We start from the raw sequence: 56,355 nt of genomic DNA, 5'->3' as shown, positions 1-56,355 counted from the left end.
TCCGATGACGGCCTGGCCGGCCAGCCAATGGGGAATCGTGGGCACAGCGCTGTTCGAGGAAGCGGACATGACAAGCCTTCGGTGAGATCGGGTTAAGGGCAATGTGGTCTACAGGCGTGACAAACGAGCGGCCCTGCCGGAACCGGCGACGCGCTTCGTCTGGCATCGAAGCGGATCCGGAAACGGATCATTGCCACAGCTCCTCCGGACCCGGCCGCCTTGTCCGTCGCGCCGCGCAGGACCGGGATTTTGCTTTCCCGCCTGACGATCGCAACGCCTTATCAACAACATTGTTGATTTATGATACGCAGGTTGCGCAGGCCTCGGCAATGTCGCCGGCCGCAGGCCGATTGCGCCAGAGCCGCAGGCCGCCGCGCGCCAGCACGACCCTTCAATCCGGAGAAAACCGCACCATGTCCGCCGTCGAACGCCTGGTCCTGCCGCTGTCCGACATCGAACTGGTCGCCGATGCGCAAGGTCCGGAAAACGCCGCGCCGGTGCTGTTCCTGCACGGCAGCGGGCAGACCCGGCAGAGCTGGCAGAAGGCGCGGCAGCAGACGGCGGCGCGCGGCTATCGCGCCATCGCCCCGGATCTGCGTGGACACGGCGACAGCGGCTGGTCGCCCGGTGGCCACTACAGCCTGGACCTCTTCGCCAACGATCTGCTGCAGCTCGCCGCGCAGCTGTCGCAGCCGCCGGTGGTGGTCGGCGCCTCGCTGGGTGGCCTGGCCGGCATTCTTGCCGCCGCGCGCGCACCGCAGGCGCTGCGCGCGCTGGTGCTGGTGGACATCACCTCGCGGCCGGAGGCCAAGGGCACGCAGGAAGTGGTGGCCTTCATGGACAGCGCGCCCGAGGGCTTTGCCAGCCTGGAAGAAGCCGCCGATGCGGTGGCGGCCTATCTGCCGCATCGTCCGCGCCCGCGCGACACCAGCGGCCTGCAGCGCAATCTGCGCCTGCGCAATGGCCGCTACGTCTGGCACTGGGACCCGGCCTTCATGCGCATGGGCCGCGATGCCGACGGCCATTACCGGCAGACCGGACCCAGCCCGCTGGAAGCCGCGGCGCGGCAGCTGCGCCTGCCCACCCTGCTGCTGCGCGGCCGGCGCAGCAACATCGTCAGCGACGAGAGCGTGCGCGAGTTCCTGGAGCAGGTGCCGCATGCGCAGTACGTGGACATCGCCGATGCCCACCACATGGTGGCCGGCGACGCCAACGACGCCTTCAACGCCGCAGTGCTGCGCTTCGTGGACGAGCAGCTGGCGCCCCTCAAGGTCAAATAGACAGCGTTGTTGATCAGCGCCAGTGCGGCGCTATACTGCCGAATCGGCTCCGGGCAGCGCCCCGGCCCGCCGCCATTCATAAGCCGCTCGAATCATTCGGGAACGCAGGAGATCACATGTCAGAAGCCTTCATCATCGATGCGGTGCGCACGCCGCGCGGCATCGGCAAGCCCGGCAAGGGCGCGCTGGTCACCGCGCACCCGCAGCATCTGGCCGCCACCGTGCTCAAGGCCATCGCCGAGCGCAATCAGCTGAACACCGCCGACATCGACGATGTGATCTGGGGCACCAGCGCGCAGAAAGGCATGCAGGGCGGCGACATGGGCCGCATGGCCGCGCTCGACGCCGGCTTCGATGTGCGCGTCAGCGGCGTGACCCTGGACCGCTTCTGCGGCAGCGGCATCACGGCGACCAGCATGGCCGCCGCACAGCTGCGCGCCGGCATGGAAGACCTGATCATCGCCGGCGGCACCGAGATGATGTCGCTGATCACCGCCCTCTCGCAGCAGGAAGCGGCCGCCGGCCTGCGCCCGCTGAGCATGGGTTCGGGCAATGCCCGTCTGCAGAAGAAGCATCCGCAGTCGCACCAGGGCGTCTGCGCCGACGCCATCGCCTCCATGGAAGGCATCAGCCGCCAGGCGCTGGACGATCTCGCCCTGCTCAGCCAGCAGCGCGCCGCGCAGGCCATCGCCAAGGGTTATTTCGCGCGCGCCACCGTGCCGGTGATCAATGACGAAGGCATGGTGCTGCTCGACAAGGAAGAGTATCCGCGGCCGCAGACCACCGCCGCCGATCTGGCCGCGCTCAAGCCCAGCTTCGTGCAGGTGGCCGACCTGCCGCTGGATCGCGAAGGCACGACCTTCCGCAAGCTGATCAACCAGCGTTATCCCGATCTCAAGATCGAACACCTGCATCACGCCGGCAATTCCTCCGGCGTGGTCGACGGCGCCGCCGCGCTGCTGCTGGCCTCGGAAAACTATGTGCGCAAGAGCGGCCTGAAGCCGCGCGCGCGCGTGGTGGCCACCGCCAACATGGGCGACGACCCGACGCTGATGCTCAACGCCCCGGTGCCGGCCGCGCGCAAGGTGCTGGCCAAGGCCGGACTCACACTCGCCGACATCGATCTGTTCGAGGTCAACGAGGCCTTCGCCGTGGTGGTGGAAAAATTCATCCGCGATCTGGGCATCAACCGCGACAAGATCAACGTCAACGGCGGCGCCATGGCCCTGGGCCATCCGATCGGCGCCACCGGCGCGATTCTGATCGGCACCGTGCTCGATGAACTGGAACGTCGCGATCTCAAGCGCGGCCTGATCACCATGTGCGCGGCCGGCGGCATGGCCCCGGCGATCATCATCGAGCGCGTGTAAGGCAGGCGCCGCAAGACAGAACGCCGCGACCGGCTGCCGGTCGCGGCGTTTTTCATGCCCTGCGCCTGCTCAGCGCGGCTGCATGCGGATGGCACCGTCCAGACGGATGGTCTCGCCGTTGAGGTAGGTGTTGCGGATGATCTCCAGGGCCATGCTGGCGTATTCCTCGCCGCGACCCAGGCGCGGCGGGAACGGCACCATGGCGCCGAGCGCTTCCAGCATCTGCGCCGGCGCGCGCGCCATGGCCGGGGTGTTGAAGATGCCGGGCTGGATGGTGTTGCAACGGATGCCCTCGCGCGACAGGTCGCGGGCGATGGTCAGGGTCATGCCGACGATGCCGGCCTTGGCCGCCGAGTACGCCGCCTGGCCCATCTGACCTTCGCTGGCCGCCGCCGAGGCGGTGTTGATCAGCACGCCGCGCTCACCGTCCACCGGCGCCAGCGTCATCATGCCGGCTGCCGCACGGGTGATGCAGCGGAAGGTGCCCACGGTGTTGAGGCGCAGCACCGATTCGAACTGGTCGGAGGGGAAAATCTTGATCTCGCCCGTGTTCTTGTCGCGACGCGCGGTGGCCACGGCATTGCCGCCGCCGGCACAGCTGACCAGCACGCGCTCCTGACCGTTGGCGGCACGCGCGGCGGCAAAGGCCGCATCGACGCTGGCGTCGCTGGTGACGTCGCACTGACAGAAGACAGCGCCGGTCTCCTCTGCCGCCTTGCGGCCGGTGTCTTCGTTGAAATCGAAAATCGCGACCTTCACGCCGGCGGCGCGCAAGGCCTTGACCGTGGCCAGACCCAGGCCGGAAGCACCACCGGTGACCACCGCCGACAGCGTGGCATCAAGCTTCATGAACTGCTCTCCTCATCAAGCGTCGCGCTGTTCTTGCGAGACTGCGTCCGCGACTGCCCTGGTGGATAGAAATGTGCGCCGAATGCCAATGTTTTTGCGCAATCGGCAGGGCATGAGTTGGTTATAATCACCAGCGTTGATTACTTCGTCAAGGGATGCGGGCGCCCATGACGGTTCACGATGGAGGAGCGACTATGACGCAGGTAATGAAGGGCGTGCGGGTCCTGGAAGTGGCGCAGTTCACCTTTGTTCCCGCCGCCGGCGCGATCCTCGCCGACTGGGGCGCGGACGTGATCAAGGTGGAGCATCCGGTACGCGGCGATACGCAGCGCGGCTTCATCAATCTGGGCGGCATCAAGGTGGACCCGAACCGCAGCCCGTTCATGGAGCATCCCAATCGCGGCAAGCGCAGTGTCGGCATCGACATCACCACCGCCGAAGGCGCCGAGCTGCTCTATGAAATCGCCAAGACCGCCGATGTGTTCCTGACCAATTACCTGCCCTCGCAGCGGCAGAAGTTCAAGTTCGACGTCGAGCACATCCGCAAGGCCAATCCCAGGATCATTTACGCGCGCGGCAGCGCCTACGGCGACAAGGGGCCGGAGCGTGATGTGGGCGGCTTCGACGGCACCGCGTTCTGGTCGCGCAGCGGCATCGGCTACACCATGTCGCCGCCGGAACTGGGCGGTCCGCTGCCGCAGGGCATTCCGGCCTTCGGCGATTCCATCGGCGGCATGAACATCGCCGGCGGCATTTCCGCCGCGCTGTTCCATCGCGAACGCACCGGCGAGGCCGTGGAGCTGGACGTGTCCCTGCTCAGCACCGCCTGGTGGGCGGCCGGCACCTCGGTGGACATGGGCATCGACTACGGCCAGGTGATGCGCAACCGCATGCCCTCCGTGGGCGGCAATCCCGGCAACCCCTTCAACGGCAACTACCAGACCGCCGATGGCGGCACCATCAATCTGTGCATCCTCACGCCGGGCCCGGTGATCCGCGACACCTTCACCCACCTGGGCATTCCGGAGCTGGCCGACGACCCGCGCTTTGCCGACACCAAATCACTGATGCAGAACTGGAAGGAAGTGGGCGAGCGGGTGGCGGCGGCGTTCGCGGCCAAGCCCTTCGAATACTGGCGCCAGCACCTGAAGACCATGAAGGGCCAGTGGGCGCCGGTGCAGAGCCTGCTGGACCTGGCCAGCGACGAGCAGGCCCTGGCCAACGACATGCTGTTCGAGGTGGAATCCGCCGACGGCGGCAAGCCGATCAAGCTGGTGCGCGGACCGGTGCAGTTCAACCACCAACCCGTTCAGACGACGCGCGCGCCGCAGGCCTCGGAACATACTGAAACCTTTCTGATGGAACTGGGCCTGGAGTGGGAGCGCATCGAGAAGCTCAAGGCCATGGGCGCCATCGCCTGAGGCATGGATGAGAGCAATATGAAACCGGGAATCAAGCTCAAGAGTACGGTCTGCGACACCGAGGTGATGGTGATTCGCGGCAGCAATGTGGTGGTGGAATGCGGCGGCGCGCCGATGTCGGAGAAGCCCGGCGAGCGTGGCACGCTCAATCCCGGCTTTGCCGAAGGCAGCAAGATCGGCAAGCGCTATGTGGACAGCGCCGGCAACATCGAACTGCTGTGCGTGAAGGCGGGCCAGGGTTCGCTGTCGATTGCCGGCGCGCCCCTGCAGCTCAAGGAAGCCAAGCCCCTGCCCTCCTCCGACTAAAAGTCCCGCCGATGAATATCTCGCTACTGCTGCAAATGGCGGCCGATGCCGAGCCGGATCGCATCGGTCTGGTCTGCGACGGCCGTCGCTGGTCCTACTCCGCGCTGTGGCGCGCCGCGCACGGCGCCGCCGCCGCCATCAAGACGGCAGGCTGCAGCCATGTCGGGCTGCTCGACGAGAGCAGCGAGGCCGCCGCCATCGCGCTGTTCGGCGCGGCCCTGGCCGGCGTGCCCTACGTGCCGCTCAACTACCGTCTGGCCGATGCCGATCTCGCCGCGCTGCTGCAGCGCATCGCCCCGGCCTACCTGATCGGCGACGTGGCGCGCGTGCAGCGCCTGAACCCCGATCAAGGCCACAAGACCGTGAGCCGCTCCGAGTTCGTGGCCGAGGCCGAGCGCCTGGGCGCCGAAGCCGGCGAGGCCGAGGAGCACGGCGAGAGCATCGCCGTGCAGATCTTCACCAGCGGTACCACCGCCGCGCCGAAGGCCGCGCTGCTGCGTCACGGCAATCTGCTCTCCTACATTCTCGGCACCGTGGAGTTCGCCTCCGCCGATGCCGCCGAAGGCGCGCTGGTCTGCGTGCCGCCGTACCACATCGCCGGCATCGCCGCGCTGATGAGCTCGATCTACGCGATGCGCAAGATCGTGCTGCTGCCGGCCTTCGATCCGGATGCCTGGCTGAACCTCGCGTCCGGCGAGCGGGTGAGCAATGCCTTCGTGGTGCCGACCATGCTGGCGCGCATCATCGCGCGCATGGACGCCGGCCTGCGCCCGGACCTCTCCGGCCTGCAGGCGCTGGCCTATGGCGGCGGCCGCATGCCGCTGGAACTGATCGAGCGCGCGCTGGAACTGTTCCCCGCCACCGGCTTCACCAATGCTTACGGCCTGACCGAAACCAGCTCCACCATCGCCCTGCTCGGCCCCGAAGACCATCGCAATGCGCAGCGCTCGCAGGACCCGGCGGTGCGTGCGCGCCTGGCCTCGGTGGGCAAGCCGCTGCCGACCATCGAGCTGCAGATCCGCGACGAGGAAGGCCGCGTGCTGCCGGCCGGCGAGCGCGGCGAAATCTATGTGCGTGGCGAGCAGGTCTCCGGCGAGTACAAGGAACGCAAGGCCCTGGATGCCGAGGGCTGGTTCCCGACCCGTGACGCCGGCTATCTCGACGCCGAGGGCTATCTGTTCCTGGCCGGCCGTGCCGACGACGTGATCGTGCGCGGCGGCGAGAACATCTCGCCCGGCGAGATCGAGGACGTGCTGATGACGCATCCGGCGATCGCCGATGCCGCCGCCGTGGCCGTGCCCTCCGTGGAATGGGGCGAGGCCGTGGGCATCGCCATCGCGCTCAAGCCGGAACAGCCGCGGCCCAGCGACGAGGAACTGCGCAACCTGATCAAGAACCGCCTGCGCTCCTCGCGCGTGCCGGAGAAGATCGCCGTGCTGCCGGCGCTGCCCTACAACGAGATGGGCAAGCTGCTGCGGCGCGAGGTGAAGAAGGTGTTCGCGAGCTAGAGCGCCGCCACCCAGCCTGCCGGCGCATAGCGTTCGAAGTCCTCGCCCTCGAAACGCCAGAGGTGCAGCCAGCCGTTGTCGAGCAACTGCTGCAGCAGCTCGTGGCGCGCGATCACGGCGCCGATGGCGGCGCGCGGCGCATCGATGAGCACGGTCAGGCGCAGCGGCTCGTGCACGAGCCGCTCGCCATCGTGCACGGACTGCCACGACAGGCCGATGCGCAGATCACCGCCATTGCCCTCGAACACGCCCAGCGCGCCGCCCACCACGTTGTGCAGCAGCTTGTTGCCGCTGCCCAGGCGCCGGGGATCGCAGCTGGAAGCGTGGTACTGCCAGTTGATCCAGTGCGTGACCAGCATCGGTGCGGTCATCAGCAGTTCCAGCACGCCGCCGTCGGCGTCCCGCGCGCTGTCGTAGTCATGCAGGAAGCAGCGGCCGTCCAGTCGCGCGCCCAGGCTGCGCTGGCGCGGCGCGATGATGAAGGCTGCGTTGCCGGCCAGCCCCCATTCCGGACGCGTCTGCGCACCGTCGTTGGCGCGCCGGCGCAGTTGCAGCAACAGCTTGTCGGCCGCCTGCGCCGGGTCCAGCCCCAGGCGCGGCGCGCGCTCCCGGCGCAGCTGGTCGCAGGCCTGCGCCAACACCGGCTGCAGTCGCTGCCAGCGCGCCAGCGCGGCCGGCGGCAACAGGTCCAGGTCGAAGCCTTCGATCTCATCCGTGGTGGTGTTGTGCAGGCAGGCCACGAAGGCGGTGTCATCGGGAATGTGCAGGCCCTGCGCGCGCAGGCCTTCGCGCAGCGCCGGCTCGTTGAGCAGACGCGCCAGCGCACGCGCGTTGACTTCACCGCTCTGGCCGCAGCAGGCACCGCAGTCCAGCGCAGCCGCCTGGGCATTGTTGGCACTCTGGCTGCCGTGCCCCACCAGCAACACCAGCGGCGCGAGATTCTGCTCCAGGCCCATGGCATGCAGCACGCGGCGCGCCAGTTGCAGCCGCGCGTCGGCATCCAGGCCCAGCAGCGTCGGCCGGCAGAGACCCTGATACGCCGACGGCAGCCCGGCGAGGTCATCGCTGTGGCGAGCCTTGGCGCCCGGCCACAGCCAGTGCCGCAGCTTGCCCAGATAGCCGACGCCGGCGGCCTCTACATAAGAGAAGGCCGCGCTGGGCCAGCGATTGCCGGCACGCCACTGCTCCGAGCGCGCGAAATGCCGCGCCCGCGCCACCTGTGCCTGCTCGTGCAGCTGTGCATCGGACTTGGCGTCGGTGGATTCGATCTGGTCGCCCACTTCCATGGCCGGCGCAAAAAAGCCCGGCAGCTGCGGGCGCCGTGCCGCCGTGCCCAGCGGCGTGTACGCAATGGGCAGGCCGAAGAAGCCGGCGAAGCCGATGGTCTGGATCGCGGGCCATACCGCTTCCAGCGCGCGGCGCAGCGGCTCGCTGCGCACATCGATGCAGAACGCGGCCTGCACTTCGATCATCGGCGCGGCCACCGTTGCCGGCGCCTGTGCCAAGGCAGCGGCCTGCAGGCGCTGGCGCAGCTGGCGCTGATAGCCAAGCTCCAGCGCCAGCTGCCAGACCTCATCCACTTGCAACAGCGATTCGGCCTGCTGCAGCAGGGCCGGCGCCTGTCGCCACTGTGCCTGCAGGGCGCCGAAGGCACGCTGCGCCGCAGCGGCGTCCTTGCATTCCAGCAGAATCGCGCCCCAGGCCAGACGGATTGCGAGCAGATCGCGCAGATGCCCATCGCTGCCACCCGCCAGCCGCGCCTGCCAGGCGCGATAGGCACACCAGGAAGCCCAGCCGTTGACGGTGAGCAGCACTGCTTCCAGATAATCCGCCCAGACCTCGGGCCGCAGCCCCAGACGCCGCAGCACCCAGCGCTCGGCCTGCTCACGGCTGGCCGGCAGGGCGCGGATGTGGCGACCCAGTTCGGGCAGACCCATCAGCACGCCGATGCCATGATCCAGACCCAGCGTCTGGCGCCAGAAGGCATACAGACCCTGGCCACGCGCCGGCCGCCAATCGGCCTGCACCTCATCGAAGTAGGCCGCGCAGGTCTGGCTCACCTGATGCGTGATCGCCTGTCGCCAGGACAGCCGCGTGTGGCGCTGCGCATCATCGTCCAGCACGTCGATCAGCAGTGGCAGGCGCGGCAGGCTGCGCGGCCGCGACAATGCCGCGATGCAGTCCGGCACGCTCAGGCCGGCCTGCTGCGCCGCCGGCAGCTGCGCCAGCGCCTGCTGCAGGTCCTCGGCGCAAACCCGGCCCTCGCCCCAGGCCTGGGCCAGATACTCGCGCGGTGGCAGCACCTGGATGTCGGCCAGCACCGCCATGCGCGCCGCCACCTCGCGCACGCTGCCGGCGATACGGCCCCAGTGCGGATTCACGGCGATGGCGCGGTCCAGCGGCCAGCTCGGCGCAATGCGCGCACAGGCCCGGACGCAGGCGGCTTCCACCTGTGCATCAAAGGCCGCATCCGGCGCGTCGTGCGCCAGGATCGGCTCGGGCCTGACCGGTTCTGAGGTGTGCATCCGCAACTCCTGGCAGCGGTTTGAAGAAGACTTCACTCGGCCCCGGGGGCAGAGGCAGCGGCCTGCAGTTTCGGGGTCTGCGCCCAGGCGGCGGCGCCGGCCCAGGGCTTGGGCCAGAGCTGCAGCGCCAGGCGCGTGTAGAACTCATCCACGTAGAAACCGGCATAGCTCCAGCGCCGCCAGGTTTCCAGCCAATGCGGCCGCCATTCAATGAGTGCCAGGCCGACATACATCAGGCCCATGCCGATCAGGGCCACGATGCCGAAGGCGGTCTCGGGCTGGTCCTGCAGCCCCAGCGGCAGCCGATGCGCCAGCCAGGCCAGCGCGGTGAGCAGTGCCACCATGCCCAGGCCCGACAGGGCGCGGCGCAGATGCGAGGGCGCCTGCGGCGGCGTGCGCGGCGCCTGCCAGAACAGCGGCGCCCAGGCCAGGGCCAGGATGCCGCACCACCACCAGGGCCAGACCGATTCGCCCAGGGCCTGCGGCAACAGCGTCACCACCAGCAGCGAGCACAGCGGCGCCAGCAGCAGGCTCCAGCCCAGCGGGGCGGCGCTGCCGCGCAGCTCGCGCAGCCGCGTCTGCCGCACCACCCCGGAGGCACCCAGGAAGCTGTGCGCCTTGTACAGGGAGTGACCGATCAGATGCAGGGCCGCGAGCGTGTACAGTCCCAGCCCGCACTCCAGCAGCATGAAGCCCATCTGCGCCACCGTGCTCCAGGCCAGCCGCACCTTGATGCTGATGCGCGTCAGCGTGACCAGGCCGGCGAGCAGCGCGGTCAGCAGACCGAAAACCAGCAGCAGCCCGCGCGCGACCGGCGCGGCTTCCAGCAGGGGCGCGAAGCGGATCAGCACGAAGCCACCCAGGTTCACCACGCCGGCATGCAGCAAGGCCGATACCGGCGTGGGCGCTTCCATCACCTGGATCAGCCAGCCGTGGACCGGCAGCAGCGCGGTGCGCAGAATCACGGCCAGCACCAGGCAGACAGCACTGAGCTGCAGGGCCGTTGAGGCGCCGCTTGCCTGCAGCTGCGCCCACAGCGCAGAAAAGGAGCCGCTGCCCACCTGCCACCAGGCCAGCACCATGGCCAGCAGCAGCAGGACATCCGCCAGACGATCGGCAATGAATTTCTTGTGCGCCGCCAGCAGCGCAAAGGGCCGCTCCGGGTAGAAACACAGCAAGCGCTGCAGCGTCTGCCCCAGCACTGCCCAGCTCAGAATCAGCAGCAGCCAGTGATTGGCCAGCAACAGCAGCTGCACGCCGGCCAGGGTGCCGGCGAAGGCCGCGACATAAGCCGGCTGGCGTGCCTCGCCCTGCAGATAGCGCGAGGAAAACACGCCGATCACCGTGCCCAGAAGCTGCACCAGCAGCGCCAGGCTGGCGCCCAGCACGCTGGCTTCCAGACCCGGCAGCGCGCCGGCGGCCGGCGCGAACAGCGCCAGCAGCAGGGTCGACAGCGCGCTGGCGCCGGCCAGAACCGAACAGACCACGAAGCGCGACCAGACCGGGCCCGGCGTGGCGTGCCTGGCACGAGCGGCCAGGGCGGGCAGCAGCATCAGCAGCACCGGCATCAGTGCCAAGACCCAGACAAGCGCAGACCAGACCGACACGGTTCCACTCCCGAGAAAACCCTGTGTGAATACTGCTTGCCGGCGATCATTCTGTGAAATACATTGTTTCTAACGTTTCAATCTATTTAATGGAACGATGAATCTGCAGCAGCTGAATTTCCATCACCTGTACTACTTCTGGACGGTCGCCAAGCAGGGGCATCTGACCCGCGCCGCGCAGGAGCTGCACCTGGCGCAATCCGCGCTCTCCGCCCAGATCCGGCAGCTCGAGCAACGCCTGGGTGAAGCGCTCTTCGAGCGCAAGGGCCGCAGCCTGGTGCTGACCGATACGGGACAGCTGGTGCTGTCCTACGCCGAGAACATCTTCGGCCTCGGCCAGGAGATGCTGGGCCGGCTGCAGGGGCGCGGCGAGGGCATGGAACGCCTGCGCGTGGGCAGCGTCGCCACCCTGTCGCGCAACTATCAGGAAAACTGGCTACGCCCGCTGCTGAGCGATCCCAGCGTCAGCCTCAGCCTCGAATCCGGCTCGCTGGAACTGCTGCTGCAGCGCCTGCTGCAACACCAGCTCGACCTGGTGTTCGCCAACGAGGCGGTGAGCGCCGACACGGACCGTCCCCTGCACTGCCGCTATCTGGGCAGCCTGTCGATCTGCCTGGTGGGACCTGCCGCCAGGTGGCAGGGGCACAGCCTGCGAGTGCCCGAGGATCTGCATCAGCTGGATGTGGCGCTGCCGGGACCGCGCAACACCCTGCGTGCGCAGTTCGATGCGCTCTGTCTCACTGCTGGCGTCAAGCCCAGGCTGCGCGCCGAAGTGGACGACATGGCCATGCTGCGATTGATCGCCCGTGACAGCGGCTGGCTGACCGTGCTGCCCGAGGTGGTGGTGCAGGACGAGCTGCGCAACGGCACGCTGGTCACCGTCGGGCGCTCGCCACAACTGCAGGAACACTTCTACGCCATCACCACCGCACACCGGCATCGCATGGAACGGCTGGAACGTCTGCTGTCCGACTCAGCGACTGCCTTGATGCCGGACCTGCCCTGAGCCCGCAGGGCACAGCCGCGGGCATCGCGATCGCGACAAGCCGAGCCGATGCCCACTGGACCGCAAGCCCCTGCATGGAGCGGCCGCTCAATGCCTCAGGGCCGTGAACGGAAACAAACCCATGATCGAAGCCTTGACCTTGCCGGTCATGGCCTCAGCCTTGAAGATGCCTTCAAGCTTCGACTTCAGCGGCAGTGGCTTGCTGATCCTGTCGATGCTGCCGTGGAACCGCGGCGGTCGCGGGATCAGGCCAGAACTCCGGCAAATGGCTCAGTAGCGTCTCCTGCATCACTTCCAGTTCCGGATGCACCAGATGCGCGCCGAGACCATGATGCGGCGCGGCCCTTGCGCGGCCCCGCCAATCCGCTCGCCGGAGCAGACAGGCAAGCACCAGCATCTGCATGCCCGTCGTCAGGGCCTCATGCAGTGGCGCCTGATGCCGCGTTCCGAGCCGCCAGGCCAGCCCCCGACGAACCGAGCACCGCCCCCAGGATTCACCCTGCAGAAACGAAAAAGCCCCTCGAAAGGGGCTTTTCATTTGTGTGGCGGAGAGGGAGGGATTCCCCTCCGGGCCGGCCGCTGCCGCAGCTTCGAATCCCTCCCTCATATTTTTACTTTTGAAAAATAAAAAAGCCCCATTCAAGGGGCTTTTTTATTTGTTTGGCGGAGAGGGAGGGATTCGAACCCCCGGTACGCTTTCACGTACGCCTGATTTCGAGTCAGGTACATTCAACCACTCTGCCACCTCTCCGTGGACCGCTTGTGCTAGCCTGCGGGGTCGCCGCCGCCAGATGCGGGGCCGCTATTCTAAATGAACCACAACGCGGCGCCTACCTCCTCCCGCAATTCCGCCGCCCGCCTGCTCCGCAGCGGCGCTCTGCTGCTGACTGCACTGGTGCTCGGCATGATCGGCACCTGCTCGCCGCGCAGCAGCGGCGTGGACGAGATCCGCAAGACCGGCCTGCTGCGCGTGGCCACCATCAACAGTCCCACGGTGTATTACATCGGCCCCGGCGGCGAGGCGGTGGGCCTGGAGTACGACCTGGTCAAGGCCCTGGCCGACCGCCTGGGCGTGCGCGTGCAGCTGGACGTCGCCGCCACGCCCGGCGAGGCACTGGAGATGGTACGCAGCGGCCGCGATCACATGGCGGCGGCCAGCGTGCTGGTGACGCCGGAGCGACAGCGGCAGCTGCGCTTCTCCAAATCCCTGCTGCAGGTGGTGCCGCAGCTGGTCTATCGCAACGGCAGCGACGCGCCGAAAAATCTGGGCGAGCTGCGGGGCACGCTGCGCATCCCCAGGCAGAGCGCGCTGCAGGAATACCTGCAGCAGCTCAAGACCCAGCAGTATCCGCAGCTGCGCTGGGAAACCAGCGACGAGGACTCCGGCGAAGAACTGCTGTTCCAGGTTGCCGAAGGCAAGCTGGACTACACCATCGTCAATTCCGATCTGCTCGCCATCAATCTGCGCTACTACCCCAAGCTGCGCGCCGGCATCGACATCGCCGCGCCGCAGGACATCGCCTGGGCCTTCCCCGATGGCGGCGATGACAGTCTGCTGCGCGAAGCCGACCGCATGCTGGAGGAACTCGGTGGCGCGGAGCTGGCCAGAATCAAGGACCGCTACCTGGGCCACATCGAGCAGGTGGACACTTACGGTGCGCAGACGCTGGCCACGCACGCCGAGACGCGGCTGCCGCAGTACCGCACCGGCTTTGAGAAGGCGGCCGCGAAATACGGTCTGGACTGGCGCCTGCTGGCGGCCATCGCCTATCAGGAGTCGCACTGGGACACCAGCGCCGTGAGTCCCACCGGGGTGCGCGGCATCATGCAGCTGACCAACTCCACCGCCGAGCTGATGAAGCTGGAGAATCGCGAAGACCCTCAGCAAAGCATCATGGGCGGCGCGCGCTTCTTCCGGCTGATGCTCAACCAACTGCCGCCCAGCGTCACGGAACCGGATCGCAGCTGGATGGCGCTGGCCGCCTACAACATGGGCATCGGCCACCTGCTGGATGCGCGCGATCTGGCGCGCAAGCGCGGCGGCGACGCCAACCGCTGGCTGGACGTGCGCAACGCCCTGCCGCTGCTGTCCAAGGAGCAGTGGTATTCCAAGACCCGCCACGGCTATGCGCGCAGTCTGCAGACCATCACCTATGTCGGCAATGTCCGCACCTACTACGACATGCTGGTCTGGCTCACCGGCGACCGCTCCACGCCGCAGCCGCAGGAAGACGCCGACGCCGATACCGGCAGCGCGGCACCGGCGGTCAGCGACAAACCCGTCAACCCGCTCAACATCAACTCGCCGGTGCTCTGAACGCCGCAGCGCCCGAGGCTCAGCGGATCAGCAGGCGCTCGACGATGCGGTTCTGCTGCAGATGCTGTTCGATGATCTCATCGATGTCCTGCTGGTTTTCGTAGCGATACCAGACACCCTGCGGGTACACCACGATGCACGGCCCTTTCTCGCAGCGGTCCAGACAGCCGGCCTGATTGATGCGCGTGCGCGTGGGGCCCGCCAGGCCCAGCGCCTTCACGCGCTTCTTGGCGTACTCGCGCATGGCCTCGGCGTTCTTGTCGGCGCAGCAGGCGCGCTCGCCCGGCGGACGGCGGTTGCCGCAGAAGAACACATGGTGGGCGTAGAAGGGCGCGGGCAGATCATTCACGGCGGCGTACCGAACGGCTGGACAGATGCCGCGCAGTATACGGATCGGCGTTCAGGCTGCCGGGGTGTCGGCGCCGGCGCGCTGTGCCCGGCAGGCAGCGGCGCCCTATCATGCGCGGATGTCACGCCCGTCCGTCCCTGCCGCTCCCTTCCCGCTCGACAAGGCCGATCTCTGCGTGAAATGCGGCCTCTGTCTGCCGCACTGCCCCACTTACGGCGAAACCCGGCACGAAGGCGACTCGCCGCGTGGCCGCATCGCGCTCATGCAAGGCCTGGCCAGCGGCCTGGTCACTGCAAGTCCGGTGCTGCAAGCCCATCTGGATGGCTGCCTGAGCTGCCGGCGCTGCGAGACGGTGTGTCCGGCCAAGGTGCCTTATGGCGAGCTGCTCGACGCGGCCCGCGGCCTGCAGGCCCGCAGCAATCCCGCATCAGGACGGCTGGCGCGCCGGCTCGCGCCCTGGCTCAGCCAGGCCAGCCTGCGCGGCCTGCTGCGCGTGCTGCTCAAGCTCGCACAGCGCAGCGGCCTGGCGCGATTGGCGCGCGGCGCGCTGCGTCGCTGGGCCAGCCTGCTGCCTGCACCGGACGCTACGATCCGCGTCGGTAGCTATCAGGCCCCCGCCCAGGACTTGCCCGTCGCGCTGTTTCGCGGCTGTGTGAATGACATTGCCGAACGCCAGACCCTGGCGGCACTGGAAACCCTGCTGCGGCGCGCCGGCTTCGCCTTGCAGCCGGCTGCGGCGCAAAGCTGTTGTGGCGCACTCGCGCAGCACGCCGGACAGACCGCGCTGCTCACACCGCTGATCACCCGCAATGTGCAGGCCTTTGCCGAAGCCCAGCACATCGTCTACGCGGGCAGCGGCTGCGGCGCCACGCTGCGTGAATACGGCCGGCTGGAGGCTTCGGCCGGCGCCTTCGCGCAGCGGGTGACGGACCCGCATCGCCTCCTGCTGCAGCACTGGCCGCAAGGCGTCGCGCTCAAGCCACTGCCGCTGCGCGCGGCCCTGCATCTGCCCTGCACGCAGCAGAACGTCTGCGGCGGCAGCGATGACATCCTCGCGCTGCTGCGCAAGATCCCGGAGCTGGAATTGCTGCCGCTGTCCACGCAGCAGGCCTGCTGTGGCGCCGCAGGCACTTATTTCCTGAACCAGCCGCAGATGGCGGATCAGCTGCTGGCGCACAAGCTCGATGAGCTGGCCGCACTCCAGCCCGCGCTGCTGCTGAGCAGCAACATCGGCTGCAGCCTGCATCTGGCCGCCGGCCTGCGGCGACGCGGTCTCAAGGTGCCGGTGCGCCACCCGCTGGCACTGCTGGCGCAGCAGTGGCCGGATGCGTGAGCGTGGCATCCAGACGCAGCATCAGCAGCTCGGCCAGCTCGCTCTGGATGAAGCTGCGCAGACGCAGTTCCTCGGCTTCCTTGGCCAGCAGCTGTGAGGGTTCGAAACTGTAATCGCGGCTGGCCACCAGATCGCCCGGCAGAATCAGCGTCTGCGTGCCGCGGAACACTTCGTAGTGCACGCGGGTGATGACGCGAAACTCCACCGCCTTGCCGTCGGTGCCCAGGGACAGGACCTCGCGCCGCTCATCGAGATTGGACAGGCGGATGGTGGTGGCCTCGTCGTTGGCCGAGGCCAGCACCTGCGCCCCGCGCCGCTGCAGAATCGCGCGCAGCTGCGCCTCCAGCGGCGGCTCGCCGACCTTGTAGGGCGTGACGGTGTCGATGTAAACCTTGCGCAAGCCCTCCGGCAGCGGCGCCTGGCCGGCGAGATGAAATCCGCAGGCACTCAGCAGCAGCACCGCCAGAGCGAACAGGACGCGCATCAGATCACCAGGTTCACCAGCTTGCCCGGCACCACGATCTTCTTCCTGATCGGCGCGCCGTTGATGAACCTGACGACATTGGCATCGGCCAGCGCCGCTTCCAGGATCTGCTCCTGGGTGGCACTCACCGGCACCGCGATATTGCCGCGCAGCTTGCCGTTGACCTGCACCACCAGATTCATCACCGCGCGGGTCAGCGCCGCCTCGTCCACCTTGGGCCAGGCCTGCGCCAGCAGCGCGCTGCCGGGCCTGAGCTGCACCCACAGTGCATGGCAGACGTGCGGCACGATGGGCTGCAGCATCAGCACCACCGCCTCCCAGAGTTCCTGCGCCACGGCGCGGCCCTGCGCGCTGGCGTCGGCTTCGCCGCGCGTGGCCTCGTTCATCAGTTCCATGATCGCGGCAATCGCGGTGTTGAAGGTGCGGCGGCGGCCGTAGTCATCGCCGACCTTGGCGATGGTCTCGTGCAGCTTGCGGCGCAGCGCCTTCTGCGGCTCGCTCAGCGCCGCCGCATCCAGCGCCGGCGCGGCGCCGGCCTCGACATGCAGCTGCACTGCGCGCCACAGGCGCTTCAGGAAGCGCGAAGCGCCTTCCACGCCATCGTCGCGCCATTCCAGGCTCTGCTCCGGCGGCGCGGCGAACATCGCAAACAGGCGCACGGTGTCGGCGCCGTACTCGTCGATCAGCGCCTGCGGGTCCACGCCATTGTTCTTGGACTTGGACATCTTCTCGACGCCGCCGATCACCACCGGCTGACCGTCGCTCCTGAGCGTGGCCGCCACCGGCTGCGCCTTGGCGTCCAGCGTCAGCTCCACGTCCGCCGGATTGATCCACAGCTTCTTGCCGTCGGCGCCTTCGCGGTAATAGGTCTCCTTGATCACCATGCCCTGCGTGAGCAGATTGGTGAAGGGCTCGTTCGAGGCCACCAGGCCCTCGTCGCGCATCAGCTTGTGGAAGAAGCGTGCATAGAGCAGATGCAGGATCGCGTGCTCGATGCCGCCGATGTACTGATCCACCGGCAGCCAGTAGTTCGCCGCCGCGCTGTCCAGCATGCCGCCCTCGTAGTTCGGGCAGGCATAGCGCGCGAAGTACCAGCTCGACTCCATGAAAGTGTCGAAGGTGTCGGTCTCGCGCGTGGCCGGACCGCCGCACTGCGGGCAGGCACACCTGGCCCATTCGGGATCGGCCTTGATCGGCGACTTCACGCCGGTGAAGGCCACGTCTTCCGGCAGCACCACCGGCAGCTGATCCTCCGGCACCGGCACCGCATCGCACTTGGCGCAGTAGATGACCGGAATCGGGCAGCCCCAGTAACGCTGACGCGAGACGCCCCAGTCGCGCAGGCGGAAGTTCACGCGGCGCTTGCCGGTGCCGGCGGCCTCGAAGCGCGTCACCAGCGCCTCGAAGGCCTGGCCGAAATCCAGGCCGTCGAACTCGCCGGAATTGATCAGGCGGCCGTGTTCGCTGTTGCAGCCGCTGCGGATCGCCTCCAGCTCGGCGAGCAGCGGCTGATTGGCCGGCGCGTCGACCAGATCATCCTCGTCGGAGAGATCACCGACCGTGGCGAGGCGCTGCATCAAGGCCTGCTCGCGCACGCTCTGGATCACGCGCTTGATCGGCAGGCCGTATTTCTTCGCGAATTCAAAATCGCGCTCGTCATGCGCGGGCACCGCCATCACCGCACCGGTGCCATAACCCATCAGCACGAAGTTGGCGGCCCACACCGGCACCTTCTCGCCGCTGATCGGATGGATGGCGTGGATGCCCAGGGGCATGCCGCGTTTCTCCATGGTTTCCATCTCGGCCTCGGCCACGCCGCTGCGGCTGGCGTCTTTCAGAAACGCCGCCAGCTCGGCATTGCCGGCCGCCGCCTTCTGCGCCAGCGGATGCTCGGCCGCCACTGCCACATAGGTCACGCCCATCAGCGTGTCCGGGCGCGTGGTGTACACGGTCAGCGGCTCGGCCTCGTTCTCGATCCTGAACTGCAGCTCCAGACCCTCCGAGCGGCCGATCCAGTTGCGCTGCATGGTCTTGACCGCTTCCGGCCAGCCTTCCAGCTGGTCCAGATCGTCCAGCAGTTCCTGCGCGTAGGCGGTGATCTTCAAGAACCACTGCGGGATTTCCTTGCGCTCCACCAGCGCGCCGGAACGCCAGCCACGGCCGTCCACCACTTGCTCGTTGGCCAGCACGGTCTGATCCACCGGGTCCCAGTTCACCACCGCGTTCTTGCGGTAGACCAGGCCCTTCTTCATCAGGCGCGTGAACAGCAGCTGCTCCCAGCGGTAGTACTCGGGCCGGCAGGTGGCCAGCTCGCGCGGCCAGTCATACGCAAAGCCCAGGCGCTGCAGCTGGCTGCGCATGTAATCCATGTTGGCATAGGTCCACTTCGCCGGCTGGGTGTTGTTGGCAATCGCCGCGTTTTCCGCCGGCAGGCCGAAGGCGTCGAAGCCGATCGGCTGCAGCACGTTCTTGCCCAGCATGCGCTGGTAGCGCGAGATCACGTCGCCAATGGTGTAATTGCGCACATGGCCCATGTGCAGCTTGCCGCTGGGGTAAGGGAACATCGACAGGCAGTAGTATTTTTCGCGGCCGGGTTCTTCACGAACCTCGAAGCTGCGCTGTTCTTGCCAGAAGGCCTGGGCGGCCTGCTCGATGAGGGAGGGCTGGTACGGCTGGGACATGGACGGACGACGGATCGGGGTTTGCAAAAAAGGCGCTTAGTGTATCAGCCGGGCGCCGGCCAGCCGCGTGCCGGCGCCAAGCTTGATCCGCTTCGCAGTTGTACCGCGATCCGGCTTGCCGCCTTCCCGCACGAGGTCTAGCGTGGGCCAGCAGTCCACAAACACGGGGGAAATGCCATGCGCAAGCAACACGGATTCACCTTGATCGAACTGATGATCGTGATTGCGATCGTCGCCATCCTGGCCGCCATGGCGCTGCCGGCGTTCCAGGCGCCCATCGCCCGCGCCAAGCTGGTGGAGGCCGTCGGCCAGCTGGATCAGGCCAAGACCGCCGTCTCGGAGTACGTCGCCACCCAGGGCAATCTGCCGCTGACGGCGGGTGATGCCGGCATCGTGGCGCCCGGCAACGCCCAGTACGTCGACACCCTGAGCTGGGACGGTGAGCAGAAGGTCATCGCAGTGAAGCTCAAGAACCTGTCGGGCAAGCTCAACGGCAAGAGCCTGTACTTCGCAGCCGACAAGAACGACAGCAACGAGGTGTTCTACGTCTGCGGCAGCGATGTGGACAGCCAGTACTTCAGCTACCTGCCGGTCGAATGCCGCAAGACCTTGAGCGCGGCGCTGACGGAGGTGAAGGGCAAGGCGCATCCGTCCCCCTGAGCGTGACGCAGTTCAAGGCGCCTGCGACCCGCTGTGAACGTCATCGCAATCGGCAGCGTCCGGCCCTGAGCAAGATCGGCACACACGGCAGCCTTGCCGTGCGTCACCGCAGGAGGAGACAAGCTCATGAAACATGCATTGCGCGCTCTGCTGACGGCCCTGGTCCTGAGTCTTACGCTGCCCGCCTGGGCCGCGGTGGACATCAACAGCGCCGATCAGAAAACCCTGGAGAAGTTGCCCGGCATCGGCCCGGCGAAAGCCAAGGCCATCATCAGCTATCGCGAGAAAAGCGGGCCGTTCAAGAACAAGGAAGACTTGAAGAAGGTCGATGGCATCGGCGACAAGCTCTATCAGGCCGTACAGAACGAGATCAGTGTCGGCGGCGGCAAGGCGGCAGCGCCGTAAGCGTCCGATCACCGGATTCCGGGCGGCCGCGAGCCGCCCTTTTTTTGCGCGGCGGCGCCGCTGATCTGGCAGCTTGCTGAAAAACGCCATCCCTGGCGTTTTTCAGGTCGCTACGCAAAAGCGTGGTTTTCCTGCGCTCCCGGCAATCAAGCGCTGGTGCGCTCGATTGCCGTTGGCACCTCCATGTGCCAAGCGCAGCGTGCTGAAAACTTCGTTTTTCAACACGCTGCTAAGCTTGCCGCATGAAGCATCTGCTCGTGATTTTCGGCGGTCAGTCCGGCAAGACCCGGCAACTCTGCGAGGCGGTCTGTGCCGGCGCCGTGGCGGAAGCTCAGGACGAGGTGGAACTGCGCTGCCTGCCGGCGGCCAGCGCCGGACTGGATGATCTGCTCTGGGCGCAGGGCCTGCTGATCGGCACGCCGGAAAACTTCGGCTACATGGCCGGCATCGTCAAGGACTTCTTCGACCGCACCTTCTATCCCGCACAGGATCGCGTCAAGGGCCTGCCGTATGCGATTTTCATCAGTGCCGGCAACGATGGCAGCGGTGCGGCGCGCGCCATCGAGCGCATCGCCATCGGCTACGGCTTCAAGCCGGTCGCCGAGCCGCTGATCGTCAAAGGTGAGGTGACCGAGGCGGCACTCACGCGCTGCCGCGAACTCGGCGCCGCCATGGCGGCCGGGCTCGCGGCAGGCGTGTTCTGAAACGGATTACCAGCCGTAGCGCGAGGCGTTGAACTCGTAGCGCAGGCCCAGATCGAAGCGATCGTCATCGCCAAACTGCACGCCGCCCTGCAGCTTGAGCTTGGGCGTGATCGGGAACAGCGCGCCCACGCGCAGCGACAAGCCGTCCTCGTCACCGGCGCTCACGTAACGCAGTTCCGGATTGAGTTCCAGCTTGGTCTGCGGCAGGGTCCAGCGCACGCCCGCGCGCAGGCCGATGCCGGTATCGCTGTTGTGGTCGTACTCCACATGTTCGAGCGATACCCCCAGCACCAGATCCATGCCGCGCTGGAAGGGCTGGTGATAAAGGCCGCCGATGCTGAACTGATCGAAGTAGTCCACGGAGTCGTATTCGGCGAACAAGGCCACCGGCTTGGCGATATCGAAGCTGCCGGCCACGCGCACGCCGCTCTCATCGCCTGGCTGGTCGCGGTTGAGATAACCGCCTTCCACGTAGCTGTAGTCATAGGCCGAAGCCAGCGCGGGAACCGCCACGGCCGCCGCCGCGATACCCTTCAGGCACGAGCGAAACTTCATGGGTTCAACTCCTTTTTCTAAGTGGTGCAAGTTCGAAAGCTTGGCCATGCCAGCCTTGCCCTGGGCTTAATCGGGAGACGACCAGTCGTCACGCGCATGGAATTTGCGGGACAATAGCGCCCCGTATCTTCGCCCCCAAGCCGCCCCTCTCTTATCCGACATGCCACGCAATATTGTTCTGCGCCGCTCCGCCATTCATGGCAACGGCGTGTTTGCCGCCCGTGACCTCCCTTCCGGCTTTCGCCTGGTCCAGTACCGCGGCCAGTTGCGCACGCACGAGGAAATCGACCAGTGCTATGGCGGCGATGTCGATTCCGGCCACACCTTTCTGTTCACGCTCAATGAAGACTACGTCATCGACGGCAACGTGAATGGCAACATCGCGCGCTGGATCAACACCAGCTGCGCGCCGAACTGCGAGACCGTGATGGAGCCGCATGCCAGCGGCGATCCGCGCCGCGACCGGGTGTTCATCGAAACCACGCGCAAGATCCGCGCGGGCGAAGAAATCACCTACGACTACTGCATCACCCTGGATGAGCCGCACACGCCGCGGCTGCGCAAGATCTGGGCATGCCGCTGCGGCGCCAAGCGCTGCACGGGCACCATGCTCAGGCCCAAGCGCAAGAAGCGCAGCTGACAAGAGCCCTACTGCAGCAGCAAGCGGCGCCAGCGCCAGCAGCGCTGGCTCAACCACAAGGCCATGCCCAGGCAAGCCAGATTGATCAGCGCCTCGCCCGCCATCTGCGCGGTGCGCAGCCGGTACATGTCGTTCCAGAGGTTGTAGCTGATATCGATCAGCCCGAGAAAGCAAAGGCCGCCGGCGCACAGCAGCGCCCAGAGCAGCCCGGCGGCACGGCGACGACGCAGCTGCAGCGCCGCCAGCACGGCGCATAGCGCCACGAAACCATCGGGCAGCGGAAAGTTGCGCTCAAAGAGGTGATAGCAAGCCGCCTGACTGGCCTGCACCGAGCCCGCGCCGAAGTAGGACAACCAGTAGGCCAGGATCAAGGCCGCGCTGAGCCATAGCAGCCAGAGCGTGGGCCGCAGACCCGGCAGGGGCGGCGCCGAAACGGGACTTTGGATCATGACCAAAACCCTCGGGCAAAGAAAAACCGCGGCCTTTGCGGGCCGCGGCTCTTACCGGCAAAAGCTGCCGAAGGGGATCGCGCCGGCTTTAGAGCGGGCGGATCGCTGCAGCCTGCAGGCCCTTGGGGCCGCGGCGCACTTCGTACTGAACCTTCTGGCCTTCCTTGAGGGTCTTGAATCCAGTGCCCTGGATCTCGCGGAAGTGAGCGAAGAGATCTTCGCCGCCGCCTTCCGGAGTGATGAAGCCAAAACCCTTGGCGTCGTTGAACCACTTGACCGTGCCGGTCGACAGATTAGACATGCAACATTCCTTCTTACGTCAATGAATGAAAAAACGGGCTTACACCCAACTAGAAGTGCAAGAAGCGATCAAGGAGCGTAGCCCTGAGGTCAAGATGCGCCGTCCTGAAGAAACGGATCCCGTGTACCGCGGCGAATACTTTCGCTTGAAGCAACTGCGTTTTCCACTGTACACGGTTCTGACTACGCCGTCGAACACTCCCGTAACCCCTCCGTTCCGGAACTTAACATCATCTGCCGCCCGGAGCGAGCCGTTAAAGCTTAAAACCTATTGCTGGGACTTGACCGTGACCCGGGTCGTCTGTTCGGGGATCGCCGCCGCCGTGCTGTTGACCTTGGTGTACACCGTGGTGTCACCCGCAAGATTGGCCGGCGTCAGCAGACCGCCGTCCAGTCCGTTGGACACTGCCAGCAAGGTGGCGTCGGCCACGGTCCAGTTGACGTAGCGGCTGATCGGCCGTTCAAAGCCCTCGCCCTTGAAGGTGGCGTAGGCATTGAGCTTGCCCAGGGCCGGGAACTGCAGGGTCGCGGTGCTGGCATCCACGCGCATGTCCACCAGATCGATGTTCTGGAAGGTGAACACGCGAGTCGCCGCCTTCAGATCGAGAACCGTCTTGTCGTACCGGACCTGGAAGGCGATCGGACTGTCCAGCGCACTGGAATTGCCCGTGACCAGCAGATACTGGTTGGGCTCCAGGCGGGTCACGCCGCCCACCGTCACCGTCGTCGTGGAGGTGGTGGAGATGGTCGCGATGCCCGGGTTGTAACCCAGAGCCTGCGCATCGGTCTCGACCTGGCCGGAGAGATTCTGCAGCGGCGCGCTGCTGTCCTTGAACACCGCATCGACACGGATCAGATCACCGATCAGCAGCGGCACATCCGAGGTGCTGGTGGGCTGCTCATAGCTCAGCTGCAGATGGTCCACCTCGCCCAGGCTCATGGTCTGCGTCACATCGCGGTCGCAGGTATAGAGCTTGGCCTCGAGCGTGAACGCGGAATCCAGCGGCTCCGTGGCAGCCTTTACCGTGGACCCCGAGCTGACCTGCGCCGCCGGCGAGGAGCCCGGCAGCGACCACACCGCACTGCTGGTCAGATCCTGCTCCAGCTGGTCGGTCTGCGCCTGCACATAGAGCTTGAAGGTGGTGTTCGAATCCGGCGCCATGCGCGTCAGCGCCGGCGCGATGCGCGCGCTGCTGATCGGCAGCGCGCTGACGCTGAAACCATTCGACAGACCGGCGTAATCGGCACGGATCACCGCGCTGCCCACGGTGCGGGCGATGACCGTCCCGGCCGGGTAATAGCTGCTGGAGCCGGGCGCCACCGGAATGTCGCCATTGCTCACGTCGATCACGCCCGGGTTGCTGCTGCTCCAGGTCACCCGCGAGGTGACAGCGCTGTCGGTCTTGCCGCGATCCCCGTCGAAGGTGGCGATCGCGTTCAGGCCGAAGGTCGCGCATTCGACAGTGCGCAGCGAGTTCACGGAAGCATCGCCACCGTACTGCACGCGCACGGACTTGGGTCCCTGCCCTTCGCCGACCGGCCCGCCTTTCTGGCAGGCCGTCAGCAGCAAGAGACCCACGGCGCCGACAAAAACGGCGCCGTGGCTCGGACGGAATCGAATCATGGAGTAAACAGCAGGACGCGGTGATTCTGACGGTCGGTGACGTACAGGGTCTTGCCAGCGGTATCCGCGGAGATGTACACGCCCGTGGGGCCGCTCAGCGTGTCCTGCGAAGGATTGTCGTCCGAGGTGCCGTTCTGGTCGCTGTCGTTGGCGGTCGCGGCGGTGAACTTGGTCTCGCCCTGGCCGTAAACGAAGGTGGCAGCCTGGCCGCTGGCGATCGGCATGGAGCCGAACTTCAGCACGCGGTTGTTGCCGGTGTCGGCGACGTAGAACGAGGAGCCGTCAGAGGTCACGCCGCTGGGCGACTTGAGCAGCGTCGCGGCGGTGCCCGAGCTGTTGCGGTTGAAGTCGGTCTGACCCACCACGAAGTCCGCCGGCGTGGCGGTGGCGGTGGGGAACACCGACCAGTACAGCACGCGGTTGTTGCCGGTGTCGGCCACCAGCAGCTGCGTACCATCGCTCCACAGCGCGCTGGGCGTGTACAGACCCGCCGAGGTGTAGTTGGTGGTCACCGGCGAGAACTGCGAGCTGAGGCTGGTCTGACCCAGCACATAGTCCGCCGCCGCGCCATTGCTGGTCGGCACCGTGTTCCAGACCAGCACGCGGTTGTTGCCGGTATCGGCGACCAGCAGCTTGCTGCCGACGATGATGGCAGCCTTGGGCGCGCGCAGATTGCTGGCGGTGGGCGTGCCGCTGTAATCCGAGGTGGTGAAATCGGCCTGACCGACCACGACGTCCGGCGGCGTGCCGGTGGCGGTGGGCACCGAATTCCAGATCAGCACGCGGTTGTTGCCGGTATCGGCCACCACGAGCTTGCTGCCATCCGAGCTGATCGACACCGAACTGGGCTGCGAGAGCGTGCCCTGCGTCGGCGGATTGGTGGAAACACGGCTGGTCAGGTTGGCCTGGCCGAGCACGAAGGTCGAGGCGCCGCCATTGCTGTTCGGAATCGGGCTGTAGCCCAGCACGCGGTAGTTGGCGGTGTCGGCGACGAACAGCGTGCTGCCGCTGCTGCTCACCGAAACGCCGCCGAAGGGACCGCTGAGCGTCGAGGCGGTGGGCGAGCCGGCCTGATTGCTGGACGTGGCATTGGCCACATCATTGGTGTAGTTGACCTGACCGAGCACCTGGAAGGCGTCGAGCAGGGTCACCTTGTTGCCACCGCCGCCGCCGCAGGCCACCAGCGCGCCGACCGCGGCCAGGGTCAACAGCCGCCGGGGCAGGTGCCGGGACAAAGAAGCGGGCAGCGCCCGGATGGCAGAACTTAAACGCATGGAGACTCCTTCAGCGTGGGAACAAGAACCCGGCGGCTTTAGATATAGGAATATCGCCGCGCAGCGGCACCTTAAATGGCGAACAGGGATGGAAAAACGTCCGGATCATAATCTGGACGGCAGGTGCAACTCAATTGCAAAGTCGCGACCGGGCGCGGCCGGCAGCAGACAGAGTCTGCCGCCTTGTTGTTCCGCAAGTCTGTTGACTATGGCCAAGCCCAAGCCCGCGCCCCCCGGTTTACGTTCTCTAGCTCCTTGGACGAACGGTTTCAGAAAATGTTCCCAATCTTTTTCGCAAATGCCGGGACCATGATCCGAAACGCGCAGAATCAGCTCCCCCTCGCGCTCGCGGGTGCTGAGCCGCACCGGCGCGGCGCCATGCGTCAGGGCGTTGTCCAGCAGATTGCGGATCGCCCGTGCCAGGGACAGGCGCCGCAGCGCCTGCTCGCGCGGCGCCTGCAGATCGAGTTCCACCACCTGATCCTGATCGCCGCGCAGCAGCTGACGCACCAGCTCATCCAGCGAGATCCGCACCGTGGGCTCGTCGCGGCCGTCGCGCACCCAGGCGATGCATTGCTCGATGATGTGATCGATTTCGCCGACATCGCGCAGCACCGGCAGCCAGTCGGCCTCGGGACGCCCGCGCAGCTGAACCGCGGCCTGGATCCGCGCCAGCGGCGAACGCAGGTCATGCGACATGCTGGCCAGCATCAGGTCGCGCTCCTCGTTGTTGCGGCGCAGCTGTAGCCCGAGCTGCTGCAGGGCCTGGCCGATCTCGCGCAGCTCGCGCGGCATCGCCTGCTCGCGCAGCTGCGGCACGCTGCCATGGCGGATGTCGCGAATCGCCTCCAGCAGACGGCGCACCGGCCGGCGCACGGTGAGCGTGCTGACCAGCATGGCCAGCACCGCGATCACTGCCAGGCTGAGCAGATTGACCAGGAAAAAATGCTGGCGCATGCCCGCAAAGGCTTCCGGTGGCAGCCTTTGTCCCGGCGCCATCTGCGCCGGCGGCGGCGGATGCCCGGCATCCGGCGGCGGCTTCAGCCCCAGGCCCATCAACAGCGGTGGCGATTCCGGCGGCGGACGCGGCCTGTCCTGATGCAGGCACAGGCCGCGTGCGTCCTGCGGCTGCTCCTTGCCGACGCAGGGACCGAGCACCAGTGGCGGCGGCGGCGGGAAGATTTCCAGAATCACGAAGGTGATTGCCGGCGCCAGCAGCGCGGACAGCAGCACCAGCAGACCCAGCAGATTGCGCAGGCTCATGTCTCGGGCGCATCCGGCACGAACATGTAGCCGCGGCCCCAGACGGTCTGGATGTAGCGCGGGCTGGCCGGGTCGGCCTCCAGCAGCTGCCGCAGCCGCGAGATCTGGATGTCGATGGAACGCGACAGCGCTTCGCTGGGCCGGCCGCTGATCAGGGTCATCAGCTCATCGCGGCTGAGCACCCGGCGCGCATGCAGCACCAGCGCCTCCAGCAGCTGGAATTCGCGGGTGGTGATGCGCACCAGCTCGCCGCCGCGCAACAGACTGCGCGACCACAGATCCAGCTCGAACTCGCCGATGCGATGGCGCTGCACGGCACCGGAACCTGCGGCACCGGGCGTCTGGCCGAAGCGCCGCAGCACGGTGAAGATGCGCGCCACCAGCTCACGCAGATTGCAGGGCTTGGCCAGATAATCATCGGCACCGACTTCCAGGCCGATGATGCGATCCACATCGTCGCCCTTGGCCGAGACGATGATGATCGGCAGCGGCATGCTGCCGCCGCGCAGCCGCCGGCACAGATCGATGCCGTCGCCATCGGGCAACATCAGATCCAGCACCACCAGATCGAAATGCTGACGACCGAGCAGACGCAGAGCGCCGGCGGCGGTACCGGCACCTTCGGATTCGATGCCATGCTGCAGCAGATATTCGGCGGTCATCTGGCGCAGACGCTCATCATCGTCCACCAGCAGAACTTTGGCTTTCATCAGGCGCGCGCGGGAGCGGTGAATTTGCGACACTGTGAACGATTCCGAATGCAGACAGCCGGAGTCTGATACAAATCCATACAAACTTTCGCCCGCCGGCAACACTCTGACAAGCTCAGACCCTTAACGTGTTGGCGCCTTACGGAATATGAAGTCATGACCGCCCCCACCCCCGCCCCATCCGCGACGCACAAGCCGGCGCGTCACCACCTCCCGCTGCTCCTGCTGCCCGCGCTGCTGCTCGGCGCCTGCCAGTCGAAGCTGCAGGTGGATCTGGCGGTATCGAGCCTGGACGGTGCCAGCGCGCTGAGCCTGGCGGTGCCCACCGTCAACCTCAAGGACAGCGGCGGCACGGTGCACAGCTACGACACCGGCTACGACAGCTCCCTGGACCTGCTGCCCTACAGCAGCGACGACCAGGATCACAGCGACCGTCTGGCCCTGCTGGACGAAGACAATGTCTCCGGCGACTTCACCGGCGTGCGTCCGGTGTTCAAGATCAGCGCTTCCTACCTGACCCTGGACGACGGCACCAAGATCCCGCTGGTGCTGGGCGATCAGGCCGACTACGCCGACCTCAGCTTCAGCCTGTCGAAGAGTTCCACCTCCGGCAATGACACCGCCCATCTGGTGCTGACCCTGGAGCTGCCGTTCTCGCTGATCCACACCAGCGACAGCAGCTACACCTTGAAGCCCGTGGTGCGGGTCGCGAAGAAGGATGAGTCGGGCAATATCAGCGGCACGATTCCCCAGGCCATCATCACCGGCTCGACCTGCGGCAGCGCCGCCGGCAGCGGCGTCGCGGTCTATGCCTACAAGGGTTCCGGCGTCACCCCGGTGGATTACTACAACGACGGCACCGACCAGCACAGCTACCAGCCCATCGCCTCCTCCGCGCTCAGCTATGACTCCAGCAACGAGGACTACACCTTCGAGTTGCGCTACCTGCCGGCCGGCAGCTACACCCTGGCGCTGACCTGCAACGCGGGCGATGACCAGCCCGACACCGACGACGCGCTCGACTTTCTCAGCGACTACACCCAGAACGTCAGCGTCAGCAGCGGCGCCACCGCCAGCGTCACGCTGCAATGATCCTGCCTTGATCCGGCGCTCAGGCCGGCCGCAGCGCGCCGCGCGCAAACAGCGCGCGGATGCGCTCGCGCAGCCAGCGATGTCCGGCATCGTGTTCGGCGTGCTGGTGCCAGTACATCAGCACGCTCATGCCGGGTAGCGGCACCGGCAGCGTCGCCAGGCGCAGCGGCAGATAACGCGCAAACCATTCACCGTAGTAGCGCGGCAGCACCAGCATCAGCTCCGAGGCGGCCACCAGATGGCAGGCCGCGTAGTAATGCTGGCAGCGCACGCGCACCTCGCGCTTGAGCCCCAGGCGCTGCAGTTCCAGTTCCTCCAGCACCGGGCCATTGCGCCGCGAGGAAACCACCACCTGCGGCACCGCCAGCCAGGACTTGAGACTGAGCCGGCGTCCGGCCAGGGCATGATCGGCGCGCATCGCCACGCACAGCGTCTCCTCGAACAGCGGCGTGTGCTGCACGGCGGCGCTGACCGGGTTGGGCACATCGATGGCCAGATCCAGGACCCCGGCCGCCAGATCCTGTTCCAGACTGCGCCGCTCGATGCGCGCGCTCTGCAGGCGCAGGCCCGGTGCCTCCTGCAGCAGGCCGCCGCCCAGACCGGGCAAGAGCACGAACTCCAGCACATCGCGCATGCCGATCACGAAGCGCCGCTGCGAGACTGCGGCGTCGAAGCCGCTGCCGCCGGCCAGCGCGCGGCGCAGGCTGGACAGCGCCGCCTCCACTTCCGGCGCGATCTCCCGCGCCCTGGGCGTGGGACTGATGCGCCGGCCGCTGCGCACGAACAGCGGATCGCCGAAGCGCTCGCGCAGCCGCGCCAGGGCATTGCTGATGGCCGGCTGGGTGAGATGCAGCTGCCCGGCGGCGCGGGTCAGGCTGCCGGCGCGGTAGATGGCGTCGAAGACGCGGAACAGGTTCAGGTCGATGCGTTCGACGGATGTCGAGACATTCATGGCTTGAATGAAACAAGATTCAGAAATATTAGTGGATGGAATGATAGAGCGCGCCGTAAGGTAGGCGCGAATCGACATGCCCTTCAGGAGAGCCGTCCATGGACTTTCAGCTCAGCCCGCGTGCCCAGGAACTGCGCGAACGCCTGCGCCGCTTCGTGCGTGAAGAAATCGAACCGCTGGAACCACTGCTGGCCGAGCGCCGTCGTCGTGAGGGCCATGGCGCGGACTGGACGCGCTGGACGCCGGCGCCGGAAACCGAGGCCCTGAAAGCCAAGGCGCGCGAGCAGGGTCTGTGGAACCTGTTTCTGCCGGACGCGCAGCTGGCGACGGGCCTCAGTCATGTGGAATACGCGCCGCTGGCCGAGGAGATGGGCCGCAGCCCGCTGGCGCCGGAGATCTTCAACTGCAACGCGCCGGACACCGGCAATATGGAAGTGCTGTGGAAGTACGGCAGCCCGGAGCAGAAGGCGCGCTGGCTCACGCCGCTGCTGGCCGGCGAGATCCGCTCGGCCTTCTGCATGACCGAGCCGGAAGTGGCGTCCAGCGATGCCACCAATATGCGCGCCACCGCCATCGCCGACGGCGATGAGATCGTGATCAACGGCCGCAAGTGGTGGTCCACCGGCATCGGCCATCCGCGCTGCGCCTTCGTGATTTTCATGGGCCTGTCCGATCCCGGGGCCCCGCGCCACAGCCAGCACAGCATGGTGCTGGTGCCGCTGGACACCCCGGGCGTGAAGATCGAACGCATGCTCACCGTGTTCAATGACTACGACGAGCCTTATGGTCACGGCGAGGTTTCCTTCAGCAATGTCCGCGTGCCGGGCACGAATCTGATCAAGGGCCTGGGCCGCGGCTTCGAGATCGCGCAGGGTCGCCTGGGGCCGGGCCGCATCCACCACTGCATGCGCTGCATCGGCGCCGCCGAACGCGCACTGGAACTGATGATCCGGCGCGGCCTGTCGCGCGAGGCCTTCGGCAAGCCGCTGCTGCAGCTGGACGGCAATCGCGAACGCATCGCCGATCTGCGCCTGGCCATCGATCAGGCGCGTCTGCTCACGCTGTACGCGGCCTGGAAGATCGATCAGGTGGGCGCGCTCAAGGCGCTCACCGAAATCTCCGCGATCAAGCTCGCCGCGCCGCTGGCCCTGCAACGCGTGGTGGATGAGGCGATCCAGATGTTCGGCGGCGCCGGCGTCTCCGAGGACACGCCGCTGGCCGCGATGTACGCCAATGCCCGCGTGATGCGCCTGGCCGACGGTCCGGACGCGGTGCACCGCGCGATGATCGCGCGCGTGGAGCTGGGCAAGTACGCGCCACCCCGGCACAAGGAGCCGGCGTGAGTGCGCCGCGCGTCTTCATCACGGGCGGCGCCTCCGGCCTGGGCCGTGCCCTGGCCGAAGCCTACGCACGCCGGGGCGCGCAGGTCTGCATCGGTGATCTCCATGACAGTCGCGGTGCCGAGACGCTCTCGGCGCTGCGCGCGCTGGGCGCGCCAGCGCATTACCTGCGCTGCGATGTCCGGGAGGAGGCCGATCTGCAGGCGGCCGCGCAGTGGCTGCAGACGCACTGGGGCGGCGTCGATGTGCTGATCAACAACGCCGGGGTCGCGGCCAGTGGTGCGATCGACGCCCTGCCGATGTCGGACTGGCAGTGGATCGTGGATATCAATCTGCTGGGCGTGGTGCGCGGCTGCAAGGCTTTCGCGCCGATGCTGCGCGCACAGCGCAGCGGTCACATCGTCAACATCGCCTCGATGGCGGGCCTGATTCATCCGCCGGTGATGTCGGCCTACAACGCCACCAAGGCCGCCGTGGTGGCGCTCTCCGAAACCCTGAATATCGAACTGGCGCCGGACGGCATCCGCGTCAGCGTGGTCTGCCCGGCCTTCTTCCGCACCAATCTCACCGAGGGCGCCCGCGCCGCCGATGCGGATTCCGGGCGGGTGATGAACAAGCTGATCAACAAGGCGCGTTTCAGCGCCGATGAAATCGCCGCCAAGGTGTTGCGCGGCCTCGAGCGCGGTGACTTTCACATTCTCACGCATGCCCATGAAGCGCGGATCTGGCGTCTCAAGCGCTGGCTGCCCTATGCCTGGTTTGCGCGCCTGATGCGGCGCGCGACACGCGGCATGAACCAGCGTCGTCAGGCCGCCCAGGGCGGGCCGCATTCATGAGCGCACAGCTGCCGTTCGACAGCGCCGGCACGGTCCGCGCCGGTGAAGAACTCGATGCCGCCGCCGTGACGGCCTGGCTGCGTGCGCAAGGCATCGCGCTGCAAGGCCAGCCGCGCGTCACGCAGTACGCCGGCGGCGCTTCCAACTGGACCTACCGCCTGCAGTATGAAAACCGCGATCTGATACTGCGCCGGCCGCCGGCCGGCACCAAGGCCAGATCCGCGCATGACATGAAACGCGAGTTCACCGTGCAGCAGGCGCTGCGTCCGGTGTTCCCCTGCGTGGCCAACATGGTGGCGCTGTGCAGCGAGCCGGCCGTGATCGGCAGCGAGTTTTATGTGATGGACCGCATCGCCGGCATGATTCCGCGCAAGAATCTGCCGCCGGGCGTGGTGCTGAGCCCGGAGCAGACGCGCCAGCTGTGCCTGAGCATGGTCGACAAGCTGATCGAACTGCATCAGGTCGATGTGCAGGCGGCGGGCTTGCAGCATCTGGGCAAGGGCGCGGGCTATGTGCGCCGCCAGGTCGAAGGCTGGTGCGAACGCTGGCAGCGCGCCGCCACCTGGAACGTGCTGTCCGGGCGCCGCGTGATGCACTGGCTGCGCCAGAACATGCCCGAGGATGTCGCCAGCTGCGTGATCCACAACGACTGGCGGCTGGACAATCTGGTGTTCGATGCGCAGCAAGCGTCGCGCGTGATCGGCGTGCTGGACTGGGAGATGGCCACGCTGGGCGATCCGCTCATGGAACTCGGCTGCGTGATCGCCTACTGGCTGCAGGCCGACGACGACCGCTTCATTCTCTCCATGCGCCGCCAGCCCTCGCATCTGCCCGGCATGCTGCGCCGGCGCGAGATCGTCGCCTACTACCTCGAACGCACCGGCCTGCAGCCGGAGAACTGGGTGTTCTACGAAGTCTTCGGCCTGTTCCGCCTGGCCGCGATCATCCAGCAGATCTACTACCGCTATCACCATCGGCAGACGCGCAATCCGGCTTTCGCGCGCTTCTGGCTGCTGTCGAACTATCTGGTGCTGCGCGCTGCGCGCACCATCCGCCGCGGGCCGCTGTGATGGGCACGATCTATCTGATCCGTCATGGCCAGGCGTCCTTCGGCAGCCACCGCTACGACTGTCTCTCCGCGCTGGGCGAGCAGCAGGCGCGCGTGCTGGGCGAAGCGCTGCGGCAACGCGGCCTGCGCCCGGATCGCGTGCTGGCCGGCGGCATGCAGCGCCATCACCAGACCGCCGCACACTGTCTGGCGGCCATGGCGCTGCCGCCGAGCGTGCAGGAGGACCGGCGCTGGGACGAGTTCGATCACGAAGCCATCGTCGCCGCACTGCAGCCCCGTTACCGCGATCCCGCCGCGCTGCAGGCGGACCTGGCGCAGGCGGAAAATCCGCGCCGCGCCTTCCAGGCCTTGTTCCAGCAGGCCCTGCAGCGCTGGATGTCCGGCACGCATGATGGCGACTATGCCGAATCCTGGCCCGCCTTCCGCGCCCGCGTCGAGCAAGCCCTGCTCAGCCTGCGCGAGTCGCTGTCGCGTTCGCAGACCGCGCTGGTGTTCAGCTCGGGCGGACCGATCAGCGCCGTGGTCCGCCAGCAGCTGATGCTGGGCGATGCCGCAACGCTGCGGCTCAACGCCGTGCTGGCCAATGCCGCGCTCACCAAGCTGATCTACAGTGAACGCGATCTGTATCTGTCCACCGTCAACGAACACTCCCACTTCGAGGCCGCGCCGGCGCTGCTGACTTACCGATGACCTTGCGCAAGACCATTCTCATCACCGGCGCCAGCGCCGGCCTGGGCGAAGGCATGGCCCGCCTGTACGCGGCGATGGGCCGCGACCTCGCGCTCTGCGCGCGACGCACGGACCGGCTCGAAGCGCTTAAGGCCGAGCTGCTCGCGGCGCATCCCGGCATCCGCATCTCGGTGCGCGCGCTGGATGTGCTCGACTATGAGCAAGTGTTCGCGGTGTTCCGCGCCTTTGCGCAGGACTTCGGCGGCATCGACCGCATCATCGTCAACGCCGGTGTCGGCAAGGGCCAGCCGCTGGGCACGGGCTACTTCCACGCCAACCGCAAGACCGCGGAGACCAATTTCGTCGCGGCCCTGGCGCAGTGCGAGGCGGCGATGGAGATTTTCCGCGCGCAGAAGGCCGGACATCTGGTGGCCATCTCCTCGATGAGTGCCATGCGCGGCCTGCCGCGCAATATGAACACGTACAGCGCCACCAAGGCCGGCTTTGCCGCGCTCTGCGAGGGCCTGCGCGCGGAGCTGCTGGGGACGGCGATCAAGGTCAGCACCCTCTACCCCGGCTACATCCGCTCCGAACTCAGCGCCGGCGCGAAAAAGACGCCGTTCATGGTCGATACCGCAACCGGCTGCCGCGCCCTGGTGCGCGCCATCGAAGCCGAACCCGCCGAAGCCTGCGTGCCGCGCTGGCCCTGGACGGCGATCGGCTTTCTGATGCGCAATCTGCCGCTGAAGCTGGTCGCCCGCCTGGGCTGACCCGCCCGCTCCCTTCCCACGCCGCATCGGACGAAGCAGACATGAACAAGGCCTGGATGATTTATGGCGCCAATGGCTACACCGGCGAGCTGATTGCGCGCGAGGCGGTCCAGCGCGGCGAAAAGCCGCTGCTGGCCGGACGCAATCGCGCGTCGCTGGCGGCGCTGGCCGCCGAGCTCAAGCTCGATTACCGCGTGTTCGGTCTGGACGATGCCGCCGCCCTGCGCGCCGGCCTGGCCGGGGTGGGTCTGGTGCTGCATTGCGCCGGCCCCTTCTCCGCCACCAGCGCGCCGATGATCGAGGCCTGCCTGGCGGTCGGCGCGCATTACCTGGACATCACCGGCGAGATCAGCGTCTTCGAGCATGCACAGGCACAGCACGCACGCGCGCAGAAGGCCGGCGTGGTGCTCTGCCCCGGCGTGGGCTTCGACGTGATTCCCACCGACTGTGTGGCGGCGGCGCTGAAAAAAGCCCTGCCCGATGCCACGCATCTGGTTCTGGGCTTTGATTCGCGCAGCGGCTTTTCGCCGGGCACCGCCAAGACTTCGGTGGAAGGTTTTGCGCAAGGCGGCAAGGTGCGCGAGAACGGCGTGATCCGGCAGGTGCCGCTGGCCTATGAGGTGCGCCGCATCGATTTCGGCGACGGCGAGAAGCTGGCGATGACCATCCCCTGGGGTGATGTCGCCACCGCTTATCACAGCACCGGCATCGCCAACATCCGCGTGTTCATTCCGGGTTCGCCGGCGATGATCAAGAACGCCAAACGCGCCAATCATTTCCGCTGGCTGCTGGGTCTCAAACCCGTGCAGAACCTGCTCAAGCGCCGCATCGGCAAGACGGTGAAAGGCCCCGATGCCCGGCAGCGCGCCAAGCTGGTCACGCATGTCTGGGGCGAGGTGCGCAATGCGCGCGGCGAGCAGCGCACCGCGCGCGTGCGCACGCCCAATGGCTATGCCCTGACCGTGACCGGAGCGCTGGCCGTGGTGGACTTCCTGCAGAAAAACGGCGTGGCCGGCGGCAGCTACACCCCGTCCCGGCTGTGCGGACCGGAGCTGCTGTGGCAGCTGCCGGAAGTCGGCACCCTGAGCCTGAGCTGAGCATTGCCGCCAGCATGGGCGGCAAATCTCGCCAGTTCTTGGTCTGATTGCGCAAGCCGGCCAGCTACCGTACGGCCAAGTCATTGATTTAAAAAAGCAGCAAGGCTGGCAAAGGGCTTGCTCCCTCCCCTGGCATTCACCAAGGGGAAACGCCATGCACAAGCCGATTCTGTTTGCCGCCCTGCTCCTGCTCAGCCCGGGCGCGGTCCACGCCCACAGCCAGCCCGGCTGTTCCTGCGAGTTCACCTATGACCTGCGTCTGGACGGCGAGGCCGTGGAGCTGGGCCGCGAGAATCATGTCTACCGCTTTGAAGCCGACCGACTGCTGCGCGATGGTCGCGAGCTGCCGCTGAGTGCCGGCCAGCATCGCGCCGCCGCGCAGTACCGCGAAGGCCTGCAAGAGCTGGTGCCGGCGATCAGCGAGCTTGCCGTGCAGGGCGCGATGCTGGGCCTGGAAGCGGCCAATCTCAGCATCGCCACGCTCAGCGATGACAGCCGCAGCAGCCGCGCGCTGCAGCAGCGCAGCGCGGCCCTGGCCGAGAGCGTGCATACCCGCTTCAACGGCCGCGAGCTGCATCGCGATGACGGCGACTTCGATGCCGCGCTCGAAGCGCAGATCGAATCGCTGGCGGAGGACATGGCCGCCGAACTCAGCGGCAGCATCGCCAAGCTGGTGTTCACCGCCCTGATCAATCCGGCCAAGCTGGAAGCGCGCAGCGAGATTTCGCGCGAGCTGATCGAACACCGCCTGGACGCACGCGCCGCCGAGCTGGAGAAGAAAGCCCGGCCGCTGTGCGCGCGCATGCGCGAACTCGACCGCCTGGAAGCACAGCTGGGCATCGACGCCATCCGCCTGCAGACCGAAACCCAAAAGCCCGCGCGCGGCACGCTGAGCTTCTGAAGACATTCCAGGCTTGCCGGCACGCGACGCGGCTGGCACCGTGTCGCTCCCGCCAGCCAGACCCGCACACAGCCATGCGCATCCTGCACACCATGCTCCGCGTCGGCGATCTCGATCGCGCGATCCGCTTCTACACCGAAGTGCTCGACCTGAAACTCATCTCGCGCAAGGACTATCCGGAAGGCAAGTTCACGCTCGCTTTCCTGGGTTTTGCGCAGCGCGACAACGGCGTGCAGGGTCCCGGCGCGGAGATCGAGCTGACTTACAACTGGGGCGTGGAGCGCTATGAACTCGGCAGCGCCTACGGCCACATCGCCGTGGAAGTGGACGATGCCTACGAGGCTTGCGCACGCGTGAAGGCGCGCGGCGGCAAGGTCACGCGCGAGGCCGGCCCCATGAAGCACGGCACCACCGTGATCGCCTTCGTGGAAGACCCGGATGGCTACAAGATCGAATTCATCCAGCGCAAGGCGGCTTGAAGCTTGCCAGTGGCGCGCGGCTGCGCTTAGACTTCCGCGCCTCATTGACCCAGACCCCGCAATGACTCTGTTCCAGCAGCTTGCCCAGATCGTAGTCGTGCTCGTCGTACGCGACGCGCCGTAGGGGCCTGCTGCATTCACACCAAACCCCTGCCGGCGCAAACCGGCGGGGGTTTTCTCTTTTACGGGTCTGCCTTTTTCCGCCGCGAGCACCGCAGGGTTTCACCGAGAAACCCATGGACATCAACGGCGCTGAACTGATCATCCGCTTTCTGGAAAAGCACAAGCCGGGCCCTGTGGCCGGCATCCCCGGCGGCACCGTGCTGCCGCTGTATCGCGCGCTGGCCGACAGCACGCTTACGCATGTGCTCGCGCGTCACGAGCAGGGCGCGGGCTTCATCGCGCAGGGCGTGGCGCGTGTCAGCGGCCGTGCCGGCGTGTGCATCGCCACCTCCGGACCCGGCATCACCAACACACTCACTGCGCTGGCCGATGCCAAGGCTGATTCAGTGCCGCTGCTGTGTCTGGCCGGACAGGTGCCGCGCAGCCTGATCGGCACCGATGCCTTCCAGGAAGTGCGAACCGGGCATCTGGTGGACAGCATCAGCAAGGCGCATTTTTCCGTGCGCCATGCCGAGGATCTGATCGAGCTGCTGCCCGAGGCCCTGCGCATCGCCGAAAGCGGCCGACCCGGCCCCGTGGTGCTGGAGCTGCCCAAGGATGTGCAGAGCCAGCGCCTGCATGTGAAGACCCTGCCCGATTATGTGGGCGCGCAGCGCGCGGCCGCACCTGATGCCGAGGCCATCGCCCAGGCCGCGCAGCTGATTGCACAGGCACAGAAGCCCGTGCTCTACATCGGCGGCGGCGTGGTGCAGGCACGCGCGCAGGCCCTGGTGCAGCAGCTGGCCGAACGCGCCGATCTGGCGGTGACCAGCACCCTGATGGCCCTGGGCACGCTGGCGCAGGCACATCCCCTGAATCTGGGCATGCTGGGCATGCACGGCGCGCGCTTCACCAATCTGGCGCTGGATGAATGCGATCTGCTGATCGCCATCGGCTGCCGCTTCGATGATCGCGCCACCGGGCGCCTGGATCGCTTCGCCGCCAAGGCCCGGGTGATTCATATCGATGCCGACCGTCGCGAGCTGGGCAAGCTGCGTCAGCCGCAGCTGGCCATCGAGGCCGATGCCTATCACGCGCTCGAAGCGCTGTGCGCCGCCGTGCCGCCGCAGACGCGCAGCCCCTGGCGCGCGCGCCTGGCCGAGCTGCGCCGCGATCATGGCCTGAGCACGCCGGGCGCCGACAATCCGCGCCGGCCTTATGGCCTGATCCGCGCGGTGGCGGCGCTGGCCGATCCGGCTGCCGCCATCAGCACCGATGTCGGCCAGCATCAGATGTGGGTGGCGCAGACCTATCCCTTCCAGCGCGAGGGCCGCTGGCTCACCTCCGGCGGGCTGGGCACCATGGGCTTCGGCCTGCCGGCGGCCATCGGCGCGGCGCTCCTGCAGCCCAGGGCCGGCGCGATCTGCTTCACCGGTGACGGCAGCCTGATGATGAATGTGCAGGAGCTGGCGACGCTGGCCGAGACGCAGGCGAACGTGAAGATCGTGCTGATGGACAATCAGGCCCTGGGCATGGTGCGTCAGCAGCAGACCCTGTCTTACGACGCGCGCTACGTGGGCTCGCTGTACCGTCATCCGCCCTCGCTGGCACACATCGCGGAAGCCTTCGGCGTGCCGGCCGTGGATCTGGCTTGCTCGCGCGAACCGCTGCGCCTGCTGCGCGATGCCTTCGCGCAGCCGGGCCCGATGCTGATCCGCGCCCCGATTGCCGCCGAGGAGATGGTGCTGCCCGTGGTGATGCCCGGTGCCGCGAACGTGGAAGCGGTGGGCTGAGATTGCGGCCCCTGATGCTCTAAGCTTGACCCAGCTTGATGAGGACTAGAACGATGCAAACCCCACCCAGCGGCCTGCTCGAAGCGCCCCTGCCCGCCGATTATCCGCAGCCGGAAGCACTGGTGTTCGGCCAGATTCTCGGACCGTATCTGGTGCACGCGCATCACGATGGCGAGCACTGGCACACGCCGCAGCTGAGCCCGCGCGCCGAAGCCCCGCTGCCGATGGCCAGCGGCGGCCTGCAATACGGCTTCAGCGTCTTTGAAGGCCTGAAGGCGTATCGCGATCCGCAGCAGCAGATCCAGCTGTTCCGCCCGCGTGATCACGCGCGGCGTCTGGCCAACAGCGCGCAACGCCTGGCCATGCCGGTGCCGGACGAGGAACTGTTCCTGCAACTCTGCCAGCGCGCGGTGCAGGTGCATGCGCGCTACGTGCCGCCGCATGGCCGCGGCGCGCTGTATCTGCGCCCGACCCTGTTTGCCGAGGAAGAAGGCCTGGGCTTTCGCGTTGCCCGGCGCCACGGCCTGAGCGTGGCGGTGACACCCTGCTGCGATCCGCCGCAGAAGACCATCCGCCTCTGGGCGGAGACCGAGCTGGTGCGCGCCGCGCCCGGCGGCATGGGCGAGGCCAAGACCGGCGGCAATTACGCGGCCGGCATTCTCGGCCTGCAACGCGCCCGCGCGCGCGGCTATGACGACGTGGTGTGGCTGGACGCGCGTCAGCATCGCCAGCTGGGAGAGGCCGGCACCATGAACATCTTCGTGCAGATCGGCCACGAGCTGATCACGCCGCCGCTGGACGGCACCATCCTGCCCGGCATCACCCGCGACAGCCTGATCCGCCTGCTGCGCGCCGAGGGCATGAGCGTGCTGGAACATGATCTGAGCCTGGACGAACTGGTGGCGGCGCAGATGGCCGGTCAGCTCGGCACCGCCTTTGGCGTGGGCACGGCGGCGCGTCTGGTGCAGATCAGCGAGATCGCCGAAGCCGGCCGCAGCATCGGCTTCAGCGACACCGGTCTGGCTGCCCGCGCCTACACCGCGCTCAAGCAGGTGCAGGAAGGCAGCTCGCACGCACTGCGCGAATGGCGCGTGGCGGTGCCCACGGCGTGAGGCGAAAAGGATAAGGCTTCCCGCCCACGGTCCATCATCGCGCGGCCCCATGACCCCCGTGATCCGCAGCCGCCGGCACCTGGTGACAGCGCCAGCCGCTCTGCGCTTGAACGCGCCAATCCGGGCGCTGCTGCGCGCAGCGGGCATCGGCACGATCACAGCGCGGCGCGAACACGCAGCGCGCAGCCGGCGGCGCCAGTGGCGGCAGGCTGCCGGCGATGCTGGGCAAGACGGATTGCGGCGGCAGCGCGGCGCCGGGTTGTGCGCGCAGCAGGGCCTGCGTGTAAGGGTGACGCGGCGCGCGCAGCAGCGGCGCGCTGGGCGCAGCTTCCATCATCTCGCCGGCGTAGAGCACCAGGCTGCGCTCGCATAGCGGCTCTACCAGCGATAGATCGTGCGTGATCACGATCAAGGCCAGGCGGTGACTGCGGCGCAGCTCGGCCAGCAACTCGACGATCTGCTGCCGCAGACTGATATCCAGCGCGCTGGTGGGCTCATCGGCAATCAGGAGGCGCGGCGCACCGGCCAGGGCCAGCGCCAGCATCACGCGCTGGCGCATGCCGCCGGACAGCTCATGCGGGTACTGATGCAGGCGCAGGGCCGGCTGTGCCAGGCGCACGGCATCGAGCAGACGCAGCGCCTCGGCTCGTGCGGCCCCGCCGCGCAGCTGCTGATGCAAGGCCAGCAGCTCGCCCAGCTGCGTGCCGATGCGCAGATAAGGATTGAGACTGGCCAGCGCGTCCTGCCAGACATACGCGATGCCAGCACCGCGCACGGCACGCAGTCTTGCCTCCGGCGCGCCGATCAATTCCTCTCCGTCAAAGCGGACACTGCCCTGCGCGCGCAGCCCCGGCGCCAGCAGGCCGAGCAGGGCCAGCATCGCCTGCGTCTTGCCCGAGCCGGATTCACCGATGATGGCCAGACTCCCGCCGGCCGCCAGCTCGAAGCTCAGCTCGCGCAGCACACAGGCCTGCTGCGCGTAGACGGCGAGCTCCCGCACCGAGAGCAGATTCATCGCCGCACCTGCGGCTCCAGCGCCGCGCGCAGCGCTTCACCGATCAGGTTGAGACACAGCAAGGTGAGCAGCAGCAGCAGACAGGGAATCAGCAGCGGCCAGATGCTGGACTGCATCTCGCGCGCGCCGTCGTTGATCAGCACGCCCCAGCTGGTCAGCGGCTCCTGCACGCCCAGGCCGAGGAAGCTGATGAAGGATTCCACCAGGATCACCTGCGGCACGGTCAGCGTGGCATAGACGATCACCACGCCGGCCAGATTGGGCAGGATGTGACGGCGCAGGATCTGCAGCTCGCTCAGGCCCGCCAGGCGTGCCGCCGCCACAAACTCGCGTTCGCGCAGCGCCAGGGTCTGGCCACGCACCAGCCGCGCCATGTCCAGCCACAGCACGGCGCCCAGGGCCACGAACAACAGCAGGAAATGCCGACCGAACAAGGCCATCAGCACGATCACCAGAAACATGAAGGGCAGCGCGTAGAGCACGTCCACCACGCGCATCATCAGCGCGTCGAGCCTGCCGGCGAAGTAACCGGCCAGCGCGCCGTAACTCACGCCGATGAGCAGGGCCACCAGGGTGCCGACCAGCCCCACCAGCAAGGACACGCGCGCACCGCAGAAGCCGCGCACCAGCAGATCACGGCCCAGGCTGTCGGTGCCCAGCCAGTGCGCAGCCTGCAGGCCCGGCGGCGCCGACCAGACACCGCCGAAATCGATCTGATCGCAGGCATATGGACTGAGCAGCGGCACCAGCATGGCAGCGAGCGCGAGCAGCATCAACAGCAGCAAGGCCAGCTGTGCGGAACGCGGCAGACGGCGCAGCAGACTCATGCGGCACGCTGGCGCGGGTCCAGCGCGCCGTAAGCCAGATCCACCAGCAGATTGCAGAGCAACACCAGCGCGCCATACAGCGTCACCACCCCCAGCACCAGGGTGTAGTCGCGGTTCAGCGCCGCCTGCACGAAGTAACGGCCCAGGCCCGGGATGCCGAACACCTGCTCGATGACCACCGAACCGGTGAGCAGGGCCGCGGCCGCCGGCCCGAGATACGAGATCAAGGGCAGCAGGGCCGGCTTGATCGCATGCACCAGCAGCACGCGGCTCTCGGACAAGCCGCGCGCCCGTGCCGCGCGGATGTAGGGCGCCGCCAAGGTCTCCAGCAGGCTGCTGCGCAGAATGCGGGCGATGTAGGCGATCTGCGGCAGGGCCAGCGCCGCGACCGGCAGCACCAGATCGCGCCACTGTCCGGGCTGCCAGCCGCCGGCGGGCAGCCAGCCCAGCGTCAGCGCGAACAACAGCACCAGCAGCGGCGCCACCACGTAATTGGGCAGGCAGATGCCCAGCAGCGTGAGGCTCATCAAGGCACGATCCAGCGGGCCGCCGGGCTTTCGCACCGCGAGCACCGCCAGCGCGCCGCCCGCCAGCAGCGCGAGCAGCAAGGCCGCACCGCCCAGCTGCAGCGACACCGGCAGGCCGGCGGCAATCAGTTCCTGCACGCGATAGCCCTCGTACTGGAACGAAGGCCCGAAGTCGCCTTGCGCGATGCCACCGAGATAACGCCGGTATTGCTGCCACAGCGATTCATCGAGATGGTATTCGGCCCGCAGCGCCGTCTCGACGGCCGGCGGCAGACTGCGTTCGCGATCAAACGGCCCGCCGGGCGCCAGCCGCATGAGAAAGAAGCACAAGGTCAGCAGCAGCAAGAGCGTGGGAATGCCGGTGAGCAGGCGACGCAGCACGAGATTCAGCATGCGCCAACCCCGAGGCGCATGCGCATCGCAGTCATCGTGGCGCGGCTGGGGGCGCAGCGCGTAAGCCACGCCCGCAGCTGGCGCGCAGCCTCAAGGCGCCAGCCACAGATCCTTGCTGTAGTGATAATCCAGAACATGATCCTGCCAATTCTGCACGCGCGGGCTCAGCAGATGTTTGGAGAGATAGAAGTACAGAGGAATCAGCGGCTGCTGCGCCAGCAGATAACGCTCGGCTTCTTCCAGCCTCGCGCGACGCGATGGCGCCTCCCCCTGCGCAGCGGCCTGCGCCAGCAACGCATCGTAAGCGGCATCGGCAAAGCCGGTGTCATTGCGCCCGTTGCCGCTGGCCAGCACCTGCAGGAAGCCGGCGGCATCCTGATCATCGGCGATCCAGGACGCGCGGAACACCTGCGTGATGTGACCGGCGCGACGGTTGGCGAGAAACACCTTGTTCTCCTCGCCAAGCAGCTGCGTCTGCACGCCCAGCCACTGCTTCCACATCGCGGCCACCACGATGGCGATGCGCCGGTGATCATCATGCTGGTTGTAGCGCAGCTCGATGTGCAGCGGATGCTCGCTCGTGTAGCCCGCCTCGCGATACAGGCGCCGCGCCTCGGCCAGCTGCTGCGCGCGCGGCCACTGCGCCCAGTCCGGCGTCTGCGGGCTGTAGTCGGCGGTGCCCGGCGGCACCCAGCTTGCGGCGGGCGCGGCGAGTCCGTTCATGACCTTGTCGACGATCAGCTTGCGGTCGATGGCCAGGCTCAGCGCGCGACGCAGACGCGGATCATCGAGCGGCGCACGGCGCACGTTCAAGCCCAGATAGTAAGTGCCCAGATACGGCGCCAGACGCAGCTCGGCGCCGCGCTCGCGGCGCAGCTGCGGCGCCTGCACCAGCGGAATCTGCGCGGTGATGTCCAGCTCGCCGGCCAGATAGCGCTTGAGCTCGGCATCGACATCGTCGATGGCGTAATAGCTGACCTGGGCGATGCGCACCGTGCCCGCGTTCCAGTAATGCGGATTGCGGACCAGTTCGATACGGTCATGCACCACCCAGTCGCGCAGCTGATAGGCGCCATTGCTGAGCATCCTGCCGGCACGCGCAAAGCCGGCGCCGTAGCGCTGCCAGCTCGGGCCATGCAGGGGAAAGCTCACAGGATGTGCGAGCAGCGCCAGAAACTGCGGCGTGGGTCGTGCCAGCGTGATGCGCAGCTGCTGCGCGTCCAAGGCCGCCACGCCCAGCGATTCGGGCGTGGCATGCCCGGCCATGATCGCCTCGGCCTGTGCAATGGGCGACAGCAGCTGGGCGAAGGGCGCGCCGTTGCGCGGGTCCACCGCGCGACGCAGGGCCGCGACGAAATCCTGTGCCTGCAAGGCACTGCCGTCCGACCAGCGCGCCGACGGACGCAGCGTGAAGGTGTAGACCAGCCCCGAGGCATCGCGCTGCCAGCTCTGCGCGGCAGCCGGCTGCGGCTGTCCCTGCGCATCGAGCTGCACCAGCCCCTCGTCGAGATCGCGGATGATGTTCAGCGCGCTGACGCTGGAAGCACGCTGCGGGTCCAGCGACTCGGGTTCGGCGTTGTTGCCGATGCGCAGCCGGTTCTCGCTGGCGGCGCATACGATGCCGGACAGCATCAGCAGCGCGAGCACCGCTGCAAGCCGCCAGCTCATGCCGGCTTGCGGCGCATCGCCTTGAGATTCACCGCCAGCACCGAGACCAGAATCACCGCCATGCCGGCGAGCTGCATGGCGCTGAGCCGTTCTCCCAGAATCAGCCAGCCGAGCAGGACCGCCACGGCAGGGTTCACGTAGGCGTAGGTACTCAGCTGCGCCGGCGTGGTGGCGTGCACCAGCCAGTAATAGGCGTTGTAGGCGACGAAAGAACCGAACACCGCCAGATACAGCACCGAGCCCAGCACCGCCGGCGTCCACACCCAGCGCTGCGCATCGCCGTGCAGCAGACCGGCACCGCACAGGACCACGGCGCCGACGCTCGACTGCAGCGCGGCCGCCATCATCGGTCCGCAGCTCAAGGGATAGCGCAGCGAGAGAATCGAACCCGCCGCCCAGGCGATCGGCGAAATCACCAATGCCACATAGGCCGCAGCCGGCGCCGCCGTTGCATGCAGGCCATCACCGACCAGCAGGGCCACACCGGCAAAGCCGAGCAACAAGCCAAGCACCGTCACCACATTCAGCGCCACGCCCTTGCTGCCAAAGCTGCCGAACCAGGCGATCCACAGCGCGGAGGTAGCGACGATCAGCGCGGTCTGCCCCGAAGCCACCCACTGCTCCGCCCAGGTCACCAGGCCGTTGCCACCGACCAGCATCAGAATGCCGGTGCTGGCCACGATCAGATAATCACGCCGCGCCCTGGGAAAGCGATCACCACGCCAGAGCGCATAAGCCACCATCAGGGGCGAGGCAAGCGCGAAGCGAAGCCCCGCCAGCAACATCGGCGGCGCCTCGTGCACGCCGATGCGGATGGCCAGATAGGTGGAGCCCCAGACGAGGTAGATGGTGGCGAAGGCCAACCAGAGCTGGGTCTTGCGGGAGGCGCTGCTCAATGACGCCGCCACGCCGGTGAGGCGGCATTTTTCACCGGCTTGCGGCCGGCGTATTCAAATGCGCGTCGCGCAATCCCTGCTGGCTTTGCGCCCGCATGGCATCGCGCTGCGCCTTGGTCAGGCAGACCTTGCGCGGAATATTGGAACCCGTGTTGCGCTCCAGGGTGCAGATCTTCTCTTCCGGCGGCGTCTGCACCACCGGCTGCGCTTCCGGCGCGGCCACGGGCGCCTCATCCTGCGCCATCGCCTGCCAGGACAGCAGAAGCGCAAAAGTCATCAGATACGTTCGCGACATTTTCTTCATCACACCGGCCTCATCCTCACTGCTGCTGATCACGACAACGCCTGCAGGCGTCGCCAGCACGCCTGCAGACCTTCCAGACAAGGTTCGATTTCCTCGGCATTGCGCCGCCATTTCTCGCGGTCTGGCGCCGTGAGTGTATAGCGCGACAGGGGCAGCTCATGTGACACGCGTTCACGCAAGGCCTCGTCGAAGACGATATCGGCGAAGCGACAGATGCGCTGTATCGATTCGCCGGGCTGCTCGATCAGCTGCTGGTAGGACAGCACCATCCTGCGCTCAGGCTCAATGGCCTGAAAATCTTCCAGGACGATCTCATTGGTGGCGCGCCACTGCAAGCTGGCAATTTCACCCAAAGGGCGCCCGCGCAGCTGCTGCCAGCCCGGCGGCAACAACAGGGACCAGGGTCCATCCCAGCCTTGCAGGCGCGGATAAGTCACCCAACGCCCTGACTTCCAGGCCTCGATGATGCTGCTGATGTTCTCCCGCGGATCGCGCCAGAGAAACAGGAAGCGGGCGTCAGGAAAGATGCGGTTGAAAAATGCAATCCGCAGCGCATTCTTCGGCGTCTTTTCCAGAAACCGCAACGCGAGCGGATCGCCCGGCTGCCAAGGCTTTTGCATCAGGTTCTGCAGCTTGTCCTGCACGCCGGAAAGGATGGTCTGCTGAATATCGACGCTGGCCTGCTGCGCAACCAGGCGGTTGCTGTCGACACCCGGCGCCCCCGGCCGCAGCGGCGGCAGACTCTCCACCAGCCAGTGCGCCTCACCGCCCAGGGTCCAGAACTGCGGCGTGCAGGCCAGGGTTTCGAACAGCAGCGTGCTGCCGGAGCGCGGCGCCGCGACGATGAACAGCGGCCGGTCGATACGCGGCCTGCGGGGCTGCGCAACGGGCCCCTGCACGGCGGGCTTGGCCGGCGTGGCGACGCCAGGCTCGGCACGCAGCTCCAGATTCAGGGCGTAGAGCAAACGCGCATTGACCACCCGCATGATGGGCGTGCCATTGCTGCGCACGCGCAAGCCTTGCCCGAGGCGCGCGCCCTGTTCACGCAGCACTTCCAGCATGTGGGTGTACTGGGCACCACCCGCTGCATCATCACCATAAACCGACCAGAGCTGACGCCAGTCGCGGCAGAAGGCCTGCAGCAGCGCGGAGAATGTCGAGACCGCCTGCACGGCATCGACCAGGCCGGCTTCCGGGTCGAGCTCCGGCAGCAGGTCCAGTAGCAGCTGCTCGACCTCGGAAGGCGGCATCACCCTGACGATCGTGTTCTGCTCGGTAAACAGCCGCACGCTTTGTCCCGGCCGATAACCCACAAACCGCGCCGCCTGTTCGCCGGACTCCACCAGATTCCAGAACGAGGCACTGCCGGTGGTATCGGCGACCAGATGCACGCGCTCGATCTCGCTGCGATTCTCCACGCGATGACGGCGCCAGCTATCGAAGATCCAGGCCTCGCCTTCGCGCATGTGCAGCTGCTCATCGCCGCAGTGGAAACTCACTTCCGGGCGCGTGAACACCGGAATATGCACGCGCACGCGATGCACCCAGTGATAGTTGATGTCGGCATGCTCGGGCACCACCGCGCCCGGCGCCAGTTTCATCAGCCGTGAACGGCTCCACACCGTGTTGAATACCGACAGCACCTGCTGGATGTAGGGCGAGGCCTGCAGATGGGCGGTGAGCTGCATGGGGCCGCCGGTCATGTCATCGTTTTCCCCGCCATTGACGCTGATCAGACGCACCGCACTGTTGCCGGCATATCCCGTGGGATGCCGCGACCACGCAGCGTCCGGCAGCGCGCGGACTTCCTCCTGCAGACGCTCGACATCAAAGCGCAGCGGCAGACGAAAAAAGCAGCGGGATAACTTCACGGTTCAGGTCTCTTCAGAAACGCTCGGCGGCAACTCGAAAATCACCAATTGCAGCAACCAGCTCGGCAATCATCTCGCACTCGGCGGCACTCAGGTCCGGATGCCAGAGATCGAAGATCAGCACCACACGCAGCTGTTCACTGCGATTCCAGGCTTCATGCATATAGGTGTCATCGAAGACCACCACCTCGCCCTCGCGCCAGTGATACGTCTGGTCGACGACGCGCAAGGCGCAATCCGGCGGCACAATCAAGGCCAGATGACCCACCACGCGCGTGTTGGTGATGCCCTGATGCGGCAGCAGGTGCGTGCCCGGCCAGAGCGCCGAGAACATGGTCTCCGGGGAATGGTCGCGAATCCGGCACAGCGGCAGGGTGTCGAGCAGGGCCGTGGTCCGCGGGCAGGCGAGGCGATTGTCCTGGCGCTGCTCGCCGTGGCGCTCGAAGTAAAAGCCATTCCACTTCGGATCACGGCCGTTGCCGCGCAGATTGGCCTGCTCCAGCGCGTCGTTGTGAAACACGCGTTCTGCGCCCTTGAACTGCGCCTGCAGCAGGCCTTCCAGCTCCTCGCGCACCGCCCGCCAGTTGTCCTCCAGCTGCTGGGTCTGGACGATGCGGCGCTTGTCGAGATACGGCGAGGCCGGCAGATCGGGCAGAAACAGAAAAGTCGGACGCTGATGCGGATCGGGATAATCCGGGGCGAGCTGTCCCAGATAGATGCGCAGCGCTTTTTCCACCCGCCGCATTTCGCCCATACCGTAGCGCTGCTGCCAGCGCTGGCGCATGGGCTGAAACAGGGCCTCGCGGCCGTGATCCACGGTGCGCATGGCATGCAGCACCAGCTCCCGCAGGGCACGCGGCGTCGAGTCCTGGCTGAGCCAGCGGCCCTCGCGCTGCGCATCGGAAATCGCCCGGAAATAATGCGGCAGGGCAACACCGGGCTGCCCCTGCAGCTCCAGCAATCGCGCCGCCGACAGGCGGGCGGCATATGCGCCGGGCTGAGCCTGCAGGAGCTGGCGATAGCATTGCAGGGCCGCCTCCAGATCACCGCCGGCATGATGTACCTGCGCCAGATTGCTCAGGCTCAAGGCATCCTCCGGTGCACAGCTCAGCGCCTGACGCAGCAGCCGCAAAGCCCGTGGCTGATTGCCGCCCCGCAGTGCCCACATGCCCACGGCGTTGAGCGCCTCCAGATGATTGGGCTCGGCCTCCAGCAGCGCCTCGTACTCGCGCACCGCCTCGTCCGCAGCGCCCGCCGCCAGCTTCTGACGCGCCCGCATCAGAAGCTGCTCAATACCCTCTTGCCCAGCTGAAGCATTCACGGCGGTTCCCGGTTGATCGCGCGCGCGGCGCGGCAGAGTTCAAGCATAATTCATGGCATGCAGCCTTATGACATGCGCCGCTTCATCCGGGTTTACGATGGCGATCTGGACGCCGAAATCTGCGCCGGCATGATCGAGTCCTTCGAACACTCCGCCGCACAGCACCAGCCCAATGGCCGTGGCCGCCACGCGGGCCTCGAGCGCAGCGCCTGGACCGAGCTCAACCTGAGCCGTGTCGCCAATCCCGGTTTTCTCAACCTGTTCCGCCACAAGCTCACGCATGCCCTGGCCCGTTACAACGAGGATCTGCGGCTGACGATTCCCATCCCGGACTCGCCGCAGTGTGCCGACCTCATTCTCAAACGCTATCGCCGCGGCGGCGACGAAGGCTTTCAGCTGCACTTCGACAGCATCTACGGCGTTGCCAACCGCTACCTGGTGTTTCTCTGGTATCTGAATGATGTGCAAGAAGGCGGCGGCACCGCCTTCCCGGATCTGGGCCTGCGCGTGGAAGCCCGCCGCGGGCGCCTGCTCATGTTTCCGCCATACTGGAACTACCAGCACATCGGCGAGCCCCCGCTGTCTGGCGACAAGTACATCGTCTCCACCTATCTGCTGTTTTGAGCGGCCGGCTCATCCAGATACCGCCAGCGTTGCAGATGTGCCTGCAACTCGCCGAGCAGCGGCAGCATATCGGCCTCGTAACGTCGCCAGCGGCCCACTGCCTTGGTATTGACCGGCTGCACCACCTGAGAGTAGCTCGGCGTGCTGATGAAGCCCTTGGCGCGCGCATGATCCGCCGGTCGCAGCATGGCCTCATCCCAGGGCAGCTCCAGAAAATCGGCAACTGCCCGCAGCTGCCGGTCAAAGTCGGCCACGAAGGATTCATAGCGGACTTCCAGGACCCTGGGCTGCAGAATCGCAGCCTGCTCGTACCAGTAGTCGAAAGCCTTGCGATACGCCAGCACCAGAGAAGGCAGGTCGCGGCAGAGCCGCACGAACTCCGGCGCGCGGTAATGCTGGAAGAAGTTGCTGATGATGACATCGCAGGGATGGCGAACCGCCAGCAGGATCGGCGCGTTCGGAAACAGACGCACAATCGCCGGCAGGCGCAGCATGTTCAGCGGATTCTTGTCGATCAGGCGCTGCCCCGGCCGCAGCTGCAGCTTGCTGCTCACCAGCTCCCAGTAGTAGCGACGGATGTCGGCCAGCTGATCCGGCGTCGCCTGCGCCAGGGCATCGGGGTATGACAGACCGTGCGTCTCGAAGCGCAGCACCGCCTTCTGCAGAAACGGCTGCTCATCCATGGTCTGCAGCTGCGGATGCGCATCCAGAGCCTGCTCCAGCAGCGTGGTGCCTGAGCGCGGAAAGGCGACGATGAAAATCGGACTGTGCGCGGTGTCAGGCGCGTCCGGCTCCTGCCATTGCCACACGTCCTGCGCCTCACAGCCGTAGGCGGTGATGGCCATGATCGGACGCTGCTCATCGATACGATTGCGCATCAGACTGGCCATTGCCTGCCATTGCGATTCGTGCGCCGCCTTTGCCGTATGCATGGCCTCGGCATACCGTCCGCGCGCATCCAGTGCCTTGGCCAGCGGAAACAGGAACTGCTGACGGTCCTCCTCGGCGACCGGCAGCTGCAACAGGGCCTCGTAATGCGCGGCGGCCTCGTCATGGCGGCCGGCTCGGGCCGCCAGCTGCGCGGCTACCATCAAGCAGCGCACCTGCTGTGCGGGCTCGGGCTCGGGCAGTGCCGCGAAACGCCGCTGCGCCTCATCGACACGATTGAGGCGTTCGAGCATGCCGATGATCTGCAGCTCACGTTCCAGACTCCTTTCCGGCAGCGCGTCCAGATGCGCAATCAGGACTTCGGCATCGGCCTGCTCGCCCATCTGCAGCAGCAGGCCGGCAGTGCCAGCCAGCAGTTGCGGCGTCCAGTTCTGCCATCCGCGCCAGGCGCGCAGCGCAGCCTGCGTCTCGTCGACTTCCACGCAGGCGAAGCAGACCCGCGCGTACTGATAGCCGATCTCGGCATCCTGCGGCGCGCGGCGCGCGGCCTCGCGCAGATGCTCACGCGCCGCATCCAGTTCCTTGCGATCCGCCAGCAGCAGCCCGGCATTGAAGAAAAAGTCGGCCGAGCGCTCGCCGCGCTGGTAGGCCTGACGATAGCTGTGCAGAGCCGCCTCGGGATCACCCGCATCGCGCTGCGCCGTAGCCAGATTCATCCAGTGGGCGGATTCCGCCGGCAACAGATCCACCAGCCTCTGGAAAACACGCGCCGCATCGACATAACTGCCGCGCGCATGCAGCACCGCCGCATAGGCATGCAGCGCCAGGGGTTCACGCGGCGCGGCACGGTAGGCCGGCTGCGCAAGACGCTCGGCCTGCAGCAGATCGCCCCTGCGCAGGGCGGCAAAGGCTTGCTGCGCGAGCTGTTTGGGATCAGTCATATCGGCCCGATCATAAAGAAAAAGGCCGCGGGACGAATCCCGCGGCCTTCGTCGTCAAACCACTACGATCAGAAGTGCTGCGACACGCGCACGTACAGGTAGCGGCCGACACCGTCGTAGGTTTCCACGTTGGTGTTGGCATTGAGCGTGTACTGATAGAACAACGGCGGCTGCTTGTCGAAGACGTTGTTCACGCCCACCAGCAGCTCCGTGTTGGTCTTGGCCGTGTAGCCCGCAACCAGATCGTGGTAGGTAACCGAACCCACCTTGATGCGATCAGTCGCCAGCGGACGACCCGAGCCCTCACCCACGCTGTCCGTGATTTCCACGCCGCTGATGTAACGCGTCTTCCACATCGCCTGGTAGGCGTTGAGGCGCCAGGCCAGCGAGAGGATCGAGCGGTAGCGGGCATAGTTGCCGAACTGGCCATCGTAGCGGCCCACTGCGTCGATTTTCGGCGAATCCTTCAGCACGCTGTACTCGAAGGAGTGCGTGTAGGTGGTATCCCAGGACGCCATGAACGCACCCAGATCGCTGGTCAGCTTGTAGCGGAAGCCGATATCCAGACCGTCAGTCGTGAAGCTGGCCGAGTTCAGCGTCGGCGAGTTGATGACGTTGATCTGGCCGTCGGAGTAACGCTCGATCAGGCTGCAGAGATCGGCGTCGCCCGTCGCAGCGCAGGTGCGCACGATGGTGCCCACGTCCGGCGCAATGATGGCGTCCTTGATCTTGTAGTACCAGTAATCAAGGTTGACCGAGAAGTTCTTCAGCTGGCTGGAGTCATACACGAAGCCGGCGGTGATCACGTGGCCGGTTTCGGGATCGAGATTCTCGTTGCTCTTGACCAGCTGGAAGACCTGCGGCGTGGGCGCACCCTCGAAGCTGCCGTCCGTCGGCACGTTCTGGCAGGCCAGCGCCAGATTCGGGTTGGCGGTGACGTCTGCTGCGGTCAAAGCACGGCAGGGATCGAAGAACACCGGATTGCTCGCGGCGGGCGCCGCGAAGCGGTCGGTGATCTGCGGGGCACGGAACACCTGCGCGTAGCTGGTGCGGGCCAGCAGGTCAGCGTATGGCCGGTACTCCAGCTTCACCGTGCCGTTGGTAGTGGAACCGAAGCTGTCATAGTCGGAGTAACGCAGACCCAGGGTCACGTTCAGCGACTTGACGAGGGGCTGGTCCGCCAGTAGCGGCACATACAACTCGCCGTAGACCTCCTTGACGCTGTCGTCACCGCTGGTGTCGCCCGAGCAGGTTTCCGATGACAGCTTGCAGTTCTGGAAACGGGGCGCTGCCGCTTCCACCAGATCGTCAACGTTGTCCTTGTAGTTTTCCTTGCGATAGGAGAAACCCACAGCAGCCAGTGCCGTGCCGGCGGTGGTGTCAAAGACCGAACCATTGAAGTTCAACTCGAGGATCTTGCTGGTCTGGTAGCGGCGATTCTCGTAGCCAGAGGAGATGCTCTGCAGCGAGGAAACCGTGGCCGGATCATCCGTGTTGAACAGATTGATCGGCGTACAACCGGCGATGGGCGAGCCGGAGACACCGCAGTGCGCACCGCTGCCGTCGATGTAAGACGGGCCTAGCGCATCCTGCAGGGGCTGCTGCAGGATGTATCCGGACACCGCATTGACGGTTGCCTTGCGCTGATAGGTCGCAGCCAGATCCCACTTCCACGAGGTCGACAGCAGATCGCCTCGGACACCGCCGGTGACCTGATCCGTGTTGACTTCGACCTGCGAGAAGCGGTTACCCAGCGCCACGAAACGGGTAAGGAAGTTCGGATTGGCCGGCGAGCTCGGCGTGGCCGGCGAACCACCGAAGTCGATACCGAACGGGTTGTAAACACTGTCTGCCGAAATGACGACGTTGTCGGCGCGGGCGTCGAAAGGCAGTGGTGCGATCTGGTAGCCGGACTTCGAAGTTGTATGGAACAGCTCGCTGAACACCTCGATCGAATCGGACACCGAGAACGCTGCCGTGGAGAAGATGCTGGCGCGTTCCTGCGGGGTGGTCACCAGATTGAAAGGCTGGTAGTCATAGGCATCCGAGCCGCCGCTGTAGCAGCGGTAGTCGGAGGTGGCCGCACCGGTGGTGCCTGGAATACGCGTCACGCTGCCGCAAGGATCGCCGTTGCCGTCCAGGATGCCGAACGCCGAGCTGTCCGGCAGCGAGATTCGGCCACGCGGGTTACGACTGGAACCCAGGATGGTGATGTTGTCGGTGCCGTAGTAGTTGTAGATGTACAGCGCATGCTCGGAAAACTTGCGGTCCGCTGCGCTGATGGCTTTCTGCTTGTTGTAGTTCAGGCCCAACATCACATGGCCTTTCTCACTGGCTGTGCCCCAGAGCATCTCGTAGGACTGGGTCTGGCCGTCCTGTCGCGAGGTCTGGCCCAGCTGCACCGCCATATCCAGACCGGTGAAGTCCTTGCGCGTGATGATGTTGACCACACCGCCCACGGCATCCGAGCCGTAGATCGCGCCGGCACCTTCCTTCAGAACATCGACCCGGTCCACCATGTTGACGGGGATCGCGTTGATGTCGAACTCCGGTCCGAGCCGACGACCGTTGAGCAGGACCAGGGTACGTTCTGAGCCGAGACCACGCAGCGAAACCGTGGAGGCACCGTCGCCACCGCCGTTGTTGACCTGCGGATTGGTGGCGGCGCCCGAGATCGAGGGCATGGACTGAATGATGTTGCCGATGGTGGCAACACCAGAGTCTTCGATGGCCGAACGGTCGATGGTGTAGACCGGACTGGCGGTTTCAGCGTCAACGCGGCGCAAACGCGAACCAGTGACGATCACCTCTTCCACGTTGTCGCTGCTGCCGGCAGCGGGTGCCGTCGCCGCGCCCTGCTCCTGAGCAAACGCCGGCCGGGCCGAGAAAGAGCCTGCCACTGCCGCGGCAATGGCGGTCAGCGCAAAAGCGTTCGCCGAACGCCTCCGCGTCTTCGTGTTGTCCATCTGTCACTCCCAAGTGAAAAATCTAATAGTGTTTACGGACTTCCACGAGGGATGCGGACTCCAACAAGGCAGGCTGCGTTGCCACTCGCGGACGTCATCACGACGCCCGGAATCTATTATTCGCCTGCGAACTGCGTCAAGAATTTGTAACAGTTTTGGGGGTTTTTCCTTGCTGCCGCGCAGTCATCCGGCAAAGGCGAATGACGGCTGCATGGCCCGGCGCATCCGCCGGGAACACCCGGCTTCATGCGCGACATTGAGCGACATCTGCAGCAGCGCATCGAACTGCCGCGGTGGAGCATCTGCGGCGCCGCAGACCGCGCCCACCGCTCGGCGCATCCGCGGCCCGGGCCATGGCGGGGGAATTCGACTGCGGGCTTGTCCGTGCCTGCGCGCGGCGGTGGTGTCTCTGAAGCCGGGCGCGACGGGGTCTTGTCTGCTTGCTGCGCGCCGCGCGCGGCCCCAAGCCCTGAGGGCCACGCGCGGCGTCACTTGCTTTTTCAGTGCTGCGCTTCGGGCGTGCGCACCACGATGCCGGACAGCGCGGCATTGAGCCGCACCTGGCAGGCCAGGCGCGAGCGCTCGTCGCAGCCGGCGGCCAGGTCCAGCATCGAACGCTCCTGCGCGTCCATCGCCGGCAGCTTTTCCTGCCAGGGCGCTTCCACGTAGATGTGGCAGGTGGCACAGGCGGCAGCGCCGCCACAGTCGCCGTCGATGCCGGGCACCAGGTGGTTCAGAGCCACCTGCATCAGGGATTCGCCGTCCTCGCCCTCCACCTTGCGCGGCGTGCCGTGAAAGTCGATGAAAGTCACTTCGCTCATTAGCTGTCTCCTGCGGCGCGCCGCTCCACGGCGACGCGCCTGCATCATTCAAAAATTTTCGGGAATCAAAAGAAAGTCCGCGGCGCCCCCGGTCAGAGTCGCCGCGGCCAAAGGGGGCTTTAAATTCAGGCCCGGATGCGTACCGGCAGCGACTCGTAGCCCTTGACGAAGGGCGAGAGCACGCGCTTGGGCTCGCCGACCACTTCCAGCTGCATGGGCTCCGGCCAGCGGCGCAGCAGCTCTTCCCAGAGGATGCGCAGCTGCAGCTCGGCCAGGCGGTTGCCCACGCAGCGGTGGATGCCAAAGCCGAAGGACAGATGATGGCGCGGCTTGGCGCGGTCGATGATGAAGTGATCGGCGTTCTCGATCTCGTCGCTGTCGCGATTGCCGGACACGTACCACATCACCACCTTGTCGCCCTTCCTGATCAGCTTGCCGCCCAGCTCGGTGTCATGCAGCGCGGTGCGGCGCATGTGCGCCAGCGGCGTCTGCCAGCGCACCACCTCGGGCACCAGCGAGGCAATCAGCGCGGGGTTCGCGCAGAGCTTGCGGTACTCGTTCGGATTTTCATTCAGCGCCAGCACGCCGCCGGTCATGGAATTGCGCGTGGTGTCGTTGCCGCCCACGATCAGCAGCAGGATGTTGCCCAGGAATTCCTGCGGCGACATGTTGCGGGTGCCTTCGGCGTGCGCCAGCATCGAAATCAGATCGCCACGCGGCGGCGAGTTCACGCGCTCGTTCCACAGGCGCGTCATGTACTCGGCGCACTTGAGCAGCTCGGCCATGCGCTCCTCTTCGGAGTTGACTAGGCCCGCGCCCGGCAGGGCGGTGGTGACGTCCGACCAGTAGCTGAGCTTGGCGCGATCTTCCCAGGGGAAATCGAACAGCGTCGCCAGCATCTGCGTGGTGAGGTTGATCGAAACCTTCTCCACCCAGTTGAAGGTCTGATTGACCGGCAGCTCGTCCAGCGCGCGCGAGGTGCGCTCGCGGATCAGGCTTTCCATGCGCGCCAGATTCTCCGGCCCGACGATGGGGCTGACGATCTTGCGCTGTTCGTCGTGCTTGGGGGGATCCATGGCAATGAACATCGGCAGCTGCGCCGCCGCGTTGTTGTCCATGATGGTGATGCCGCCCAGGCCCGCCTCCGAAGAGAAGATCTTCGGATGCGTCTCGACGTGCATGATGTCTTTGAACTTGGTCACCGACCAGTACGGTCCGAACAGGCTGTCGCGGCAGAAGTGCACGGGGTCTTCGCGGCGCAGGCGCTCGAAGTAAGACCACAGGGTGTTGTCGCGGAAATGTTCCGGATTGCTGACGTCGATCTGGTCCAGCGGTATGGCATAGGCCGGGCCGTCCGACGACTGGCTCTGCGCCCTCAAGGCTTGATTCATGGATTTGCTCCTCCTGTTGGTTGTGCGGCAAACAGCGCTGACGCAGCCCGAAACCTCCAGATACGCCAGC

Annotated in this window: 52 protein-coding genes and 1 tRNA gene (1 of these 53 cut by a window edge); 25 read left to right on the top strand and 28 right to left on the bottom strand. The window is 66.6% G+C overall.

Annotated features, from left to right (window positions below; translation table 11 throughout):
* Positions 1–69 carry the start of a CoA-acylating methylmalonate-semialdehyde dehydrogenase gene (locus BMY12_RS17630; protein ID WP_093289095.1) on the bottom strand. Its footprint begins 1,449 nt before the window's first position, so only the first 69 of its 1,518 coding nucleotides appear in the window; its start codon is at positions 67–69; its stop codon lies beyond the left edge, outside the window.
* Positions 70–413: 344 nt separating this feature from the next.
* Here BMY12_RS17630 and BMY12_RS17625 point away from each other — a divergent pair, with 344 nt between their 5' ends.
* Positions 414–1,280, top strand: a complete 867-nt coding sequence (locus BMY12_RS17625; RefSeq protein WP_093289094.1) for an alpha/beta fold hydrolase — start codon at positions 414–416, stop codon at positions 1,278–1,280.
* A gap of 116 nt (positions 1,281–1,396) precedes the next feature.
* The gene (locus BMY12_RS17620; protein ID WP_093289092.1) at positions 1,397–2,650 is read left to right on the top strand and encodes an acetyl-CoA C-acetyltransferase; all 1,254 of its coding nucleotides are present in this window, start codon (positions 1,397–1,399) and stop codon (positions 2,648–2,650) included.
* A 69-nt stretch (positions 2,651–2,719) separates the two neighbouring features.
* Here the strand turns inward: BMY12_RS17620 and BMY12_RS17615 are convergent, their stop codons facing one another.
* On the bottom strand, positions 2,720–3,499 hold the full coding sequence (locus BMY12_RS17615; RefSeq protein WP_093289091.1) for an SDR family NAD(P)-dependent oxidoreductase: 780 nt from the start codon (positions 3,497–3,499) through the stop codon (positions 2,720–2,722).
* 206 nt (positions 3,500–3,705) lie between these two features.
* On the opposite strand from BMY12_RS17615, the gene BMY12_RS17610 reads away from it, so the two are divergent.
* Genes BMY12_RS17610 through BMY12_RS17600 form a run of 3 tightly spaced genes read left to right on the top strand, consistent with a single transcriptional unit; the run spans position 3,706 to position 6,734 of the window.
* Positions 3,706–4,920, top strand: coding sequence for a CaiB/BaiF CoA transferase family protein (locus tag BMY12_RS17610; protein ID WP_093289089.1), 1,215 nt, complete (start codon positions 3,706–3,708; stop codon positions 4,918–4,920).
* Positions 4,921–4,938: 18 nt separating this feature from the next.
* Entirely contained in the window at positions 4,939–5,226 is a 288-nt protein-coding gene (locus BMY12_RS17605) for a hypothetical protein (RefSeq protein WP_093289112.1), read from the top strand.
* An 11-nt stretch (positions 5,227–5,237) separates the two neighbouring features.
* Positions 5,238–6,734 (top strand): class I adenylate-forming enzyme family protein, encoded by a 1,497-nt coding sequence (locus tag BMY12_RS17600; protein WP_093289088.1) that lies wholly within the window; start codon positions 5,238–5,240, stop codon positions 6,732–6,734.
* On the opposite strand, the gene BMY12_RS17595 is transcribed toward BMY12_RS17600, so the two are convergent.
* Complete coding sequence (locus BMY12_RS17595) at positions 6,731–9,259, bottom strand: YbcC family protein (protein ID WP_093289086.1); 2,529 nt, start codon at positions 9,257–9,259, stop codon at positions 6,731–6,733. The genes BMY12_RS17600 and BMY12_RS17595 overlap by 4 nt on opposite strands.
* A 32-nt stretch (positions 9,260–9,291) precedes the next feature.
* A complete protein-coding gene (locus BMY12_RS17590) occupies positions 9,292–10,866 on the bottom strand; it encodes an NADH-quinone oxidoreductase subunit L (protein WP_245732600.1) in 1,575 nt (524 codons plus the stop codon).
* 97 nt (positions 10,867–10,963) lie between these two features.
* Here BMY12_RS17590 and BMY12_RS17585 point away from each other — a divergent pair, with 97 nt between their 5' ends.
* Together BMY12_RS17585 and BMY12_RS20405 are read left to right on the top strand one after the other, a co-directional pair.
* The gene (locus BMY12_RS17585; RefSeq protein ID WP_093289083.1) at positions 10,964–11,872 is read left to right on the top strand and encodes a LysR family transcriptional regulator; all 909 of its coding nucleotides are present in this window, start codon (positions 10,964–10,966) and stop codon (positions 11,870–11,872) included.
* Positions 11,873–11,993: 121 nt separating this feature from the next.
* The gene (locus BMY12_RS20405) at positions 11,994–12,149 is read left to right on the top strand and encodes a hypothetical protein (protein ID WP_177189056.1); all 156 of its coding nucleotides are present in this window, start codon (positions 11,994–11,996) and stop codon (positions 12,147–12,149) included.
* Positions 12,150–12,533: 384 nt separating this feature from the next.
* Here the strand turns inward: BMY12_RS20405 and BMY12_RS17580 are convergent.
* A tRNA-Ser gene (locus BMY12_RS17580) sits at positions 12,534–12,623 on the bottom strand.
* Between the two features lie 60 nt (positions 12,624–12,683).
* Here BMY12_RS17580 and mltF point away from each other — a divergent pair.
* Positions 12,684–14,189 (top strand): membrane-bound lytic murein transglycosylase MltF, encoded by a 1,506-nt coding sequence (mltF, locus tag BMY12_RS17575; RefSeq protein WP_093289082.1) that lies wholly within the window; start codon positions 12,684–12,686, stop codon positions 14,187–14,189.
* A gap of 19 nt (positions 14,190–14,208) precedes the next feature.
* Here mltF and BMY12_RS17570 read toward each other — a convergent pair whose 3' ends face one another.
* The gene (locus BMY12_RS17570) at positions 14,209–14,538 is read right to left on the bottom strand and encodes a (2Fe-2S) ferredoxin domain-containing protein (RefSeq protein WP_093289080.1); all 330 of its coding nucleotides are present in this window, start codon (positions 14,536–14,538) and stop codon (positions 14,209–14,211) included.
* 175 nt (positions 14,539–14,713) lie between these two features.
* On the opposite strand from BMY12_RS17570, the gene BMY12_RS17565 reads away from it, so the two are divergent.
* Entirely contained in the window at positions 14,714–15,871 is a 1,158-nt protein-coding gene (locus tag BMY12_RS17565; RefSeq protein WP_218140245.1) for a (Fe-S)-binding protein, read from the top strand.
* Here the strand turns inward: BMY12_RS17565 and BMY12_RS17560 are convergent.
* Complete coding sequence (locus BMY12_RS17560; RefSeq protein ID WP_093289078.1) at positions 15,813–16,355, bottom strand: LPS-assembly lipoprotein LptE; 543 nt, start codon at positions 16,353–16,355, stop codon at positions 15,813–15,815. The two genes, BMY12_RS17565 and BMY12_RS17560, sit on opposite strands and share 59 nt — an antisense overlap.
* A complete protein-coding gene (gene leuS, locus BMY12_RS17555; protein WP_093289076.1) occupies positions 16,355–19,036 on the bottom strand; it encodes a leucine--tRNA ligase in 2,682 nt (893 codons plus the stop codon). Before leuS ends, BMY12_RS17560 begins: the two co-directional genes overlap by 1 nt.
* Positions 19,037–19,213: 177 nt before the next feature.
* Here leuS and BMY12_RS20720 point away from each other — a divergent pair, with 177 nt between their 5' ends.
* The 3 genes from BMY12_RS20720 to BMY12_RS17540 all read left to right on the top strand — a co-directional run bounded on the left by BMY12_RS20720 (position 19,214) and on the right by BMY12_RS17540 (position 20,805).
* Positions 19,214–19,696 (top strand): pilin, encoded by a 483-nt coding sequence (locus BMY12_RS20720; protein WP_093289075.1) that lies wholly within the window; start codon positions 19,214–19,216, stop codon positions 19,694–19,696.
* A gap of 126 nt (positions 19,697–19,822) precedes the next feature.
* Complete coding sequence (locus tag BMY12_RS17545; RefSeq protein WP_093289073.1) at positions 19,823–20,101, top strand: ComEA family DNA-binding protein; 279 nt, start codon at positions 19,823–19,825, stop codon at positions 20,099–20,101.
* 242 nt (positions 20,102–20,343) lie between these two features.
* Positions 20,344–20,805, top strand: coding sequence for a flavodoxin family protein (locus BMY12_RS17540; RefSeq protein ID WP_093289072.1), 462 nt, complete (start codon positions 20,344–20,346; stop codon positions 20,803–20,805).
* 6 nt (positions 20,806–20,811) lie between these two features.
* Here the strand turns inward: BMY12_RS17540 and BMY12_RS17535 are convergent, their stop codons facing one another.
* Complete coding sequence (locus BMY12_RS17535; protein ID WP_093289070.1) at positions 20,812–21,360, bottom strand: hypothetical protein; 549 nt, start codon at positions 21,358–21,360, stop codon at positions 20,812–20,814.
* Between the two features lie 160 nt (positions 21,361–21,520).
* On the opposite strand from BMY12_RS17535, the gene BMY12_RS17530 reads away from it, so the two are divergent.
* Positions 21,521–22,000 carry an SET domain-containing protein gene (locus BMY12_RS17530; protein WP_093289069.1) on the top strand — a complete coding sequence of 160 codons (480 nt, stop codon included), beginning with the start codon at positions 21,521–21,523 and terminating at the stop codon, positions 21,998–22,000.
* An 8-nt stretch (positions 22,001–22,008) separates the two neighbouring features.
* Here the strand turns inward: BMY12_RS17530 and BMY12_RS17525 are convergent, their stop codons facing one another.
* The 6 genes from BMY12_RS17525 to BMY12_RS17500 all read right to left on the bottom strand — a co-directional run bounded on the left by BMY12_RS17525 (position 22,009) and on the right by BMY12_RS17500 (position 27,620).
* Positions 22,009–22,449: a hypothetical protein gene (locus BMY12_RS17525; RefSeq protein WP_093289067.1), complete on the bottom strand. Its 441-nt coding sequence runs from the start codon at positions 22,447–22,449 to the stop codon at positions 22,009–22,011.
* Between the two features lie 88 nt (positions 22,450–22,537).
* Positions 22,538–22,741, bottom strand: coding sequence for a cold-shock protein (locus BMY12_RS17520; RefSeq protein ID WP_093289110.1), 204 nt, complete (start codon positions 22,739–22,741; stop codon positions 22,538–22,540).
* Between the two features lie 276 nt (positions 22,742–23,017).
* Complete coding sequence (locus BMY12_RS17515; protein WP_093289066.1) at positions 23,018–24,373, bottom strand: hypothetical protein; 1,356 nt, start codon at positions 24,371–24,373, stop codon at positions 23,018–23,020.
* Positions 24,370–25,647 carry an NHL repeat-containing protein gene (locus BMY12_RS17510; protein WP_143068999.1) on the bottom strand — a complete coding sequence of 426 codons (1,278 nt, stop codon included), beginning with the start codon at positions 25,645–25,647 and terminating at the stop codon, positions 24,370–24,372. The genes BMY12_RS17515 and BMY12_RS17510 overlap by 4 nt, the downstream gene beginning before the upstream one ends.
* 105 nt (positions 25,648–25,752) lie before the next feature.
* Positions 25,753–26,910, bottom strand: a complete 1,158-nt coding sequence (locus BMY12_RS17505) for an ATP-binding protein (protein ID WP_093289063.1) — start codon at positions 26,908–26,910, stop codon at positions 25,753–25,755.
* Positions 26,907–27,620: a response regulator gene (locus BMY12_RS17500; RefSeq protein ID WP_143068998.1), complete on the bottom strand. Its 714-nt coding sequence runs from the start codon at positions 27,618–27,620 to the stop codon at positions 26,907–26,909. The genes BMY12_RS17505 and BMY12_RS17500 overlap by 4 nt, the downstream gene beginning before the upstream one ends.
* 156 nt (positions 27,621–27,776) lie before the next feature.
* On the opposite strand from BMY12_RS17500, the gene BMY12_RS17495 reads away from it, so the two are divergent.
* Complete coding sequence (locus BMY12_RS17495) at positions 27,777–28,712, top strand: hypothetical protein (protein WP_093289061.1); 936 nt, start codon at positions 27,777–27,779, stop codon at positions 28,710–28,712.
* 19 nt (positions 28,713–28,731) lie between these two features.
* On the opposite strand, the gene BMY12_RS17490 is transcribed toward BMY12_RS17495, so the two are convergent.
* Entirely contained in the window at positions 28,732–29,664 is a 933-nt protein-coding gene (locus tag BMY12_RS17490; RefSeq protein WP_093289060.1) for a LysR family transcriptional regulator, read from the bottom strand.
* A 98-nt stretch (positions 29,665–29,762) separates the two neighbouring features.
* Between BMY12_RS17490 and BMY12_RS17485 the strand changes: the two genes are divergently transcribed.
* The 10 genes from BMY12_RS17485 to ilvE all read left to right on the top strand — a co-directional run bounded on the left by BMY12_RS17485 (position 29,763) and on the right by ilvE (position 39,832).
* On the top strand, positions 29,763–31,007 hold the full coding sequence (locus tag BMY12_RS17485; protein ID WP_093289059.1) for an acyl-CoA dehydrogenase family protein: 1,245 nt from the start codon (positions 29,763–29,765) through the stop codon (positions 31,005–31,007).
* Positions 31,004–31,840 (top strand): SDR family oxidoreductase, encoded by an 837-nt coding sequence (locus tag BMY12_RS17480; RefSeq protein ID WP_093289057.1) that lies wholly within the window; start codon positions 31,004–31,006, stop codon positions 31,838–31,840. The genes BMY12_RS17485 and BMY12_RS17480 overlap by 4 nt, the downstream gene beginning before the upstream one ends.
* Entirely contained in the window at positions 31,837–32,910 is a 1,074-nt protein-coding gene (locus BMY12_RS17475; RefSeq protein ID WP_093289056.1) for a phosphotransferase family protein, read from the top strand. Before BMY12_RS17480 ends, BMY12_RS17475 begins: the two co-directional genes overlap by 4 nt.
* Positions 32,910–33,599 (top strand): histidine phosphatase family protein, encoded by a 690-nt coding sequence (locus BMY12_RS17470; RefSeq protein ID WP_093289054.1) that lies wholly within the window; start codon positions 32,910–32,912, stop codon positions 33,597–33,599. The genes BMY12_RS17475 and BMY12_RS17470 overlap by 1 nt, the downstream gene beginning before the upstream one ends.
* Complete coding sequence (locus BMY12_RS17465; protein ID WP_093289053.1) at positions 33,596–34,348, top strand: SDR family oxidoreductase; 753 nt, start codon at positions 33,596–33,598, stop codon at positions 34,346–34,348. The genes BMY12_RS17470 and BMY12_RS17465 overlap by 4 nt, the downstream gene beginning before the upstream one ends.
* A gap of 41 nt (positions 34,349–34,389) precedes the next feature.
* Entirely contained in the window at positions 34,390–35,445 is a 1,056-nt protein-coding gene (locus BMY12_RS17460) for a saccharopine dehydrogenase family protein (RefSeq protein WP_093289051.1), read from the top strand.
* 154 nt (positions 35,446–35,599) lie between these two features.
* A complete protein-coding gene (locus BMY12_RS17455) occupies positions 35,600–36,346 on the top strand; it encodes a DUF2884 family protein (protein ID WP_093289050.1) in 747 nt (248 codons plus the stop codon).
* A gap of 74 nt (positions 36,347–36,420) precedes the next feature.
* Positions 36,421–36,825, top strand: a complete 405-nt coding sequence (gene gloA / locus BMY12_RS17450) for a lactoylglutathione lyase (protein ID WP_093289048.1) — start codon at positions 36,421–36,423, stop codon at positions 36,823–36,825.
* A 236-nt stretch (positions 36,826–37,061) separates the two neighbouring features.
* Positions 37,062–38,720 carry a biosynthetic-type acetolactate synthase large subunit gene (gene ilvB / locus BMY12_RS17445; protein ID WP_093289047.1) on the top strand — a complete coding sequence of 553 codons (1,659 nt, stop codon included), beginning with the start codon at positions 37,062–37,064 and terminating at the stop codon, positions 38,718–38,720.
* A 53-nt stretch (positions 38,721–38,773) separates the two neighbouring features.
* Entirely contained in the window at positions 38,774–39,832 is a 1,059-nt protein-coding gene (gene ilvE, locus BMY12_RS17440; RefSeq protein WP_245732599.1) for a branched-chain-amino-acid transaminase, read from the top strand.
* A gap of 34 nt (positions 39,833–39,866) precedes the next feature.
* On the opposite strand, the gene BMY12_RS17435 is transcribed toward ilvE, so the two are convergent.
* The 8 genes from BMY12_RS17435 to BMY12_RS17400 form a co-directional block, all read right to left on the bottom strand.
* Positions 39,867–40,847 carry an ABC transporter ATP-binding protein gene (locus BMY12_RS17435; RefSeq protein ID WP_093289044.1) on the bottom strand — a complete coding sequence of 327 codons (981 nt, stop codon included), beginning with the start codon at positions 40,845–40,847 and terminating at the stop codon, positions 39,867–39,869.
* The gene (locus BMY12_RS17430) at positions 40,844–41,674 is read right to left on the bottom strand and encodes an ABC transporter permease (protein WP_093289043.1); all 831 of its coding nucleotides are present in this window, start codon (positions 41,672–41,674) and stop codon (positions 40,844–40,846) included. Before BMY12_RS17430 ends, BMY12_RS17435 begins: the two co-directional genes overlap by 4 nt.
* Positions 41,671–42,594 carry an ABC transporter permease subunit gene (locus BMY12_RS17425; RefSeq protein WP_093289041.1) on the bottom strand — a complete coding sequence of 308 codons (924 nt, stop codon included), beginning with the start codon at positions 42,592–42,594 and terminating at the stop codon, positions 41,671–41,673. The genes BMY12_RS17430 and BMY12_RS17425 overlap by 4 nt, the downstream gene beginning before the upstream one ends.
* Before the next feature lie 90 nt (positions 42,595–42,684).
* Positions 42,685–44,262, bottom strand: a complete 1,578-nt coding sequence (locus BMY12_RS17420; protein WP_177189054.1) for a peptide ABC transporter substrate-binding protein — start codon at positions 44,260–44,262, stop codon at positions 42,685–42,687.
* Complete coding sequence (locus BMY12_RS17415; RefSeq protein WP_093289040.1) at positions 44,259–45,158, bottom strand: EamA family transporter; 900 nt, start codon at positions 45,156–45,158, stop codon at positions 44,259–44,261. The genes BMY12_RS17420 and BMY12_RS17415 overlap by 4 nt, the downstream gene beginning before the upstream one ends.
* A gap of 31 nt (positions 45,159–45,189) precedes the next feature.
* Positions 45,190–45,522, bottom strand: coding sequence for a hypothetical protein (locus BMY12_RS17410; protein ID WP_143068997.1), 333 nt, complete (start codon positions 45,520–45,522; stop codon positions 45,190–45,192).
* A complete protein-coding gene (locus tag BMY12_RS20395) occupies positions 45,492–47,333 on the bottom strand; it encodes a sulfotransferase (protein WP_177189053.1) in 1,842 nt (613 codons plus the stop codon). Before BMY12_RS20395 ends, BMY12_RS17410 begins: the two co-directional genes overlap by 31 nt.
* 13 nt (positions 47,334–47,346) lie before the next feature.
* Positions 47,347–48,612, bottom strand: coding sequence for an aspartyl/asparaginyl beta-hydroxylase domain-containing protein (locus BMY12_RS17400; protein ID WP_093289037.1), 1,266 nt, complete (start codon positions 48,610–48,612; stop codon positions 47,347–47,349).
* Between the two features lie 99 nt (positions 48,613–48,711).
* On the opposite strand from BMY12_RS17400, the gene BMY12_RS17395 reads away from it, so the two are divergent.
* Complete coding sequence (locus BMY12_RS17395) at positions 48,712–49,278, top strand: 2OG-Fe(II) oxygenase (protein WP_093289035.1); 567 nt, start codon at positions 48,712–48,714, stop codon at positions 49,276–49,278.
* Here the strand turns inward: BMY12_RS17395 and BMY12_RS17390 are convergent.
* From BMY12_RS17390 to BMY12_RS17375, 4 genes are all read right to left on the bottom strand, one after another.
* Positions 49,263–51,107 (bottom strand): tetratricopeptide repeat-containing sulfotransferase family protein, encoded by a 1,845-nt coding sequence (locus BMY12_RS17390; protein ID WP_093289034.1) that lies wholly within the window; start codon positions 51,105–51,107, stop codon positions 49,263–49,265. The genes BMY12_RS17395 and BMY12_RS17390 overlap by 16 nt on opposite strands.
* 68 nt (positions 51,108–51,175) lie before the next feature.
* A complete protein-coding gene (locus BMY12_RS17385) occupies positions 51,176–54,073 on the bottom strand; it encodes a TonB-dependent receptor domain-containing protein (protein WP_093289032.1) in 2,898 nt (965 codons plus the stop codon).
* 500 nt (positions 54,074–54,573) lie between these two features.
* Positions 54,574–54,894, bottom strand: a complete 321-nt coding sequence (locus BMY12_RS17380) for a 2Fe-2S iron-sulfur cluster-binding protein (RefSeq protein WP_093289031.1) — start codon at positions 54,892–54,894, stop codon at positions 54,574–54,576.
* A 125-nt stretch (positions 54,895–55,019) separates the two neighbouring features.
* Positions 55,020–56,285 (bottom strand): cytochrome P450, encoded by a 1,266-nt coding sequence (locus BMY12_RS17375; RefSeq protein WP_093289029.1) that lies wholly within the window; start codon positions 56,283–56,285, stop codon positions 55,020–55,022.
* Positions 56,286–56,355 lie beyond the last annotated feature (70 nt).

Source organism: Solimonas aquatica, from assembly GCF_900111015.1.
GTDB lineage: Bacteria > Pseudomonadota > Gammaproteobacteria > Nevskiales > Nevskiaceae > Solimonas > Solimonas aquatica.
The sequence above is the reverse complement of the archived record's forward strand: the minus strand, read 5'-3'. Positions and strand labels throughout refer to the sequence as shown.

Bases quoted from the DNA above. Each gene is read 5' to 3' on its own strand.
- BMY12_RS17625 (WP_093289094.1), top strand. From the start codon at position 414: ATGTCCGCCGTCGAACGCCTGGTCCTGCCGCTGTCCGACATCGAACTG.
- BMY12_RS17620 (WP_093289092.1), top strand. From the start codon at position 1,397: ATGTCAGAAGCCTTCATCATCGATGCGGTGCGCACGCCGCGCGGCATC.
- BMY12_RS17615 (WP_093289091.1), bottom strand. From the start codon at position 3,499: ATGAAGCTTGATGCCACGCTGTCGGCGGTGGTCACCGGTGGTGCTTCC.
- BMY12_RS17610 (WP_093289089.1), top strand. From the start codon at position 3,706: ATGAAGGGCGTGCGGGTCCTGGAAGTGGCGCAGTTCACCTTTGTTCCC.
- BMY12_RS17605 (WP_093289112.1), top strand. From the start codon at position 4,939: ATGAAACCGGGAATCAAGCTCAAGAGTACGGTCTGCGACACCGAGGTG.
- BMY12_RS17600 (WP_093289088.1), top strand. From the start codon at position 5,238: ATGAATATCTCGCTACTGCTGCAAATGGCGGCCGATGCCGAGCCGGAT.
- BMY12_RS17595 (WP_093289086.1), bottom strand. From the start codon at position 9,259: ATGCACACCTCAGAACCGGTCAGGCCCGAGCCGATCCTGGCGCACGAC.
- BMY12_RS17585 (WP_093289083.1), top strand. From the start codon at position 10,964: ATGAATCTGCAGCAGCTGAATTTCCATCACCTGTACTACTTCTGGACG.
- BMY12_RS20405 (WP_177189056.1), top strand. From the start codon at position 11,994: ATGATCGAAGCCTTGACCTTGCCGGTCATGGCCTCAGCCTTGAAGATG.
- mltF (WP_093289082.1), top strand. From the start codon at position 12,684: ATGAACCACAACGCGGCGCCTACCTCCTCCCGCAATTCCGCCGCCCGC.
- BMY12_RS17560 (WP_093289078.1), bottom strand. From the start codon at position 16,355: ATGCGCGTCCTGTTCGCTCTGGCGGTGCTGCTGCTGAGTGCCTGCGGA.
- leuS (WP_093289076.1), bottom strand. From the start codon at position 19,036: ATGTCCCAGCCGTACCAGCCCTCCCTCATCGAGCAGGCCGCCCAGGCC.
- BMY12_RS20720 (WP_093289075.1), top strand. From the start codon at position 19,214: ATGCGCAAGCAACACGGATTCACCTTGATCGAACTGATGATCGTGATT.
- BMY12_RS17545 (WP_093289073.1), top strand. From the start codon at position 19,823: ATGAAACATGCATTGCGCGCTCTGCTGACGGCCCTGGTCCTGAGTCTT.
- BMY12_RS17540 (WP_093289072.1), top strand. From the start codon at position 20,344: ATGAAGCATCTGCTCGTGATTTTCGGCGGTCAGTCCGGCAAGACCCGG.
- BMY12_RS17535 (WP_093289070.1), bottom strand. From the start codon at position 21,360: ATGAAGTTTCGCTCGTGCCTGAAGGGTATCGCGGCGGCGGCCGTGGCG.
- BMY12_RS17530 (WP_093289069.1), top strand. From the start codon at position 21,521: ATGCCACGCAATATTGTTCTGCGCCGCTCCGCCATTCATGGCAACGGC.
- BMY12_RS17525 (WP_093289067.1), bottom strand. From the start codon at position 22,449: ATGATCCAAAGTCCCGTTTCGGCGCCGCCCCTGCCGGGTCTGCGGCCC.
- BMY12_RS17515 (WP_093289066.1), bottom strand. From the start codon at position 24,373: ATGATTCGATTCCGTCCGAGCCACGGCGCCGTTTTTGTCGGCGCCGTG.
- BMY12_RS17510 (WP_143068999.1), bottom strand. From the start codon at position 25,647: ATGCGTTTAAGTTCTGCCATCCGGGCGCTGCCCGCTTCTTTGTCCCGG.
- BMY12_RS17505 (WP_093289063.1), bottom strand. From the start codon at position 26,910: ATGAGCCTGCGCAATCTGCTGGGTCTGCTGGTGCTGCTGTCCGCGCTG.
- BMY12_RS17500 (WP_143068998.1), bottom strand. From the start codon at position 27,620: ATGAAAGCCAAAGTTCTGCTGGTGGACGATGATGAGCGTCTGCGCCAG.
- BMY12_RS17495 (WP_093289061.1), top strand. From the start codon at position 27,777: ATGACCGCCCCCACCCCCGCCCCATCCGCGACGCACAAGCCGGCGCGT.
- BMY12_RS17490 (WP_093289060.1), bottom strand. From the start codon at position 29,664: ATGAATGTCTCGACATCCGTCGAACGCATCGACCTGAACCTGTTCCGC.
- BMY12_RS17485 (WP_093289059.1), top strand. From the start codon at position 29,763: ATGGACTTTCAGCTCAGCCCGCGTGCCCAGGAACTGCGCGAACGCCTG.
- BMY12_RS17475 (WP_093289056.1), top strand. From the start codon at position 31,837: ATGAGCGCACAGCTGCCGTTCGACAGCGCCGGCACGGTCCGCGCCGGT.
- BMY12_RS17470 (WP_093289054.1), top strand. From the start codon at position 32,910: ATGGGCACGATCTATCTGATCCGTCATGGCCAGGCGTCCTTCGGCAGC.
- BMY12_RS17465 (WP_093289053.1), top strand. From the start codon at position 33,596: ATGACCTTGCGCAAGACCATTCTCATCACCGGCGCCAGCGCCGGCCTG.
- BMY12_RS17460 (WP_093289051.1), top strand. From the start codon at position 34,390: ATGAACAAGGCCTGGATGATTTATGGCGCCAATGGCTACACCGGCGAG.
- BMY12_RS17455 (WP_093289050.1), top strand. From the start codon at position 35,600: ATGCACAAGCCGATTCTGTTTGCCGCCCTGCTCCTGCTCAGCCCGGGC.
- gloA (WP_093289048.1), top strand. From the start codon at position 36,421: ATGCGCATCCTGCACACCATGCTCCGCGTCGGCGATCTCGATCGCGCG.
- ilvB (WP_093289047.1), top strand. From the start codon at position 37,062: ATGGACATCAACGGCGCTGAACTGATCATCCGCTTTCTGGAAAAGCAC.
- ilvE (WP_245732599.1), top strand. From the start codon at position 38,774: ATGCAAACCCCACCCAGCGGCCTGCTCGAAGCGCCCCTGCCCGCCGAT.
- BMY12_RS17435 (WP_093289044.1), bottom strand. From the start codon at position 40,847: ATGAATCTGCTCTCGGTGCGGGAGCTCGCCGTCTACGCGCAGCAGGCC.
- BMY12_RS17430 (WP_093289043.1), bottom strand. From the start codon at position 41,674: ATGAGTCTGCTGCGCCGTCTGCCGCGTTCCGCACAGCTGGCCTTGCTG.
- BMY12_RS17425 (WP_093289041.1), bottom strand. From the start codon at position 42,594: ATGCTGAATCTCGTGCTGCGTCGCCTGCTCACCGGCATTCCCACGCTC.
- BMY12_RS17420 (WP_177189054.1), bottom strand. From the start codon at position 44,262: ATGAGCTGGCGGCTTGCAGCGGTGCTCGCGCTGCTGATGCTGTCCGGC.
- BMY12_RS17400 (WP_093289037.1), bottom strand. From the start codon at position 48,612: ATGCGGGCGCGTCAGAAGCTGGCGGCGGGCGCTGCGGACGAGGCGGTG.
- BMY12_RS17395 (WP_093289035.1), top strand. From the start codon at position 48,712: ATGCAGCCTTATGACATGCGCCGCTTCATCCGGGTTTACGATGGCGAT.
- BMY12_RS17390 (WP_093289034.1), bottom strand. From the start codon at position 51,107: ATGACTGATCCCAAACAGCTCGCGCAGCAAGCCTTTGCCGCCCTGCGC.
- BMY12_RS17385 (WP_093289032.1), bottom strand. From the start codon at position 54,073: ATGGACAACACGAAGACGCGGAGGCGTTCGGCGAACGCTTTTGCGCTG.
- BMY12_RS17380 (WP_093289031.1), bottom strand. From the start codon at position 54,894: ATGAGCGAAGTGACTTTCATCGACTTTCACGGCACGCCGCGCAAGGTG.
- BMY12_RS17375 (WP_093289029.1), bottom strand. From the start codon at position 56,285: ATGAATCAAGCCTTGAGGGCGCAGAGCCAGTCGTCGGACGGCCCGGCC.